Raw genomic sequence first — 40,554 nt, forward strand, 5'->3', positions numbered from 1 at the left:
CCGGCCACGGCGCCGTCGGGCCAGAGCACCACGGTGGTGCCGGATGCGGCGGCCGCGTCCGTGTAATGCCCCACCAGCAGGCCGGGGACATCGGTCAGTCCATTATTTTTGCCAGGTCGCTGCATCACATTTTACATCCAGAAGGAAGGTAAGGCCGGGAATCGGATCGCGGGTGTCGTCAAGGCCGTTTTGCTGACCTTACGACTGCGGATCGAGAAATCCGGATTCGAAGAGATCATCGGCTTTATTGTCGATGATACGGGAGAGTTCCAGGTAACGTTCCATCAGGGTGTAGGCATAGGGTGTCAGGGTCGACCCCCCGCCCGCGCTGCCACCCTGGTTTTTTACCAGAAGGGGTTTCCCAAGGGCTTCCTCGGTAACCTTGATCTTGCCCCACACGGCCCGGTAGCTCATTTTGAGTTCCTTGGCGGCCGAATTGAGCGAACCGCATTTTTCGATGGCTCTCAGGATGCGCATGCGTCCCAAGCCGAAAATGATCCGCCCCTCCCGATCCACCAGCCAGACTTTTGATTTGACGAAGACTTTTCCGTTTTTCGCAGCCATCGCACCTCCTGTTGAATGGGCTCGCCATTCGGGCGAACGAATGAACGATAGCAGGCACGGAAAGCGGCAGCAAGGAAAAAGGTGGGGCGCTTGACCGCCTCCTGGTGATTTTGCAGAAGGCGGTCCATTCTAATCTGGATGGGCCCTAAATATCGAAAACGATGCCCTGGGCCAGCGGCAGCTGAGTGCCATAATTGATGGTCGTGGTCTGGCGCCGCATATACCCCTTCCAGGCATCGGAACCGGATTCCCGACCGCCACCGGTCTCCTTTTCACCGCCAAAGGCACCACCGATTTCCGCACCGGAGGTGCCGATATTGACGTTGGCGAGCCCGCAGTCCGAACCGGCGGCCGACAGGAACGCTTCGGACTCAAGCAGGTCCGTGGTGAAGATGGCCGAGGATAATCCCTGGGGCACGTCGTTTTGGATCGCGATCGCCTGGTGGACATCCCCGCTGTAGCGGATCAGATAGAGAATCGGTGCAAAGGTTTCGCTTTGAACGATGCCGAAGTCGTTTTTGACTTCGCAAATCGTCGGCTCCACGTAGCACCCGGAGGCATACGTGTCGCCTTCGAGCACCTTGCCGCCGCAGAGGCGTTTGCCGCCTTGCTTGACGACCTGTTCGAGGGCCTGCCGGTAGGCTTCGACGGCTGCGCGGTCGATGAGCGGTCCCATGTGGTTCTTGGCATCCAGTGGAGAACCGATGCGCAGGTTGCCGTAAGCCTTGACCAGGCTGCCGCCAATTTGTCGTAGATGCTTTCGTGAACGATAATCCGGCGCGTGGTGGTGCACCGCTGGCCGGCCGTTCCCACAGCGCCGAAAACGATGGCCGGGATCGCCATGGCCAGATCGGCGGTGGGGGTGACGATGATGGCATTGTTGCCGCCAAGCTCCAAAATGGTGCGTCCGAGTCGACTGGCCACCACTTGGGCGGCGTGACGCCCCACGCGGGTGGAGCCGGTTACCGAGACCAAGGGGATGCGCGAATCCTCGATCAGCCGTTGCCCGACGGTACTGCCGCTTCCCACCACCAGAGAAAAGAGGCCCTCGGGGACGACATCGGCATTGTCGCGCAGAACGTCGGCCAGGATGTGTTGGACGGCGATGGCGGAAAGCGGCGCCTTGGAAGAGGGCTTCCAGAGGATGGTGTCGCCGCATACGGTGGCCAGCATGGCGTTCCAGGACCATGGGGCCACCGGGAAGTTGAACGCACTAACGATGCCGACCACCCCCAGGGGATGATATTGGTCGTACATGCGGTGATCGCGCCTTTCCGATGCCATGGTGAATCCGTAAAGCTGCCGGGACTGCCCCAGGGCAAAGTCACAGACATCGATCATTTCCTGAACTTCCCCCCATCCTTCCTGGAGGGATTTGCCCATTTCGTAGGAAACCAGCGTGCCCAAGGGCTCCTTGAAGCGGCGCAGTTGGATACCGATCTGGCGGACGATGTCACCGCGTTTGGGCGCCGGGACCTGGCGCCACTTCAAAAAGGCGGCGTGCGCCGTCGCCGCCACCTGGTCGTATTCCCTTTCGGTGGCGGCGAAAACACTGGCGATGGTTTTCCCGTCCACCGGCGAAACCACCTCGATTGTATTGCCCTCCTCCGTTCCGAGCCAATTCAACCCGGTGGCAACGCCCCTGTTTTTCCTTTCAATTCCAAGTGGTTTTAGAAAATCCATGTGACCTCCAAGCGATCTTTTGATGTCAGCGCGGGCAAACAGAAGTGGCCGAGCCATCGCGGGTGTGCCGGCGCCATATTAAGATTAACACAAACGGGGACGGGTGCAACGGTATCATCGCCTTTCTGTCCCAAAAAGGAGACGACCAACCCGGGCCTTATGCTTTGTGGATCCACAGCCGATACCGGCAACATGAAGATGCCTGACCCCAGTTATTTGCCTGCGCGTGGTCTTACCCGCCGAGAAGTGTTGATGATCGGTGCCATGAACCTGGCCGGATGGCTGCTTACGCCGACCCGCGGTTTGGCGGAGCGGCATGAAAACGATTTGGCGCTGGTAGCCAAAATCCCAGGGATGGCCGAGCGGGAAACCCCGCTCTTGATATTCAGAGAATTCATGGCCGATTCCGACGGCGAGGTGGAAGCGCATATCCGCAAAACGCTGCCCCAACGGCAGGCGCTCTTAACTCAAATCCGGGAAAGGTTCGAACTCAGGGAACCGCTCCGCTTTTCCGTCGAGGAAATCGAAGTCCGATTGATGTTTGTACCGCAGCCGGAGCTGCGCCAAGCGGTTGCCTATCATCGCTATTGCCTGGATATCACCGATTACCTGTTCGCCATGAACCGGATGGACAATTTCTATGCGGGAATCACGGCTCCGAAAAAAGCCTATCCGCCGATTGCCGAAAAGGGGATTTCCGCCTTCATTGTCCACCGTTTAGCCAAGGTCTATCGGGCCATCTGCCGTTTTAGCGACGAATCCGGCCGAATCGCCAGCTATCGCGTTTCAGGCGCCATTTTTTCCAATCATCTGGGGGCGGTCGACCTTGATATCGAATTTCTCGATACGGAAAATTTTCGCATGCAACGGCGGCCGTTTACCATCTGGCAGAGCAACTGCAGCGGACTTTTTCAGCTGATGGCGATTCCCGTGGAGGAGACGTTGCACTATTGTCTCGGCCACGCCACCGACCGGCAAATCAAAGGGGCTTTCAAGCAGATGCCAGGGTTGACGCTGGCGGCGGCCAAACAGGTGGCGGATGCGTGGATGTCGGTGGAAGAGGCGCTGGTGGGGGGCTTGGTGGATCGCGTTTTACAGCGTTACTGCACCCGGTATCAGGTGCTGCTCCCCGGGCTGGCTTTCACCCAAAAACCGACCAAGATGCCCGATCTTGCACAGTACCGGTATCGCCGCCAGGGGATCGAACTGGTCAGACGTCTCGGTTTCCGTCGCAGCATCGACATGTACGTGGATCATCCGGCCGTGTTCAAGGCACACCTCGACGACGTCGGCAAGGCTTGATCGGCGTCCATCCGTTTTAAAAACATCGCCAAAAAAGATCGCCCCGGTTGGCGGTGCCGGGGCGATCTGAAGGACCCGTCTTTGTTGGGCGGAACCAGGGTTCGGCTTGGGGCGAAGCGAACCGAGGGTGATGCCTCTGGGGTGATATTCACCGGGAAAGACATCGACGGGTTGGGCTCTGGCCGTAGCGACCTTTTCCAGGACCTGAAACCATCCACCCGGTTTACGGCTGTATTCAACCGGGGATTTGGAGGTCAGGGCAAACAGGACGCTGCCTGTTCGTCATATGCCGCACAGGAGGAATGCCGCATATCGGGCGCCGGCCTGGGCCGTGAACAGTTATCCCGCCCAGGAAATGCGGCGGACCCGCATTTCCGAACGGGGACGATCAATTCAATCAGCGACCACGCCGGTCAAGATGGATCGATACGTTCCGACGGTCGCGTTAATTGTGCGAAGAGCCTGGTGAGCCGGTCGATTTCGTGCCGGATCAGGTCCAGAAAACGCTTGCGCTCATCATCCGGCAAGCCCGGATACTCGACCAAGAGCTCGGTCAGGGATCGTACCGATGCAAGGGCGTTAATCAGGTTGTGGCTGATCAACTGCCTGCCGGTTAGCGGTGCCGCTGGCCGCGAGTCCATGCCGGATCCTCTTGGATGACGAAATGCATGTAACTGTTGAATTTCAAATAATCAATGAATCGAATTCTAAAATGTACCAAAAGATGTGCCATTTATTGATAATTTTGATAACCATCGGGAATATTTTAATTTAGATGTGTTTTGGGTGGACGGAAGGATTTCTTTAATACAAAAATAATTGTAGTCTGGTGCCTTTTCATGCAGAAAGTTCATTATAATAGGCGGCTATATTTCGAATACAACCTATTTTGTGATTACAATATTTATTGTCGGTGGCGGGCTTCGAATATTGCCGGATAGCTGAAATAATGTCCTGCTGGGACCGATGGCGGTCAATTCGTGCGATTTTTTAACCGTTTGCTGAGTGCCTGTTGGGAAATGCCCAGTAATCGGGCGGCCCTGGATTGATTGCCGTCGCTACGGCGCATGGCTTCCTCGATGAGGAGCTGATTGGCTTCTTTGAGGGTCGGTAAGCGATGGGTAAAGCGGAGCATCGGTTCGCTGTCCGAGGGGGGGCTTTGCGGCGCTTCGCCGGGGGCGGGCAGGTTGCCCATGTGGGCCATGAAGGAATCGCTGGAGAGCGTTTCCCCCCGGTGACGGCTGACGGCATCGAAAATCATGGCTTCCAGTTCACGAATATTTCCGGGGTAGCTATAGCCGCCAAGCAGGCGCAAAAGATCGCGGGGCACCGTGGGCGAAGCCTTTTTCAACTGCTTGGCCGAACGGGCCAGAAAATGGTCGAACAACAGGGGAATGTCATCCAGACGCTCCCGCAAGGGGGGGATGACGATGCGGTGGGTCTGGAGACGGTAGTTGAGATCCTTGCGAAAGCGCCCTTCACGCAAAAGTTCGGACAATTGCTGATTGGTCGCCGTAATGATCCGGGTATTCGCCAGGCGGGGTTCGTCGGAGCCCAGGGCAAAATACTCGTTTTCCTGCAAAAGACGCAGGAGCTTGACCTGGGAGGCCTGGGGCAGATCGCCGATTTCGTCGAGAAAGAGGGTCCCCCCATCGGCCTGTTCGATCAAGCCGCCACGCGGCAGGTCGGCACCGGTAAACGCGCCCTTGACATGGCCGAACAGCGTGTCGGAGAAGACCGTGTCGTCAAGGCCGGCGGCATTCACGGCAATGAATTTCCCTTTCAGCCCACTTAATCGGTGGATCGTCCGCGCGATCAGCTCCTTGCCCACACCGGTCTCGCCTTCGATGAGGACGGGTTGTGCCGTGGTGGCGATGGACTCCACGTAGCGGAACAGGTTCAGCATTTTCTCATTTTGGGTGATGATGCTGGCAAATGCTTCCGGTTGCTCCAGTTCTTTTTTCAGAATGTGCCGGCGCAGGGAGAGATTCTCGCGTCGCAGTTCCTGAAAGGCCGCCGCCCGGTTGACGGCGGTGATCAATCGATCCGCCTCGACGGGTTTGACGATGTAATCGAAGGCGCCGGCTTTGATGCAGCGCACGGCGGTTTCCACATCCAAGGCACCGGTGACGATAATCACCGGAATATTCGGGTATTCTCGGCAAATCGCATCGAGCAGCCGATGACCGTCCACATGGGGCATGTTGAGGTCCAGCAGCATGAGTTCGATGGGCGCATCCGCCAGAATGCGCATCACCTCGCGGCTGTCTTGGCAGGTAATCGTATGGTTCAAGCCGGCGATCTGCAGGGTGGTGTCAATGGCCAGCAGGATGGAGGCTTCATCATCGACGATAAGGATCGGACGGGGCGGATTGAGGGGCAGGTTCATTTACGATCTCCATTTGTCGCTTCAACGGACCGGCGGCCGGCCAGGGGGAAAAACACACTTACGGTGGTACCGGTTTCGGGTACCGATTCGAAAATCATCTCGCCGCCATGATCCCGGACAATGCGGTCGGAAATGGCCAGGCCCAGACCGGTGCCACCCGCTTCCCGCCGGGTGGTGAAAAATGGATCGGTAATTTGCTTCAATACCGTCCCATCGATGCCAACCCCCTCATCACGGATGCAAAAAACGACCCTGTCGTTCCCGGCGGTTGAACGGGTGGTGATGGCGATGGCCCGATCCCGGTCCGGCAATGCCTGGCAGGCATTCACCACGAGGTTGATGACCACCTGCTCGACCCGTTGGGCGTTGCCCCTGAAAACGGGCAAGCCGGATTGGTAGTCCACGGAAAAATTCCGGGTCGACTTCTTGATCAGGTTGGTGGTCAGGACCACGGCTTTTTTGATGACATCGTTCAGGTCCACCTGATCCTTCATGGCGGAGGGGTTGTCCCTGGAGAAGTCCTTCAGATCGGCAACGATGTTGCGCACCCGCCGGGCATCGTCCGTGATGCCGGTAAGCATCTGGGGGATGCGATCACGGATCCGACTGAATCGGGCGGCCCCGACCTGAAAATCCCCATGCTGCTGCTGATGCGCATCCAAAATCGGGATGATGGCCTCCCATGTGCGTCCCAAATTGGGGGCGTTCAAAAGGATCGATGTAATCGGGTTGTTGATTTCATGGGCCACGCCCGAGACCAGGGTGCCCAGGGAGACCATTTTCGCGGCCTGGAAGAGCTGCTCCTGTTTAACCCGCGCCATCTCCTCGGCCTGTCTTTTTTCGCCGGTGACCTTGATGCCATGCCAGACGATATGCACCGACAGCAAAATGATCAGCAGCAGGATCCAGAGGCAGATAAAGGTCGTCTTGCGCGTAATGGCCGATATCTGGGCGTGCACATCGCCCACATAAATGCCGGTACCGATGATCCAGCCCCAGGGGGCGAATCCTTTGACATATGAAATTTTGGGGACAATGCGGGTGGGATCGTCCATCCACTGCCATTGATAATCAACATAGCCGGCCCCGTTATTACGCACCGTATTGACGAAATCGACAAACAGCCGCTTTCCCGAAGGATCGGTGAAATTCGAAATATCCTTGCCCTCAAGATCGGGGCGGTAGGGGTGCATGATCATCCGCGGCTGCATGTCGTTGATCCAGAAATAGTCTTTCTGATCATACCCATAACGCAATCCGCGGATATGGTGGATGGCCTGCTGCTGGGCTTCCCGGCGGGTCAAGTGCCCTTCCTGTTCCTGCCGGGCAAAATCGTCCAGGCTGCTCCAGGCCGATGCCACCAATTCGCGGATGACCTCGCGTTTGCCCTCCAGCAGCCGTTCTTTCATTTCAGGCAGGATCAACAGAAAGATCGTCAGGATGAACAGCAGCACGGTCAGGACCACCGGCAGAAAGATACGAATGGGAATTTGACCGAGCATGTGGCTGACTTGCTTCATGGTTGGTGTGCCCTTCACGATTGCGGCGTGGGTAACGCCTTGCGGTTGCCATGCCTTGCCGGGTTCGGTAGAGGTGAAGCTTACCCGATTAGCGCTGAAAATCAATTGCAAATTGAGGCTTGCGCGTGACCGGCGCGATGGTTGGGGCCCCAGTGGGGCTTGTTCCGCGCCAACGGGAATGCTATGGACGAATCAGATGAATTGAGGCGCCGGCCGCCTGTGGCCGTCCTCGATCAGCGGCGTTCACCTTTCAACCGCCATGGAGTCAAGCCATGCCCAAAAAGAAATCCAATGGTTCGGATCAACTCTCCCGGGTGGTCGCCGATGCGCGTCGCCACATGCAGGAGCGGGAGAAGACGTACCGCGAGAAAGCCTTGAAACTGTTCCCGCATGTCTGCGGCCGCTGCGGCCGCGAGTTCAGCGGCAAACAACTGCGGGAACTGACCGTCCATCATCGCGACCACAACCACGACAACAATCCACCCGACGGCAGCAACTGGGAGCTGTTGTGTATCTATTGCCACGACAACGAACACGGTCGTCTCGAAGTGGCCGAATCCTACGACAACAGCCGGTCAACGCGCGAGACGTCTGAATCCGATTTTTCCCAGCGTCCCTTTGCCGCCTTGGAAGCGTTGCTGAAAAGCAAAACCGACGGCGGTCCGGAGGGCAAATAGGACTGCCCCTACGCCATGGGATGATGCGCGCAAACAGCTGTTAAAGCCATTTTTTGTGCTTGAAGAAAAGCACCAGGCTCACGGCCATGGCGATGACCGCCAGCCAGAACGCGAGGTATCCCCAGCGCCATGTCAGTTCGGGCATGTGAGCAAAGTTCATCCCGTAGACGCCGGCGATGAAAGTGATGGGGATGAAGATCGTGGCGATGATGGTCAGCACCTTCATCACTTCATTCATGCGGTTGCTGATAATGGACAGGTAAAGGTCCTGGAGGCTCGAGAGGGTATCCCGGAAGGACTCGATGGTATCGATGACCTGGATGGTGTGGTCATAGACGTCGCGCAGAAACATTCCGGTGGCTTCGCCGATGAACGGGGTATCTCCTTTGAGCAGGTGGGCGACAACCTCTCTCAGCGGCCAGACCTGTTTTCTCAAATAGATCAACTCCCGGCGGATGGCGTGGATCTCTTCCAGCATGCCGGCGTGGGCGGTCTCGTCGATATTCTCTTCCAGGCTTTCCAGCCGTTCACCCAGCTTTTCCAGAATGAAGAAGTAATGATCCACGATGCGTCGATGAGCGCGTAGGCCAGGTACGCGCCACCGGCCTCGCGGATACGCCCCTTGCCCTTGCGGATGCGCTCGCGCACCGGATCGAAAACATCACCCACCGCTTCCTGGAACGAGAGCAGGACGGTTTGCCCCAGAATCAGGCTGATCTGTTCCGACTGGATGCGCTGCTCTGTGGTATCATAGCGAACCATCTTGAGCAGAACGAACAGATAGTCGTCGAAAAGCTCATCCTTGGGGCGGGCCGTGGTGTTGAGAATATCTTCCAGGGTCAAGGGGTGGACCCGGAACGTCTCTCCGATGTGGGCGATTAAATCGACATCGTGAATGCCGTCGATGTTGATCCAGGTCGTGGTTTCAGGCTTGATCAGGGGCAGGACGGCTTCGATCCGGTCCACGGTCTGTTCGATGAGCCGTTCCCCTTCATAATGCATCATGGAGAGACGGACATGGTCGGTTCGCCGCTCCCCCACGTGAATCAAGGTGCCGGGTGCGCTGCCGGCCTTTTTGGTCGATCTTCGCGTAAATCGGGGCATGACGGGTCCTTTGACTGGATAGCGGCAAGCCGTTGGCGGTCCGGCAGGTCAGGTCAGGAAAGGGTTTCGAACAGAATGTGAATCGCGTCGGAAGAATCAAGATCGACCTTGTAGCCGGGCCCTATCACGCCTTTAGCGGTCAACTTGACCGTTTCGTTTTTCAACGTGGTTCCCTGCCCACCCACCAAGAAAAAATAGGTCCCGTTGGAACTCTGGTCGGTGAGATAATATTCACCGTCTTTCAGTTCGATAAATGCGTGAATTCGGGATACCCGGTTTTTGACCACCTGGATGTCATTGCCTTTCTGGCGGCCAATCTCCACCCGGGGGCGGGATTCGTTGACCAGGACGACCACATTGCCATATTTGAGGATCAGTGCCGGCGGCCGCGGCTTGGCTTTCTTTTTCTTGGGGGCTGGCCTGGGCTTTTCCACTATGGCTTTCAGGGCCTTGGCCTTAAGCCCATAAAAGCGCAACAGGTCACCGCATTGTTCACAGGGGATCTGGGGGTCTTTCCCATGAATGCGTTTTTCATCCACAATGTTTTTAAAACCGCACTCCTCGCAATATATGATCATCGTCACCAGTCCGTTGTTGCTTTTAAAGACCCGAGCCGTGTTTCCCGGTGGTTTCACGGCCCCTGTTGGTGCCGGTCATGTGATGAACACAGACGCCCTATTTCAGCTTAAAAGTTTTAACTAATCAAGTTTTTTTGCCGGGCCGGCAAACGGTGTTCGGCCGCGTGTTCATCGGGTCGGCCGATACTTGTGCCTACCGGGGTTGCGCGTATCGACCGTTTAACCGCATTCATGGCCCTGACACCGGCAATTGGCCGTCCGCCAAAACCCTTTTTCGGCACATCGGACCGCTTTCTTAACCTCCGATGCGGTCAGCCCCCTCGACAGCCGATCCGGCATTGCCGGAACGATCTCAAAACCCGTCAAGTCTTTCCTCGAATGGCCGAAACAATTGCTAATGTTCAACGTAAAAGGATTGGCGCCGACATGAGATCGTTTATTACCAAAAGTAAAATCATCGCGCTGGTGGTATCCATGGTTTTGTTTGCCGCCGCGTTTCTGGCCGGTGCGCGGCATGGGTATCAGTTGGGATACCACGACGGTGAAAACCGGGCTAACGGTTGGTGGATCGATAAAAAGAGCCGCTACTACGAATCCGCGGAAATCAAAAAGAAACGCATCAATATGCATCACAATCACGTGTGATCCCGCCTGACGGTTTATCGGGCGCAATGCCATGCACATGCAAGTGTGCAATTAATGGTTTATGGCGCGCAATTTTCGTAACTGCATTTAAGGCATCGCCAAACCCAAAGGCCCCGGTTGCGCTGCTTGGTGGTTTGCAATAAACGCGTTATGGGTGCCTGTCAATGACGCCTGTCGTACTGCGGCATTGGATAACAATCGCATCATTTCAATGCGTTATTTCGATGTCGGGCGTGAGCTGACTTTAATTCGGCGCGCGCTGACATTTTTTACGTGCATCTTGTGGATCGGAAAAACCGGTCTGGCGTGCTCATTGCAGAATACTTCAAACCACCGCTCATCAGACTACTGCCTGACGTCGATGACCATCCCGCGCTTTTGCCGTTGCTTTCACGATCGCTGCTTGTGCCTTGCTTTTCTCAATTTTGATGAACGCGTCAAAAAGGAGACCGAAGGGGGTGATGCCCGCGCTTTCCGTTCCAAGATCTTCTGGCAACCTGTATGTTTCAATTCAACGGATAACCAAGAAGGAGGAGCGTCCATGAAAAAATCAGTGTTCACGATGACCATGATCCTCATGCTGATCGCCTGCTTTACAACGCTGGCCTGGGCTGAAAACGCCACCCAAGATGAAGTTATCGCCAAATGCGAGGCGGCGGCCAAGTTGATCCAGGAAAAGGGGATTGACAGCGCCATAACAGCGATTGGCGACAAGCAAGGTCCGTTTGTTTGGAAAGATACCTACGTCTTTTTAATGGATCTGGATGGAAAAATGCTCGCTCATCCCATTAAACCGGAATTGACTCAGAAGGACAATTTGTTGCAGGTCAAAGATACCGACGGCAAGCCCCTCTTCATGGAATTTGTTGAGTTGGCCGGCAACAAGAGCAATGGCTGGGTGGACTATATGTGGCCCAAACCGGGCCAGAATGCGCCGGCAGCAAAAAGCAGCTACATCCTGCGGGTGACGGGAACGCCCTATTTTGTCGGTGCGGGGATTTACAAATAGCTTGCCGATCATATGTCCGCAGCCGGGTCATGCCGGCTGCGGTTTTTTGATTTTTCTCACCATAGATACGTACTTGCCTTTTTCCCGATGATTTCCAAATTGAAAAACGCGCTGCAAGCGCGATTGGCAACACCGTAACAGACATGCAGCGGCAATAAATGCTCTTCCCGGGGATGGCAAAACCTAGCCGCAGGCGCTTTTTCCCAGTCTACCAAAAGCCGGGTTCTTTCGGTTTCTTCGAGGTTTGGATTTGCACAGGTGTCATCCAACCAATGCCTGAAATCCGCGTTCATCCGATCCATCTCGGCAGTTCTCGGTGCAAAAAAGCGTTCATGTTGTGGAAGGAAAATCCGGAGCCGATGACCAGCAGATTGTCATCTTCCAAGGACGCCAACGCCGCTCCCATTTGAATGTGCGTTTTGGGATCCAAACCCTTCACCAACGATACTTGAATGCAAGGCACATTCGCCTCGGGGTACATGATTTTAAGGGGCACAAACAAGCCATGATCGAAACCGCGGTTGTCGTCGAGGATGGACTTTATGCCCTTGTCACTTAAAACCGAAGATACCTTGTGGGCAAGGTCGGGCTTCCCGGGTGCCGGATACTGGATTTCATACGCTTGTTTGGGGAATCCATAGTAATCATAGAGCAGGGGCGGATTAGGCGCCTGCGTTATGGTCGGAACCGCCGCCTCCCAGTGGGCGCTGATGAGGATAATCGCAGACGGTTTTGAAATTTTGGCGGCAATCGTTTTCAGATTGTCGACCATCTCTCGATGCCCATCATCGCCCAACAAGGGCATCGGCCCGGCCCCATGTGAAAGATACAATACGCGGTGATGCGGTTTATGGCTGAGTCCACCCATGATATGGCCCCTTTGCTTTGTCCCCGTTACGGTTGCCTCTGTTTTATTTCACTTTTTTATGCATCCGTTGTCCGGCAAATGATGATATGAAGCCGGCTGTTTCGCATCAAACATATTGCTGTTTTATTGCAAATCAACAGCCGATATTTGCAAATTGAGAATGCGATTATGCACAGCATCGTCGGCGGGAACGGTTTTCGCTGATTTTTTGCCGTGGCCTTGCACGGCGGCCTGAGCCCAGCGCTAAGAAAACGGGCGTTCGTCCTTACTGTTTTCTGATAATGGTTCGATCCGCTTCGGCAATGGGGGGAGGGGCAGCGCCGTCAGAAATTTTTTCTGACGGCACTGAATAGGGGTGGGCAGGCTTCCAGGCAGGTTCCGCATTTAATGCATTTTTCCTGATCGATAACATGGATCCAATTTTTTCGGCCATCAATGGCGTCAACGGGGCATCTTCGAAGGCACGTCATGCAGGCTTTACAGGCCGATGGTTCGATGTAGTAGGAAACGACATTCTCGAACAGGCTGTCGATCTCCTCGCTGGTAAAATGCGCCTCATAAGCAGCTTCGTTTGTCAAACGCGCGGTCAGTTTTTCCCTTTTTGCAATCTTGATGTAGGGCACCAACTTCATTACCGATGAGAGACGGGAGGCCAGTGCTTGGCTGCCGATATTTTCTTCCGCGCCTTTTCCCAACGGCCCCAGGGCTTGCACCTGTTTGACGAACGCATCGACCACCTCGGCAAACAGGAGCCCGTCGCCACCGGACATGAATTCGATTTGCAGCCGTCCGGGGTTTAGTCCGATGTGCTGCAGGATCCTTTTGCCCAGGAGCGTCACGTTGAGGGCATAAAAATTCCCCTGGGTGATGTAGTTGCACTCATTGAGCGACATCCGCCAATAAAGACACCGTCCACGCCCGCGGCAAACGCCTGCAGAAGAAAAGCCAGGTCCACCCGTCCCGAACACATGACACGAACGAGCCTGATCTCCGACATATATTGTAGTCTGGAAACTCCAGCTAAATCGGCAGCGCCGTAAGCTCACCAATGACAAACAAAGCCCAGGATCCGGGGTTTGAAGTCTTTTTTCGCAGTCATTGATCAGATTCCTTATGGTTCAGGTACGGATGGATGGTTGTCGGTCAGTCACAAGCCGTTACTTCGTCGATTTGCAGCACACTATCCGATATGGCGCTCACCGCATCAATCTGGCTGAGCATCACCCGATCGGTAAAATGCTGGAGAACGATGGCACCGGTCGGGCAGACGGCGTTACACAACCCGTCGCCCTTGCAAAGGACTGGGTTGACCACCGCCTTGTCGCCTTTCCGGCTCTTTTGCATCTCGATGGCCCCATAGGTGCAAACATCAAGGCACGCGCCGCAGCCCATGCACTTTTTCGCCGTCACCGCGCACACCGCGCCGGAAGCCACCACGGTATCCCTGGAGAGCAGGGTGAGCACTCGGCCGGCAGCGCCATAGGCCTGGTTGATGGTTTCCTGAATATGCTTGGGGTAATGCGCCGTGCCGCACAAAAACACGCCATCGGTGGCAAACTCCACGGGTTTGAGTTTCACGTGGGCCTCCTTGAAGAACCCGTCCGGGCTGAGGGTTACCTTGAACAGGCTGGCGATCGCGTCGGTCGAGGGCGACGGGATCACGGCCGCGGCCAGGGAAAGGATATCCGCATCCAGTTCCAGACGCTGACCCAGAATCGGATCGGCGACCGTCACTTTTACCACCGGCCGTCCATCTTCGCCGGTACCGGCTTCGACCTTGGGTGGATCCTCCGGTTCCCAGCGGATGAAACGCACCCCCTTGTCCGCGGCCGCGCGATAATAATCTTCCCGCAGACCGTAGGACCGCATGTCGCGAAATAGGATATCGACGTTCATGTCCGGGTTGATCGCCTTGAGCGTCAAGGCATTTTTGATCGCATGGCTGCAGCAGACCCGGCTGCAGTAGTTGCGTTCGGTGGTGCGGCAGCCTACGCATTGGATCATCACCACGCTTTGGGCGCTTTCGATCGTTTCGTCTTTTTCGGCGATCCGTTCGCCCAGTTCCAGATGGGTGACCACCTGAGGGTTTTCGCCGTACAGGTACTCGGTCGGTTGATACACATCCGCGCCGACGGCGATCACGGCCGCGCCGTGCTGAATGCGGCTGACCCCGCGTTCGGATTCGACCGTGGTTTCGAAGTTGCCCACATAGCCTGCGACATCTATGATTTGGGCGTCATGCAACACGTGGATGGACGGATGTTGGTAGACCTTGCGAATCAGATCGCTCAGGTGGGCCTGGACATCCATTCCCTCGAGGGTGGTGGGGATGCGCCGTGCCATGCCACCCAGTTCCTTGTCGCGCTCCACCAAGTGCACCGGATGACCCTGGCTGGCAATGGAAAGGGCACAGGTCATGCCGGCGATCCCGCCTCCCACCACCAACGCCGCCTTGTTCACGGGCAGGTCGAATTCCTGCAGGGGTTCGAGCCGGCGGGCGCGGGCCACGGACATGCGGATGATGTCCTTGGCTTTCTCGGTGGCCGCTTCCTTTTGCTTGGAATGCACCCATGAGCAATGCTCGCGGATGTTGGCCATGTCCATGTAGTATTGATTGAGTCCTGCCTCGCGCAGGGTGTCGCGGAAAAGGGGCTCCAGTGTCCGGGGCGAGCAGGCGGCGATCACGACCCGGTTGAGGCCCTTCTCCCGGGCCAAATCGGTAATCTCCTGGGCGGAGTTGGTGGCGCACGAGAATAGCTGTTCCTTTGCATAGACCACATTGGGTAATGTCAAGGCATATTCTACTGCCGATGAGACATTGACCACGCTGGAAATATTGGCGCCGCAATGACACACGAACACGCCGATGCGGGGCTCCTCACCGGCGACATCGCGTTCCGATGGATAAATCCGTTCCTTGGTCAGCTTGCCCCGGCGCTTGTCCAACAGGGTTCCGCACAGGGACCCCGCGCCACTGGCCGAGAACACCGATTCAGGGATATCCGTGGGGCCTTGGAAGGCGCCACTGACGAAGATTCCCGGACGGCTGGTGGCGATGGGGTTGACAGGGTCGGCGCGATTGAACCCGTGATCACTCAGCGCGATCCCAAAGGTTTGGGCCAAACCGAGATGGTCCGCCGGTGGGGTGAGTCCCACGGACAGGACCACCATGTCGAAGGTTTCCTCCTTGACGCCCGCATCGGCGGTGGCATAGCGCACCACCACATTCCTGTTTTCAGGCTCCTCCCGGTCAACCGAAACGTAACTGCGGATAAAGCGTACACCGGGCAATGCCGCCGTGCGCTGGAAGTAGCGCTCGAAGTCCTTTCCGAATGCCCGGATGTCGTTGTGGAAGATCGTGCAGCGGGCATCCGGTGCGTGGTCCTTGGTGAGGATGACCTGTTTCTGGGTATAGGTGCAGCATACACCTGAGCAGTAGCTGTTTCCGCCCATGGTCGTCCGCCGTGACCCGACGCACTGAATCCAGGCGATGTTTTTGGGATGCTTTTTATCCGACGCGCGCAGAATCTCACCCCGGTAGGGACCGGTGGAGGAAAGCAAGCGTTCATAGTCCATGCTGGTTACCACGTTTTGCATCTTTCCATAGCCGTACTCCGCGTGGTTTCTTGGATCAAAGGGCTTGATGCCGGAAGCGAGAATAATTGCGCCGACCGCAACGTTAATCTTCTCTTCACGTTGCCTTAAATCGATTGCATCCGCCTGGCATACGCTATCGCATACCAGGCATTTCTTTTCCTTGAGGTAGAGACAGCTCTGGTCAATGTAGGCCACCAGGGGAATGGCCTGCGAAAAGTAGACGTGCACGGCCTTGTTCTTCGATATTGCCTGATTGAATGGGTCCGGGTATTCAACCGGGCAGTATTTGACGCAGATCCCGCACCCCGTGCATTTGTCTTCACGAATATACCTCGGATGCTGGGTTAGGGTGACCTTGAAGTTTCCCGCTTTGCCTTCCACACGGTTGACTTCGGTAAGTGTCAGAACGTCGATGTTTGGATGCCGGCCGACCTCGACCAGTTTCGGTGAGAGAATTCACATCGAGCAGTCATTGGTCGGAAAGGTCTTGTCCAGCTGGGCCATGTGGCCGCCAATGCTCGGCGCTTTCTCCACCAGATAAACCTTGAAGCCGGCTGTGGCCAGATCCAGGGAGGCCTGAATACCGCTGACACCGCCACCAACCACCATGACATCACCAAAATGGCGGGATGCGGATGACCTTGAAAATTGTTCGATGACTTCCTTGGGAATAATGTCGTTTTTCATATTATTATTATTATTCGTATGATTTTATAAAGTTACTTTATGTTATTTTTAGCATATTTTGGCCAAAAAATCGCCTTTGCCTGACGTTACCTATTTTAGAAAAGATTTTTCTATTGGGGATATCTCAAAATACGGGAGGACCCATTCGAATTACATCGCAGCTATAACATAGCCATTTTATTTATGTCAATAAAAACATAACGTGTTGCCGACCCAAATAAATCGGCACCCAATCTTGATGAACTCGTAAAAAGTCGCTGTTCCGACGGATTCGTAACAAGCCCGAGATCAAGGCTTGCGAATCCTGAGGAATGAGGCGTGTTTTTGCGTACGCCGCAGTGACGAAGGATACGCGTAACGCCGATATCGGGCTTGTTACGAATCCGTCAATACCGTGCCAGACGGATAATGTCGGTATGCGCATCCGGGCTGACGGTGAATAACCGGACGGCGTCGGTTGGTGATCCCTGCGGCTGAAGCGTTCCCCCCGCAATCTGCCAGTCGATCGGCTGGGGGTGCTGAAAGGTGATGTAAAAAAAGGGTTGAATGGTCTGCGCCGGCAGCTGGCGCAGGGGGCGGATGTCGATTTCGAATCCATCTTCTGTTGGTTCAACACGGGCCAGTGTGCGATAGGCGAATTGGGACCAGCAGGTGGCGCTGTCCGGTGCGAGCATCTGTTCCACGGGATCGATTCCGGCTTTTATGAAAGCAGCCCAGGCGTGAACGATGTCCAGGTTGCGGCCGAGATCGTCATCGAGCAGATTGGCCCAGTGAAGACTCAAGATGGGACGGTCAAAGGCGAATTGGGGCTGGGCGGCGAGATCATGCCAGGGTACCGGGGCGATGCCGCGTTCGATCAACAGGACACCCGCTTCCCAGGCCATCTGGGGATGTTGGCGGGGGCGGTGCATGCGGGCCTTGTTCAGGTTGGTGGTCACGTAGCGGATGTCGAACTGGTTCAAGATGTGCTGAATTCCCGCTTCGCCATTGCCGAAGCTGTGGTTCAGGCCAGGCGGTACAAAGGCCTGGGGCGAAGGCCCCAACCCGTTTTGCTCAAGTATTTCGGCAAATGCCTCCAGATGGCGGATGATATGCTCCCGAGGGCGCATGATGCCTTCGGGGGTGTGGAACTCGGTGCGTGATCGCTGGCCGTCTCCCCAGTATTCATGCCCCACACCGTGCAGACCGATTTCAAGACGATCACGGTTGCTGTTGAGAAAACCGGCCGCCTGATCCAGCCACGGGCCAACATTGGCGCTGTTGTCCCAGGCCTCGCCCATCCAGGTAGCCGATGGAACGCGTTTCAGCAGGTTGGTACGATCCCATTCACAGGCCACGAAGGCGAGCAGCGGACGCATGTTCAATGCCTTGGCCAGGTGCACCAAGGCCGCGTAATCCAGCGGGTGATGCCGCCGATGAAGACCCGAACGAAACGGATCGTTGGGACCGACGGGATGTGAGCACGCCCACCAGCCGACGTCTTCGATAACCAGTTGGATCGCCATGGGAATGGTCAGGTGAATCGGCATGGATTATTCTCCGGGGTCGCGGGGATACGCCCTACAGCCCGATGTGCCGCCGAATATACGGGCCTAAAAGGCGCGTGAGGCCCACCGGCAGTCGTTTCCAGGTTGAAAAACAAAGATGTTCGGATAGCGGATCGACCGGTTTGCCGAACAGGGTCAGGTAGTACCAGTAAAGGGATGTGGGCTCGGCCCCCCATTGCCGCTTGAAGCGGAAGGTATTCGCACCCGGCGAGGAACGCCCGAAATCGAAAATGCGCAAACCCGTGTCGCAGGCATGGGCCAGCATGGCCCAATAGAGCAGCATGTTGGCCCCCAGCCGGCGGTAGGCGCGCAGGGAAGAGGCCCATGGGTTGTGCAGGCGATTCCCAAAGCGCAGCACCAAGGCCGCGGCCACGGCTTTTTGGCCGTGACGCACCAGAACGATCCGGGCATCTTCGCCAAAGGTGTCAAGCACCGCCGCGAACAGTTTACGGGCATGCACCGGTGATCCCAAGTCGCGCATGTTGTGGCTGAAGACCGCGTAAAAGTCGGTCAATAGCTCGGGGCCGCCCACCGTGTGGGTCAGCCCGTTTTTCATGGCTTTGCGAACCTGGCTGCGCAGCTTGGATTTGAAACTGTGCATCAATTCTTCGGCATCATCGGGCAGGCGGCGTTGCAGGCTGGCCTTATGGCTTGACACCTGCAGGTGGCGAATCCGGGCCAGGCCCTGAACGATAGGTTCGCCCGTGCCCAAAGAAAGGGCGGCAATTCCCTGCAACGGCGCCTTTTGGCGCAGTTCGATCCAGGCGGCGTGCCGGTTTGCGGCGATGTCCACGGCGTGCTGCAACAACCGGTCCTCGGTTTCGACATTGTCGGCCAGGATGCCGCCCACATCCAGGTAGGGCAGGGAAACGAGCCGTCTGCCCTTAAAAGGTGATTGCAGCAGGGCAAGCCCGCAAATGCCAATGGCCGGCAAGCCTTGCGGCTCCGCTTCTGCGGGATGCCGGTCATCATCGACTGCCATGCGATAAAATGTCTTCAACCCATAGACCCGCTCAAGAATCGTCTTCCAGCCAAACAGATGAAACGGGCCGCCGTGGGCATGGCCGGTCACGTAGCGGTCCCATTCATTCGGTGCCTGGCAGTCGATAATCTTCATTTTGGCGAATCCTCAAACGGCCGAAGGTGCCTGTTCATCCTGCGCTAAATGATCGTTTCGCGCAAGAGGATTACTCGGTTTTCTTAAGGGCAACCGTACCCGGCGGTCGGTCTTTTGCCTGGCCTGACGGGACGCCGGTGGTCTTGGTTAGCTCAATGTCAAATGCCAAAATTCGAATGTCAATTGAAGGATGGTATCGATTTTAATCGGCGTATCTTGTGTTGGTGGGGTCAGGCGCCCATGGAGATGGCCACGGCGGCGACGTCGTCGTGGGTTTGAAACGGGGAAAGCGATGGCAGAGCGGGTCGGCGCACTGGAGCTGGTGCACATGGTCGTACACCGCCTGGAGCCCGCCGGAGAGGTAGCGCTCCACCAGAATATCGAATCGGTGCGCGCCGCAAGGGTCTTCCTGGGGGATGAAGAGACCGTCCGTGAAAAGAAGGATATGTCGGATATCGCGAAGATTTTGCCGGCCCCGGCTAATGAAGTCGAGGGCCTGGGGTTCGCCGTTCAGGACGCCGTAGGTGACGTTCATCTGGCGCCGCACGGCGACGATCTGTTCTTTCAGGTTTTCGAAGATGCGCGGTGTTCCGCTGGCGGCCATATCCCGCCACATGCACAGGGTTTCGGTGTCATGGGCATGGTCCGGCACCAGCACCCGATAGCGGTCGTTTCGATCAATGGCCAGAATGAGGCTGTCGCCGCTCTGGACCCATTCAAAGGTGTCGGCGCCGACGCGAACCACGGCGAAACTGGTGCACCAAAGGTTTTCTTTGTATGCCAGGTCGACACCCCGGGACTGCATGGCTGGAGGATTTCGCGGTTGGCCCGGTCGGTGAGCTTGAGCAGGGGGGCATTGTTGGCCCGAAAGGCGTTGCAGGCCAGTTGTGCGGCCAGGTAGCCACCGGTCTTGCCGTTTTCGTACAACTCGCCGTTCAAGGCCGTGGCGCCGTCAAACACACCGCATATCTTGGAGCCCAGAAAATAGGCGTCTTCGTTTAGCTTGCCACTGCCCTGTTTGTGAATCCAGTCAAATGTATAGCCTGCCATGGTCCTGCTTGTCGGTTTCGGTGGCGCAACGAATGCGTACCAGTTAATGCGTTAGGCAACTTTAAACATAGTGGGTGAAGAGGTCCAATCGTTAGTTCTGATTTTGTATGCTGGCCTTCATAGAAGATTTCGATGGGGTTCGGGAGAACGTTTTTCTATTGACTTAAAATGAAAACTATATTTAATAAATAAGAAAAAAGACGCTTTTAATAGAAAGCGATTTTGTAAAAATGAAGATCAGCCAGGAACAGAAATCGCAGAACCGGCAGGCCATCATCCGCGCCGGGGTGGCGGTCATCACGGAAAAGGGCTACCGGTCGGCAACCATGCGCCAGATCGCCAAAGCCGCCGGTATCGGCGATGCCACCATCTACAATTACTTCACGACGAAAGCGGCGATTCTCTACGGCTATTATACCGATCACATGCAGGCCGTCATTGAAGCACTCAAGGCCATGGACAGCTTTCACACCTTCAGCCTTCAGGAGCAGCTGCAAACCCTTTATGAAACCAGCCTGGAAATGTACCTGGGCGATCGTGAATTCGTGGCCCAGACCTATCAGCGCGTACTGCTCGGCGGCAGCCGCGACTGGAAGCAGATCAAGCCGATCCGTGACGTATTTCTGGCGGCGATGGACAGCATGCTGAGCGCCGCGCCGAGGTTGGCGAAATTCCCGATCCGGTTTTCCAGGAGTTGACCGGTCAGTTATTCATGGATGCCTATGTTGGTGTGATCGGCTACTGGCTCGCCGATGATTCGGAGACCTTTTCCAATACCAGCGTCCTTATCGACCGCGGGTTGGACCTGGCCTGTGCGCTGCTCAAGGCCGGCGTGGCCAACAAGGTTTTCGACCTGGCCGTATTCATGTTCAAGACCCACATTTTGGGCCGTCTGGATTGCCTGGTCCAGCCGACAGCCACCTTGAACGCCATCAAACGACGATTCATGGAGGATACCGATGACCGGTGATCTGCCCACATCCACGCTCGGCCGGGCCTTGTCCGGTGGCCGCACGGCGGCACGGGCCGGCGCCCAGATGCTCGGCTATTATGCCAAACGGCCATTCCTTTCGGTTGAACAACGCGACGCGGCGCGGGAAAAGGTCGCCCAGGACAGTGCCCGAACCCTTTTCCAGGGGCTCAGCCTGCTGCGGGGCACGGCCTTGAAAATGGCCCAGCAGCTCAGTTTGGAAATGGATCTTTTCCCGGAATCGGTTTGCCGGGAGCTGGCCCGGGCCTGCCACCAGGTGCCACCGATCAACCGGGCACTGGTGAGAAAAGCGGTATTCAATGCCCTGGGACAGCCGCCGGAGAGATGTTTTCGTCATTTTGACCTCCAGGCTTTTGCCGCAGCCAGCCTGGGGCAGGTGCACCGTGCCGTGAGCCTGGAAAACACCCTCCTGGCGGTCAAGGTCCAGTATCCGGGCATCAGCACCACCATCGACAGCGACGTTCGCCTGCTCCACCAATTGCTGCGCCCGGTGATGGGCGATGATCAGCTGATCCCTGCCCTGGACGAGCTTTCCGCAAGGTTGCACGAAGAGATCGATTACTGCCGGGAGGCGGCTTATCTCACCGCCTTTGCCGAGCGGCTGCATATCGAGGGCATTCGCGTGCCGGTGCTGCAACCGGAGCTGTCGGCCGAAACCCTGTTGACCACCTCCCTGATGCCGGGTGTTCCCTTGGACGTCTGGTTGCAGACCCATCCCGATCAGGCGGCTCGCGATGGGGTGGCCGAGCGGTTGCACGCCCTGTTTCTCACCGGGCTTTACGAGCACCACATGATCCACGCGGATCCCAACCCGGGCAACTTCATCATTGCCGACGATCTGACCATTGGGCTGGTGGATTTTGGCTGCGTCAAGCGCCTGAGTCCCGAATTCGTGGAGCAGTACCGGAAACTGGTATGGGCATCGGCCCATCGGAACAACGATGCCCACTTCCGGCAGATGGCGGCCCTTGGCATAATGTCTGCCGACCTGGGCACGGATACCGAGCAGCGCCTTCACCAGGTTTCCAATGAAATCTGCCAGTGGTTCGGCCGGCTTTTTGCCGATGAGACATTCGATTTCAGCGGCCGGTGCACCTTCATCCGGGAGGGCAAGGTCGTGCTGCGTCGCTTCCATGGCTTGCGCCGGCACCTCACCGTCAATCCCGAGTTCATTTTTCTGGATCGGACCCGCTACGGCTTGTTGCGGTTGTTTGAAATGCTGGGCGCCCGGGTCTGTTTCCGCAACCCGTTCGAATGGGGAGAGTGACATGCCGACCTTGCCGATCATCCCATGTTCAAGGACTATTTCGCGGATGCCGATTACTGGGATCTGAAACATATCACGGCCGATGTATCCCTGCGGGACTTCATCGCCGGCATGCTTGGCTTTGAGCCGTGGTGGATCGCCATGCTCTACCGCATCCGAGAGCTCTTGGTGATCGGTCTGGGGTTGGTGCGCCATGAAAAGCCCGAGGACTTGGAGTCGCTGACGCCGGACCGGATCCCGTTCACATCCGGTGAAAAGGCCTCGTTTTTCATCGTCCATCGGGCCGAAGAAGATCGTTTTTGGGTCGCCGAGACCCCGCCGGACAACCATCTGAGCGCCTATTTCGGCATCGTGCACATCCTCTGGGAGACGGGCGCAATCAATTTTCCGTGTTCACCACCGTGCGCTACCGCAACTGGACCGGTCCGGTCTACTTCAACCTGATCCGGCCCTTCCACCATCTGGTGGTGCGGGAGATGATGAAGGCCGGTGCGCGTCGGCAAACGGAACAAACGCGCGGATGCCCCGCAACGCCGTGCAAGACCGGCCTGATCGATCAATTCAAACAGCCATTTCAGAGAATCGGTGAAAACAGCCGTGCCGCCCGGATGGCCAGGCGGAACACCAGGGGGCGGCGGTAGATGTCGTCGGTGGTCAGGGGGATGGCGGCGGCGAAATCGGTCCGGCACATGGCCTCTACCTTGCCGAGGAATTCAGGCTCGGTAAAAACCATGGTGATTTCGAAGTTGATCCGGAGGGAGCGGTTGTCCAGATTGGCCGTTCCGATACCGGCCAGGCAGTCGTCGATCAGAAACACTTTCTGGTGCATGAAGCCTTCCTGATAGGTATACATGCGCACGCCGGCCACGGCGACCTCGGCCAGGTAACTGTGGGCCGCCACCAGACAACCCGCTTGTCCGGATGGGCGGGAATGAGGATGCGCACGTCCACGCCGCGCATGGCGGCCAGCTGTAATGCCTTGATCACGGCCACATCGGGAACGAAATAGGGACTGAGCATCCAACAGCGCCGGGTGGCGGCATTGATGGCCTGGACCATCATCAGGGAGCAGCTCTCCACCAGGTCGCCGGGCCCGGTGGGGATGCACAGGACCGGTTCGTTGCCGAAAGCCGGCGGTGGCGCCCAGGAGACCTCCGGCAGTTGGCCGCAGGCCCAGTGCCAGTCTTCCACGAACGAAAGCTGGGCGGCCAGGGTCACCGAACCCTCGACCTTCACATGGGTGTCCCGCCAACGCTTGAAACGCCGGCCTTTTCCCAGGTAGGCGTCGCCCACATTATGGCCGCCGACCCAGCTTTTTTCGCCATCCACGACGACAATCTTGCGGTGGTTGCGAAAATTGATGTGAAACCGGTTCAGCCATCCGCGGCCGACGCGAAAAATGGCCACATGAACGCCGGCGGCTTTGAGGTCCCGAATATAGGATCGCGCGAGGCCGAAGGACCCCATGCGATCATACAGGAAATAGACCCTGACGCCGGCCCGGGCGCGTTCGATCAGGGCCGCCTTGAAACGATTGCCGAGGTCGTCGGCATGCACGATGAAAAACTGGACGAGAACATAGTCGCGGGCCATGGCGATACCTTCCAGAATCGAATCGAAGGTCGCCTGTCCGTCGATGAGGAGCGTGGCGCGATTGCCCTTCATCACGGGGAAATGGTAGATGTGGCTGAGAACGTCGATTTGCGGCGTTCCGCTTTCCATGAGATCGAAGAGCTTGCGGTCCTGGCGCAGGCGTTTGCCCAAATGATGAATGTCGGTCGTCCCCGACAGGTGATCCGCCGCATAGTCCTGAATTCTCCGGGCGCCGAAAAAAGGTAGAGAAACACCGCCAGATAGGGGAAAAAGAAGAGCGCCATGACCCAGGCGACGGTACCTTGGCTGGTGCGGCCGTTCATGATCGCGTCGAAAATGAAGACGATGCCCACGATGTGCAGGATCAGCGGGATCAGTAGCATCCAGTATTCGATAACCAGCTTGATGTCAGGCATTAAGTGCATTCCTTGATACCGGTGTTCAGACGTCCTTGGCCGTTGTCGCCTTGCCGGCGGCGACGATCTGCATGAATTCCTCCTCCATGAGAACTTCCTTTTGGAGCAGCGCTTTCGCCACCGCGATCAGGGTTTGCTTTTGGTGGCTGAGCAGCTCGGTGACGTGCTGCTCGCGCTGGGCCAACATCTGGCGAACCTCTTCATCCAGGCGGGCGGCGGTCTGTTCACTGTACTCGCGGGCCGCACCGCCTTGGGCTTGCCCGAGAAAGCCCGGACCCGGATTGCGCGGATAGGTGGATAGACCCAAGGTCTCACCCATGCCGTATTCGCTGACGATGGCCCGGGCGATGTCCGTGGCTCGCTGCAGATCGTTTTGGGCACCCGTGGTCACATCGCCGAAGATGATCTTCTCGGCCACGCGGCCGCCCAAAAGCACATCGATTTTGGCGAGCAGTTCCTGTCGGCTCATCAGGTAGCGATCCTCGGTGGGGCGCTGCTGGGTATAGCCCAGGGCGGCCAGCCCACGGGGAATGATCGAGATTTTGTGGACGGTGTCGCATCCCGGCGTCAGCGTCGCCACCAGGGCGTGACCCACTTCGTGATGGGCCACGATCTCCTTTTCCTTGGGATTGATGACCCGGTTTTTTTCTCCAGCCCGCCGATCAAGCGATCCACGGCCTCGTCCAACTCGGCCAGACCGACGGCGGACTTTTGGCTGCGGGCAGCCAAAAGGGCCGCTTCGTTGACCACGTTGGCCAGGTCGGCACCGGAAAAGCCCGGCGTTTTCTGGGCAATAACCTCCAGATCCACATCGTCGGCCAGCTTGATATGCTTGGCGTGAATATCAAGGATGGCCTTGCGGCCGTTGACGTCGGGGCGATCGACCAATACCTGGCGGTCAAAGCGCCCGGAGCGCAAAAGGGCCGGATCCAGCACTTCCGGGCGGTTCGTGGCCCCCATGATCACTACCCCGGTGCGGGCGTCGAAGCCATCCATCTCCACCAACAGCTGGTTGAGGGTCTGCTCACGTTCGTCATGGCCGCCGATCATGCCGGCTCCCCGGGCTTTGCCCAGGGCGTCCAATTCGTCGATGAAAATGATGCAGGGGGCTTTTTCCCGCGCCTGGGTAAACAGATCCCGTACCCGGGCGGCGCCCATGCCCACGAACATCTCGACAAAATCGGAGCCGCTGATGGCGAAAAAGGGAGCCCCCGACTCACCGGCGACGGCCCGGGCCAAAAGGGTTTTGCCGGTTCCCGGGGGGCCAACTAGCAGAATGCCCTTGGGCATGCGTCCGCCCAATTCCTGATAGCGCTGGGGCTCGGTGAGAAAACTGACGATCTCGCTGAGCTCCTCCTTGGATTCATCCGCGCCCGCCACGTCAATGAAACGGGTCTCGATGTCATGCTCGCCCACCAGTTTGGCTTTGTTCTTGCCAAGGGTCATCATGCCGGCCGCGCCGGCTTGCATGCGCCGCATGAGGAAAAACCAGATGACGTAAAAGATGGAAATCGGCACCAGCCACGAGAAGAGGGTCTTTAAAAAGGTGTTCTCGATCTCGCCCGAGTACTTGATTCGGTGGCCGGAGAGCTTGGTGGCCAGATCATTGTCCACCCGCACGGTTTTGAAGAATATTTCTTTGCCCTGTGCATCCGTCATTCGCCCGTGGATGGCGACGTCGCCAATGGAGACCTCCTTGACCCGGTCGCTGGCCACGGCCTGAATGAACTCGCTGTAAGGAATCACAACGGGTTTGAACTGCGCCATGAGGAGATTTTGCAGAACCAAAACCCCCAAAATCGCAGCCAGGACATAAGAGAGGTTAAATCGGTGTTTTTTTTCCATTGGTATCCCTTCTGCCAGATCGGTGGGCCAACAGCCAATCGGGCGGCAATTCCTTCGGATTCGGTTGAAAACTGGCGGATAGGCTTTCGTTTAACATAGGATTCCCCATGTTTGCAATCAAACTCGGACCGGTGGCGTTCATGGCCGGTACTTGTGTATTGACTTGGCGCCATGGCCATCTATAATCATTCTCAGATTACGCTTAAGGAGGTATTTATGTGTCGAAATATCGTTTTGTTGGCTGTTGTGGCCTGGATGGCACTATGGTGTGGCGCGGTCATGGCCGGTAGTGTTTATACATGGACGGATGCCGACGGGGTCAAGCGATTCTCCGATTCGCCACCTCCCGAAGATGCGAAAGACGTCCAGACGATCGACGAGATCCCGAACAACCCGCAAGCAGAAAAACAGCAGCGCCAAGACTACAACCGGATGGTGGACAAGGCCAGCCAGGCCGCCGATCGGCAGCTTAAGGAAGAGGCCGAGAAAAAGGCCATGGAAGCTGAAAAAGAAGCCGATCGCCGGAAGGCGGAGCTGGACAGCCGGGTTGTCGCGGAACGTGAGAAGTTACAGAAGGAGATTGACGCCATCAAGGGGCGGGCCTTGGGGCCCACCTTCAGCCCCGGCCAGAAGGCGGCAATGATTGAAAAGGTTCAGAAAAAAATTGATTCTCTGGAGCGTGACCCAAAGGGGTATTTCCTTCAATAGAGGGGTCCTGCCATCCGGAGAATCACCCGTGCGACCCGATTCAAGGCATCCTGGGCCTCTGGTGACAGGGTGGCCTCCCTCTATCCGGCAACCACCATTGCCCTGGCCTGACTGGTCTTTCACGAGCGTCTGGGATGGCAGCAATGGTGCGGCGCGGCGACGGCCGATATTGCCCTGGCGTTGATCGCCATGTGATCGGCATGCAACGCCGTGCCCCCGGGCTTGTTACGAATCCGTCGGAAATGCGGCTTTTTACGGATGCATCAACCTTCGCCGCCACACAAAACCCGCCCTCCCCGAAATACCCCCATTTGACTTGAAGATATTGATGATAACGACAGTATCTTGGTTAATGTTTGATGAAAAAATTAATCCATAGATATTTATTTGACTAAATCATCATATTCGATTAAATTTTGTAATCATCGGTCATGTTGATGAAAGGAGCAGGATGAAGATCGACGAATTGAACATTTCCATCATCCGCCATTTGCAGGAGGGCCGAAAGTCCTATAAAGTAATTGCTGAAGACCTCGGGGTTTCCGAGAACACGATCCGTTCCCGGGTGAGCAAGCTCGAGGAAGAAGGCGTCCTGGATATCGTCGGTCTGGTGGATCCGGAGGCGATTCCCCTCCATCGGGTCGTCATGGTGGGGGTCAAATTGAGCACCATGGATCTGGTGAAAAAAGGCGAAGCGTTTAGCCGGATCCGGGGGGTGGTGTCGGTCAGCGTGGTCACCGGTCGTTTCGACCTGATTCTCGTGGTGCTGCTCAAGGAAGGCTTCGGCCTGCTCGAATTCTACACCGAAGAGGTCTCCCGCCTGGATGGTGTCCAGTCCGTGGAGACGTTTGTGGTCTACAAAAGCTATAATCTCAAGATTCCATACATTTTCTAAACGATTGCCGGGATCTTCCCACCTCACGATCACGCTGCCCGGCCAGGAGACCAAACCATGCAAACGATCGTCAAACAGACCCCGCTTAACGCCTGGCATCGCCGTCAGGGGGCCAACATGGCCGACTTCGGCGGCTATGACATGCCCCTGTGGTATTCATCGGTAAAAGATGAGCATTTGGCGGTCCTCACCGGGGCGGGGATTTTCGACACCAGCCATATGGCGGCCGTGAGCGTGTACGGCGCCGGGGCCGCCGATCTTTTGCAAGCCTGCTTCACCAACAACCTGGAGGCCTGCGTGGGGCCGGCGCGCAAGCCCCTTTCACCGGGGCGTTGCGTCTACGGGGCGTTTTTGGATGAGAACGGCTGCTCCGTCGATGATGCCATCGTTTTCCTGTTGGCCGCGGGCCACTACATGGTGGTGGTCAATGCCGGCATGGGGGCCACGGTGGCCGATCATCTCCGTCGCCATCAGGGCGGACGGGATGTCGTGATCGACGATCTCACGGACCGGCTGGGCAAGATGGATGTGCAGGGGCCGGCCGCCGCCAAGGTGCTGGCGCCGCTGTTGGCTGACCCTGCTGCGGTCCTGCGCAACATGCCCTATTTCTCGTTCAAGGGCGACTGGGATGCGGCCTCGCCACGGGCCGATGCCGTCCGCCTGGCCGACGGAACGCCCATCCTCTTGTCGCGGACCGGCTACACCGGCGAGTTCGGCTTCGAGATTTTCCTTGCCCCGGACCGCCTCCAACCCCTGTGGGACCACCTGTTGACCACCGGCCAGGCATTCGGCGTGCGGGCATGCGGCCTGGCTGCCCGCGACAGCCTGCGGGCCGGCGCGATGCTGCCCCTTTCCCATCAGGATATCGGGCACTGGCCCTTCATCAACCACCCCTGGCCCTTCGCCCTGCCGTTCAACGCCGATCAGACCGGATTCACCAAGGATTTCATCGGCCGGCAAGCCCTGGAAAACCTGACCGACGTCTCCTTCACTCACGCCTTTGTCGGCAGCGATCTGCGCAAGGTCACCGCCGGTGCGGATTCGCGGGTGATCGATGCCGACGGCCGCACCATCGGACACGTCCTGACCTGCGTGACCGACATGGGCATCGGCATGCATGACGGCGCGATTGTCAGCGTGGCCAGTCCCGACCGGCCGGCGGGGTTCAAGGCCAAGGGGCTGTGCTGCGGTTTCGTGCGCGTGGACCGCAAGCTCAATCCCGGTCAGCATGTGGATATCGCCGATGCCCGGCGCAAGCTGGCCGTGACCATCGTGACGGATATCCGTCCCCACCGCACGGCGCGCAAGCCCATGAAGGCGATGATCTAACATACCCTATCTGGCGCACCCGACCGGTGCGGTTTGGGTAACATACCATTACAATATACAATCAGGGAGGAAATGGATGAAAGCGATCAGTGAACTCAATCTGCCGGAAGACGTGGGATATACCGATGACCACGAATGGGCCAAATCCGTTGGCGAGGTGGTGCGCATCGGTATTTCCGACTACGCCCAGGACCAGTTGGGTGACGTGGTCTTCGTGGAACTGCCCGAGGTGGGCAGCAGCTTCGCCAAGGGCGATGAGTTCGGTACCGTCGAATCGGTCAAGGCCGTATCCGAGCTGTACATGCCTGTGGGTGGCGAAGTCACGGCCGTCAATGCGACCCTGACCGACCAGCCCGAACTGGTCAATACCGATCCTTACGAGGGCGGCTGGATGCTGGAAGTCAAGCCCGGCGATCCCTCCGAACTGGACGCCCTCAAATCCAAGGCCGACTATCTTGACATGTTGAAAGGATAATCCCATGCGATACCTGCCCCATACTCCGGAAGACATTCGCCAGATGCTTCAGGTGGTGGGCGCGGCGGATCTGGAGGCACTTTTCGCCAGCATTCCCGCGGACTGCCGCCGGAAATCGGCGATGCATCTGCCCGAGCCCCTCACCGAGTGGGAACTCAACGGGCACATGGACAACCTGGCCGCCGGCATGGGCGCTTCTCCGGCCTACAAGGTCTTCCTGGGGGCCGGCAGCTATCATCACTTCATCCCTGAAATGAATCGCCAACTGCTGCTGCGCGGCGAGCTTTTCACCGCCTACACCCCCTACCAGCCGGAAATCAGCCAGGGAACCCTGCAGACGATCTACGAATACCAGAGCCTGGTGTGCCGTCTGCTCGGCATGGATGTGGCCAACGCCTCCATGTACGACGGCGCGTCGGGCCTGGCCGAGGCGTTGCTGATGACCATCCGGGTAACCAAGCGCAAGAAGGTGGCTGTTTCGCGTGCCGTTCATCCCCTGTACCGGCGGGTGGTGGAAACCTATTTCAAGCCACGGGTTTCGAGGTGGTGGAACTGCCCGTGGGCCCGGACGGCCGCACCGACCTGTCCGGTCTCGCGGCCCTGGGCGAGTTGGCCGGCGTGGCCCTGCAGAGTCCCAACTTCTTCGGCTGCATTGAGGATCTGACCGCCGCCGGCAAGATGATCCACGCCGATCCCAAGACCCTCTTCGTGGTGGCTTTCAGCGAACCCCTGGCCTACGGCCTGCTGAAGAATCCGGGTGCCTGCGGGGCGGACATCGCCTGCGGTGAAGGACAGAGCTTCGGCATCCCCCAGAGCTTCGGCGGACCCGGCTGGGCATGTTCGCCGCCAGGCAGCAATATGTGCGCACCATGCCCGGCCGGCTGATCGGCAAGACCGTGGATCGCGACGGCCGCACCGGCTTCGTCCTGACCCTGGCTACCCGCGAGCAGCATATCCGCCGCGAGAAGGCCACTTCCAATATCTGCACCAATCAAGGGCTCTGCGCCACCGCGGCGACCCTGTATATGGCGGCCCTGGGCGGCACGGGAATCCGCCAACTGGCGCGGCTCAACCGCGACCGCGCCGAATATCTCAAAACGGCGTTGGCCAAGGCCGGATTTGCCTCTGTCTTCAGCGCGCCGACCTTCAACGAGTTCGTGGTGCGTTTTCCCAAGGGGTTCGAGAGCACCTGGAACGCACTGCTGGAGAAGAAGATCGTTGCCGGCCTCAACCTGGCGCCGTACTATCCCGAGCTGGCCGACGGCTGGCTGATGTGCGTGACCGAGGCCATCGATCGTGCTGACATGGATGCCCTGGTCAAGGAGGTGACCCGATGAAAGAGAAGATGGGAACCACCGGCCTGATTTTCAATGAACCGCTTTTATGGGAGAAAGGCTCGCCGGGGCGCATGGGCGTTTCGCTACCCCGCCGGGACGTGGACGAGGCTCCCCTGGATCCGGCCCTGGTCGGCGACGGACCGGACTTTCCGGATCTCTCCGAGTTGGACGTGGTGCGCCACTTCACCAAGCTTTCCCAATGGAATTTTGGCGTGGACAGCGGCATGTATCCCTTGGGGTCATGCACCATGAAGTACAACCCCAAGACCAACGAACGCCAGGCGTCCCTGCCGGGATTCGCCGGCGCCCACCCGCTTTTGCCCGAGGGCCTTTCCCAGGGGCTGTTGGCCTTGATGCATGATTTGGCGGCCGACCTGGGAGAGATCACCGGTTTGCCGGCGGTGACCTTGCAGCCGGCGGCCGGCTCCCAAGGCGAGTTGACCGGCATGCTGATTTTCTCCGCCTACCACAAGCACAAGGGACGGCCACGCAGTAAAGTTCTCATTCCGGATACGGCCCACGGCACCAATCCGGCCAGCGCGGCCCTGTGCGGATTCAAGGCCGTTGCGGTTCAGTCCGGGCCGAAGGGAATCCTTCAGCCCGAGACGGTGGCGAGCCTCATGGACGCGGATACCGCCGGCATCATGATCACCAACCCCAACACGTTGGGACTCTTCGAGGACAACATCCGCCAGGTGGCCGCCATCGTCCACGCCAAGGGCGGTTTGGTTTATGGTGACGGGGCCAACATGAACGCCATCATGGGCGTGGTCAACGTGGGCGACCTCGGCGTGGACGTATTGCACCTCAACCTGCACAAGACTTTCTCAACGCCCCACGGCGGCGGTGGCCCGGGTGCCGGTGCGGTCTGCGTGAACCGCGAACTGGAACCCTTCCTGCCCGTACCAAGGGTGGTCAAGGACGGCGAGGGCTTCCACCTGGATGAAAACCATCCCCTTTCCGTGGGCAAGGTGCACGCCTTCTACGGCAACGTCGCATCCTGATCCGTGCCCACAGCTATATTCTCAGCATGGGGCCACTTCTCAAAGAAGTAAGTCAGTATGCCGTGCTCAACGCCAATTATATCAAGGAGCAACTCAAGACGGATTACCATCTGCCCTTTGATCGGCCCTGCATGCACGAGTGCGTCTTCACCGACAAATTCCAGCAGGAACACCACGTCTCCACCCTGGACATCGCCAAACGGCTCATGGATCACGCTTCCATCCGCCGACGATCTACTTCCCTCTGGTGGTCAGCGGGGCCATCATGATCGAGCCCACCGAGTCGGAATCCAAGGAGACCTTGGACCTGTTCATCGACGCCATGCGGCAGATCGCCCAGGAGGCAAGGGAATGCCCCGATTGCCTGCACGAAGCACCCCAGTTTCCCAAGGTGCGGCGGTTGGATGAGACCCTCGCGGCAAGGAGCCCGTGTTTGAAAGGATAGAACGTTCCATGGCAACCGAGGTGGATCATATTCAGGTTTCAGATTCCCCGACTGGCTGGTGGGTCGATCTGCCGCTGACCGATTACCAGGCGGCCCTGGATCTGCAGTTGGCCGTCGTGGCGGCCAAGATCGACGGCCGTCTGGATGCCGATGTGGTCCTGATCCTCGAACACCCCCGTGTCTTCACCCTCGGCCGGCGTGGGGGACGTGAGAATTTGTGCGTCAAGGATGAATTTCTCGCCGCCAAAAGCGTTCGGGTGATCCCCACCGGGCGCGGTGGCAACATCACCTACCACGGGCCGGGACAGTTGGTGGTCTATCCGATCGTGCATCTTTCCCGCCATCGCCTGAAGGTCGTCGAATTCGTTTCCGCGCTGGAGGAGGCCATGATCCGCACCGCCGGTCACTGGAGCGTCCCGGCCGGCACCGACCCGGCCAATCGGGGCGTCTGGATCGGCGCGGACAAACTGGGCAGCGTCGGTATTACCGTGCGGCGCGGGGTGAGTTTCCACGGCCTGGCGTTGAACGTCAATACCGACATGGAGCCGTTTGGCTGGATCCATCCCTGCGGCCTGGCGCAGGTGCGTATGACTTCTTGCGAGCAGTATTTGGGTCGGCCCGTACCCATGGCGGAGGCGCGCCGGGTCATGGCCGGGCACCTGGCGGAATGCCTGGGGCTGACCTTGACGACAATGGATGTCGTTGCGCTTTGCGAGAAGCTCGGGCACCGAGTAGAGACAATGTCAACGGCCCCATGTCAAATGTCAAGTGGTGGATGAGAATCGATTCAATCGAAGTGATCCTTCAATTGACATTTGGATTTTGTCATTTGACATTCACATGTCACCGAGAACAACCGATCCTTTGGTGAGAGATAATATGAGTGCGTCGCATCCCATCCGCACCGGAAAACCCCCCTGGTTGAGACGCAAGCTGCCCACCGGGGCGGACTACGAGAAAATCCGTGCCATGATCGACCAGGGCCGGCTCCACACGGTCTGCCAGGAGGCCAACTGCCCCAACCAGTTCGAATGCTTCTCGGCCCATACGGCCACGTTTTTGATCATGGGCGCCACCTGCACGCGGAATTGCCGCTTTTGTAATATCGATGGGGGCGTGCCGGAACCGTTGGATCCCGACGAACCCCGGCGCGTGGCCGAGGCAGCGGCGCGCATGCACCTGCGTTATGTGGTGGTTACCTCGGTCACCCGCGATGACCTGGCCGATGGCGGCGCATCCCATTTTGCCGCCACGATCGATTCCCTGCGGGAAGCGATCCCCGCTGTCCGCGTGGAAGTTCTTATCCCCGATTTTCAGGGCCGCCGCCAGGCCCTGGAGGCGGTGCTCGCCGCCCGGCCCGACGTGCTCAACCACAACATGGAAACGGTGCGCCGGCTGTACGCCACCGTTCGTCCCCAGGCTGACTACGAGCGTTCCCTGGAACTGCTCGCCCGCGTAAAGGCGATCGCTCCAACTATTCCGGCCAAATCCGGCATCATGCTGGGGCTCGGCGAAACCGAGGCCGAGGTGCGCCAGGTAATCCGGGACATCCGTCACACCGGTTGCCGCATGCTCACCATCGGGCAGTACCTCCAGCCCACGGCACAGCACCTGCCGGTGGTGGAATTCGTCCCGCCGCCGACCTTCGATGGCTGGCGTCAATTCGCCCTGGACGAAGGCTTTACGAAGGTTGCCTCAGGTCCTTTCGTCAGAAGCTCTTACCATGCCGGAAATCTCTTCCATGAGGGATGAAGCGTGATCACACCCCCAGGATGTAGCGGCTTTTCGATCCGCAGAGCTGTTTGCCGATCAGCGCCACCGTGTAGGACAACAGAAAGCAGGACAACAGGTTGAGGGTCCACACAAGGTAAGCGTTGTAGCGGAAATAGGTCTCCACGACGAGGATTTTTCCCACCCCCCACAGGATCATCGGATGCAGGAAATAGATGCCGAAACTAAGGTCGGCCACCCGGGAGACAAATGCGCTTTTCCGGTTTTCGATCCTCGCCAGGTAACCCAGCGCGGCAAAGGTCAGGAACAGTTTCTGCCACAGGTTGACATAACGGCCGATGGCGCCCAGGTAGTCGTAATGGTAGGAAAAATAGGCCAGTACCCCGGTGATGGCCAGAAGTGCATGCCGGTAACGGGTAAACAGGCGGCTGAGGTGGTCATAGTGTTTGGATACGACCATGCCCAAAAGATAAACGGGGATGAAATAAATGAAATTGTTGACCGACAGGTACGCATGGCGGGGAAAAAAGGCCGGGAAGACAAACAGCAGCAATAGTACCGGCGGTGATAGATCGTCGAGGATGCGCAGCCAAACCGGTGCGAGCAGGAACACGACGGCGATGAAGGGGATATACCAGAAGGGAATATACGCCTTTCCGGTAAGCAGCAGATAAGCGGCTTTGTGGAGATACCCGAATGCGTTGAAGTGGGGCGGCAGGTAGCCGGCGTAGACGCCGCTATGGATCCTTATCAGAATGATCGGCAGGGATATGATGAGATACGGCAGAATGACGTATTGCGTTTTCTTGAGCAAGTAGGTGCTATATTTAAATGTAGAAGAGAGATAGTGAAACAGAAACCCGGAAATGAAGACAAACAGTACGGTACCATTGCTGAAAAGCGGGCCTCGGATCATCCTGAACAGGGTGTTGGTCAGTCGCGGTTCAAAAATAGAAGGGGCCACCCAGATGTGCGAGGCGACGACAAAAAAAATCGCCAGGGCTCGAAAATAGTGAATGTGAATTAAAAACGGCCTTTTCTGTTGTGGCTGGGCCGGCCGGTGGGCATCTTCCGGGCGTTTGGGGGCCTTTTGCTGTCCGCCTTTTGCCCGCAGCGTCGCAGGCAGCCAGGAAAAGCGCGAGTCGTTGAAAAAAAAATCAAACCGTTTTGTTTGAAGTGTTGCTGGTGAGGGCAGGGTTGTTGTCAAGTTGATGGTATCCAATTAAGATCATGATGGAATCCGCGGCAACAACCAACGTGCCGGCGGTGACCGTGCCGTATGTGGCTGTGGATGCCCGGTATAACCGGGACCGTTGCGTTCCGCAGTATCCTGCTTTCCCATTGTTAGGGGATGATGAAATTAGAGCAAGACGGGCAAGGAATCAAGCAAAAGCAGCAGTGTGAGATAAAGAAGGGGTTGTTATCGGACAACTATCCGGTTTGAATGGAAAACCCGGCGGGATGAGCTCCCGCCGGGTTCGCTGTTTTTCTGGAACTTAGGATTCGGCAGCCCTTTCTTTCGCCTGACGGATCAAATCCACCAGGCTGGCCACCTTGTTGGGTGGTGGGCGGCGGGCCGCAAGCCCTGCAAAAACCTCCGGTGCAAGACAGCTTTCGAGATGGGCCACCACGTCAAAGCGCTCCCACCAGCAGTCGAAGATTTTAAAGCAAGGCGCTTTTTCCTCGCCAGATTGCCGACAATAGGCGAAGGTCACTTCTCCCCCCAGGCGCGGGCAGCGCCGCGCCAGCGCATCCGGTGCCATCAGCGACTCTTGAAGTTCTGGGGTTTGGGGTAGTTTTTAAGAATTTCCGTGGATTTTGCGATATCGGCATCCTCCAGCGTGAAATCGGACAGCTCGCCGGCAAAGTACTTCTCGTAGGCACCCAAGTCCAAAAGGCCGTGGCCGCTGAAACTGACCACGATGGTTTTTTCTTTACCTTCTTCCTTGGCCTTTTGGGCTTCCTCCACCACCAGGGCCAGGGCATTGGTGGTTTCCGGGGCCGGGATGAACCCTTCGGTCCGCGCCCACAAGACGCCGGCTTTGTAAGAGGCCAGCTGGCCCACCGATCGCGGGGTGATCAGCCTTCATTGGCCAATTGGCTGACCGTGGGCGCCATGCCGTGGTAACGCAGGCCGCCGGCATGAATGGGCGCGGGCACGAAATTGTGCCCCAGGCTGTGCATGGGTAAAAGCGGGGTGTATCCGGCCGTATCCCCGTGATCGTAGGCAAAGGCGCCCGGGTCAGGGATGGGCAGGCCTTGGGTTCCACCGGATAGATTTCGATCTGGCGGCCGTTGATCTTGTCCAGCACAAAGGGGAATGCCAGCCCGGCGAAGTTGCTGCCGCCACCGGCGCAGCCGATGACGATGTCCGGATAGTCACCGGCGATGTCGAACTGCTTTTTGGTTTCCAGGCCGATGATGGTTTGATGCAGCATGACGTGGTTGAGCACGCTGCCCAGCGAGTAGCGGGTCTTGCCGGTCGTGTCGCCGACGGCCTGCTCGACGGCTTCGGAGATGGCAATCCCCAGGCTGCCCGGCGTATTGGGATCCCTTTCCAGGGCATCGCGACCGGCCTTGGTTTCGGTACTGGGGGAGGCGATGCAGGTGCCGCCCCAAGCCTGCATCATGGCCTTGCGGTAGGGCTTCTGGTCGAAACTGATGCGCACCATGAAGACCTTGCAAGTCAAGCCGTATTGGCTGCAGGCAAAGGAAAGCGCGCTGCCCCACTGGCCGGCGCCGGTTTCGGTGGTGATGTTTTCGATACCGAAAACCTTGTTGTAATAGGCCTGGGGGACGGCCGTATTGGGCTTGTGGCTGCCCGGCGGGCTCATGCCCTCGTTTTTGTAGTAAATCTTGGCCGGCGTGCCCAGGGCTTTTTCAAAGGCCGTGGCCCGGGTCAACGGTGCGGGCCGCCAGATGGCGAGCACGTCCAGTACCGGTTCGGGGATGTCGATCCAGCGTTCGCTACTGACCTCCTGTTCGATCAGGTTCATGGGAAAGACCGGTGCCAGCATGTCGGGGCTTATCGGATTACCGTCCGGTCCCAAGGGCGGGTTCATTTTGATGTCAGCAAGAATGTTGTACCACTTTCGCGGAATTTCATCTTTGGCCAGGATGATGCTCTTCGGTTGCATTCAGGTTCCTCCTTGGTATCGGGCAGATTTGTTTATTTCTGGATGGATACAAGATAGCTTGTAATGGGCGCGGATGTTTCTGTCAACAGCAATACCGGGCAGGCTCCGGGCAAGCGCATCCGCGGTTAAACCCAATAGCCGGTCGTCAGCCAGCCGGTTCCAAGGCTGAGACTTTGCTGTTGACCGGCATTTTGCGGCACTGGTAAAGTCGACGAATGTATCAGTGCTCCTATTCATCAACACCACCTTGGAGGAATTCTCAATGACGCGCAGAGGTTTCATCAAACAGCTGCTTTCCGGCCTTTTGGGGGTGGGTGCAATGGTTCTCTTCAACGGCTGTGCACCGCTCATCAGCTTCGGCATATGTCAAGAGCGACGGTGAGCCCTGGCAATGCATGAACTGCGGACATCTGGAGCGGTCCAAGGAAGATCTGACCGGCACCCGCTGTCCGCGCTGTGGCAAGCGGATGCTGGTGCGGATCACCGAGGCGGAGATGGCCGTGGAACTGAAGAAGCTGGGGGGATGATGCCGACTGGGAACCCCCGCCGAAAGCGCCCCATGGATTCGGCCATACCGGAAGCAGTCCCCTTCGTTCCTCCCCTCTTCCTCAAGCCGGCAATGTTGCAGACCTTTTTAGCCAGCGCCAGCCTGCGGGCCTGGGGAAACAATCCCATGCTGGACGCCGCCCGGAAAGTGGTCCTGACCACGGACCAAGGCGTCCGGTTGTTGGGATTCATCAGCCGTCAGCCCCGGCCCCATAACCGGGGGATGGTGATTCTGCTGCACGGCTGGGAGGGCAGCGCGAACTCCACCTATGTCCTGACCACGGGCCGTTTTCTGTTCAACCGCGGGTATGATGTCTTCCGGCTCAATTTCCGCGATCATGGCCCCAGCCACCACCTGAATCCGGGAATTTTCTACGCCGTGCTTCTGGACGAGGTGTTCGATGCCGTGCGGCAGGTTGCCGCAAAGGAACACGGCCGACCGGTTTTTCTCGCCGGATTCTCCCTGGGCGGTAATTTCGCCTTGCGCATTGCCCGAAAGTGCGCCCAAAGGCCCATTTTCGGCTTGAAGCACGTTTTTGCCGTCAGTCCGGTGATCGACCCGGACAAGGCCACCGACCGCATCGACGGCAACCGCTTCATCCTGGGGTATTTCCTGAAAAAATGGCGGCGTTCGTTGGGCATCAAACAGCGCTGTTTTCCGGCGCGCTATGATTTCTCCCATCTGATGAAGGTCGATACGATTCGGGAAATGACCGAACGGCTATTGGTCCGTTACAGTGCCTACGACAGCGCCAAGGCCTATTTTCGGGACTACAGCCTGCGCGGAGACGGATTGCACGAGATAAGGTTGCCGACCACGATCGTGACCGCGGCGGATGATCCCATTATTCCCATTGAGGATTTTTGTCGCCTGGCGGTCAGCGATACCACCCGTTTGCTGGTCCAGCCCCATGGCGGGCACAACGGCTTTCTGGGATGGCAACTGACGGGGTGGTATGAACCGGTGATGGACGCAACGTTCAAAAATGGCAGCGGGACGACCATGACGTAGCCGCCCCGCTGTTCTTACGGAAATGGGACATTCTTTTCCGTCAATCGCCTAAAAACTGTTGTCACCGTCGAGCAGGCCGCCCAGGGAACCCAGAATGGAGCCTTCACCGCGGCTGCCGCCCTTTTGGGGGGCGGCCTGGAGCATGCGGCCGGCCAGGCGCGAGAAGGGCAGGGACTGCAGCCACACCCTGCCCGGTCCCTGGAGGGTGGCGAAAAAGAGCCCTTCACCACCAAACAGGGCCGTCTTGATGTTGCCTGCCTGGCGGATATCGAAATGGACGCTCTGCTCCAGGGCCACGATACAGCCCGTATCCACATCCAGGACCTCGCCGGCGTTCAACTGGCGTTCGACCACGGTGCCGCCGGCATGCACGAAGACCATGCCGTCGCCTTCCAGCTTCTGCATGATGAAGCCTTCACCGCCGAAAAGGCCGGTGAGGATTTTTTTCTGCAGGTAAATGCCGATGGAAACGCCCTTGGCGGCGCACAGGAAACTGTCCTTCTGGCAGATCAGACAGCCGTCAACGCTGGGCAGGGGCACGGGAATGATGTTGCCCGGATAGGGTGCCCCGAAGGCCACATGGGCCTTTCCCTGGCCGGTGTGGGTGAAGACCGTCATGAAGAGGCTCTCACCGGTGATCAGCCGCTTGCCGGCACCCAGCAGTTTGTCCATGAAGCCGCCCCCGCCGCTGGAGGCCGACCCGTCTCCGAAAACCGTCTGCATGTCGATGCTGCCGTTCTTGTACATCATGGCACCGGCTTCGGCCACGGCACTTTCACCGGGATCCAGCTCAATTTCGACGAACTGCATTTCGGCACCGACGATTTTGAAATCAATTTCATCCGCCCGGCTACGGGAAGGGCTTGCCGCCGGTGGCACGGGAACGGGGGCACCGGCAGCCGGATTGAGTTCGCCGATGCTGGCAATGGGCTGCCATTCGGCAAATCCGTCCCGCCAGGCAAATCCATTGGGGCTCTGCCGGGCCTGGGCGATGGCGTCGGACAAGTCCATGGGACCTTGCTGATTGCCGTCATAACTCAAATACCATTGGGCCATGGTGGATCTCCTATTTCTCTTCCAGGTTGTCGTGGATCGCTTCAACGGTGGCCGCATCCAGGCCAAGGCGATCGGCCAGGGCAGCCAGGTAGTCTCGTTCGGCAGGGGTGTCCACCTCGATGGCCATCAGGGATACGGTGTAGACCTGGCGGGCCAGGGTGGGTGAGGAAACGCCGGCCACAAGGGTGTCCAGGTCGGCCGGTGAAAGCAGTTCCCGGGTGATGAACCCATGCTCCTCGGCGGACAGATCGACCGATTGCAAATGGTTTAGGATCTGATCGCGTTCGGTCTGGTCGATCATGCCGTCGGCATTGGCCGCCGCAATCATGGCGCGGATCAAGAGAACCGCATCGGCATTGCCGGTGGCATCTGCCGCACCCGGTGGGGTTGGCACGGTTGACGGCGGTGCGGGCATGGGGGCGGCGTCTCT

The 40,554-nt window shown here is 57.9% G+C and carries 46 protein-coding genes and 4 pseudogenes; 21 read left to right on the forward strand and 29 right to left on the reverse strand.

All coding sequences use genetic code 11. The annotated features are described in order from the left end of the window. Positions 1–198 precede the first annotated feature (198 nt). Both JCM12296_RS11415 and amaB read right to left on the reverse strand, forming a co-directional pair. On the reverse strand, positions 199–564 hold the full coding sequence (locus JCM12296_RS11415) for a winged helix-turn-helix domain-containing protein (RefSeq protein WP_054692859.1): 366 nt from the start codon (positions 562–564) through the stop codon (positions 199–201). A gap of 145 nt (positions 565–709) precedes the next feature. Beyond that, positions 710–2,304, reverse strand: a pseudogene (gene amaB / locus JCM12296_RS50415) (L-piperidine-6-carboxylate dehydrogenase). Positions 2,305–2,445: 141 nt separating this feature from the next. On the opposite strand from amaB, the gene JCM12296_RS11425 reads away from it, so the two are divergent. After that, positions 2,446–3,549 (forward strand): hypothetical protein, encoded by a 1,104-nt coding sequence (locus JCM12296_RS11425; RefSeq protein WP_218188052.1) that lies wholly within the window; start codon positions 2,446–2,448, stop codon positions 3,547–3,549. A gap of 413 nt (positions 3,550–3,962) precedes the next feature. Here JCM12296_RS11425 and JCM12296_RS11430 read toward each other — a convergent pair whose 3' ends face one another. The 3 genes from JCM12296_RS11430 to JCM12296_RS11440 all read right to left on the reverse strand — a co-directional run bounded on the left by JCM12296_RS11430 (position 3,963) and on the right by JCM12296_RS11440 (position 7,458). After that, complete coding sequence (locus JCM12296_RS11430) at positions 3,963–4,190, reverse strand: histidine kinase dimerization/phospho-acceptor domain-containing protein (protein ID WP_054692864.1); 228 nt, start codon at positions 4,188–4,190, stop codon at positions 3,963–3,965. A 332-nt stretch (positions 4,191–4,522) separates the two neighbouring features. Further along, positions 4,523–5,938, reverse strand: a complete 1,416-nt coding sequence (locus JCM12296_RS11435) for a sigma-54-dependent transcriptional regulator (RefSeq protein WP_054692867.1) — start codon at positions 5,936–5,938, stop codon at positions 4,523–4,525. Continuing rightward, positions 5,935–7,458, reverse strand: a complete 1,524-nt coding sequence (locus tag JCM12296_RS11440; RefSeq protein ID WP_054692870.1) for a cache domain-containing protein — start codon at positions 7,456–7,458, stop codon at positions 5,935–5,937. Before JCM12296_RS11440 ends, JCM12296_RS11435 begins: the two co-directional genes overlap by 4 nt. A gap of 272 nt (positions 7,459–7,730) precedes the next feature. On the opposite strand from JCM12296_RS11440, the gene JCM12296_RS11445 reads away from it, so the two are divergent. Continuing rightward, positions 7,731–8,135 carry a YajD family HNH nuclease gene (locus JCM12296_RS11445; protein WP_054692872.1) on the forward strand — a complete coding sequence of 135 codons (405 nt, stop codon included), beginning with the start codon at positions 7,731–7,733 and terminating at the stop codon, positions 8,133–8,135. Positions 8,136–8,175: 40 nt separating this feature from the next. On the opposite strand, the gene corA is transcribed toward JCM12296_RS11445, so the two are convergent. From corA to JCM12296_RS11455, 3 genes are read right to left on the reverse strand one after another with little or no spacing between them, the layout of a single operon-like run. Beyond that, positions 8,176–8,682, reverse strand: a complete 507-nt coding sequence (gene corA / locus JCM12296_RS47360; RefSeq protein WP_281491983.1) for a magnesium/cobalt transporter CorA — start codon at positions 8,680–8,682, stop codon at positions 8,176–8,178. Beyond that, positions 8,577–9,239 carry a CorA family divalent cation transporter gene (locus JCM12296_RS47365; RefSeq protein WP_281491976.1) on the reverse strand — a complete coding sequence of 221 codons (663 nt, stop codon included), beginning with the start codon at positions 9,237–9,239 and terminating at the stop codon, positions 8,577–8,579. The genes corA and JCM12296_RS47365 overlap by 106 nt, the downstream gene beginning before the upstream one ends. A 53-nt stretch (positions 9,240–9,292) precedes the next feature. Continuing rightward, positions 9,293–9,817 (reverse strand): FHA domain-containing protein, encoded by a 525-nt coding sequence (locus tag JCM12296_RS11455; RefSeq protein WP_157067547.1) that lies wholly within the window; start codon positions 9,815–9,817, stop codon positions 9,293–9,295. A gap of 426 nt (positions 9,818–10,243) precedes the next feature. Between JCM12296_RS11455 and JCM12296_RS11460 the strand changes: the two genes are divergently transcribed. Continuing rightward, positions 10,244–10,462 (forward strand): hypothetical protein, encoded by a 219-nt coding sequence (locus JCM12296_RS11460; RefSeq protein WP_054692878.1) that lies wholly within the window; start codon positions 10,244–10,246, stop codon positions 10,460–10,462. A 154-nt stretch (positions 10,463–10,616) separates the two neighbouring features. Next, entirely contained in the window at positions 10,617–11,471 is an 855-nt protein-coding gene (locus tag JCM12296_RS44225) for a cache domain-containing protein (protein WP_246804168.1), read from the forward strand. 56 nt (positions 11,472–11,527) lie between these two features. On the opposite strand, the gene JCM12296_RS44230 is transcribed toward JCM12296_RS44225, so the two are convergent. From JCM12296_RS44230 to JCM12296_RS11500, 9 genes and pseudogenes are all read right to left on the reverse strand, one after another. Then, the gene (locus tag JCM12296_RS44230; protein ID WP_246804169.1) at positions 11,528–11,764 is read right to left on the reverse strand and encodes a class III extradiol ring-cleavage dioxygenase family protein; all 237 of its coding nucleotides are present in this window, start codon (positions 11,762–11,764) and stop codon (positions 11,528–11,530) included. Then, on the reverse strand, positions 11,761–12,339 hold the full coding sequence (locus JCM12296_RS11470) for a DODA-type extradiol aromatic ring-opening family dioxygenase (RefSeq protein WP_246804170.1): 579 nt from the start codon (positions 12,337–12,339) through the stop codon (positions 11,761–11,763). The genes JCM12296_RS44230 and JCM12296_RS11470 overlap by 4 nt, the downstream gene beginning before the upstream one ends. A gap of 323 nt (positions 12,340–12,662) precedes the next feature. After that, the gene (locus JCM12296_RS51360) at positions 12,663–13,109 is read right to left on the reverse strand and encodes a 4Fe-4S binding protein (protein WP_479690859.1); all 447 of its coding nucleotides are present in this window, start codon (positions 13,107–13,109) and stop codon (positions 12,663–12,665) included. Next, positions 13,098–13,336: pseudogene (locus tag JCM12296_RS51365) on the reverse strand (hydrogenase iron-sulfur subunit); the annotation flags it as partial. The pseudogene JCM12296_RS51365 and the gene JCM12296_RS51360, both read right to left, overlap by 12 nt. 146 nt (positions 13,337–13,482) lie before the next feature. Continuing rightward, positions 13,483–16,317 (reverse strand): FAD-dependent oxidoreductase, encoded by a 2,835-nt coding sequence (locus JCM12296_RS11480; protein WP_246804171.1) that lies wholly within the window; start codon positions 16,315–16,317, stop codon positions 13,483–13,485. Positions 16,318–16,392: 75 nt separating this feature from the next. Next, a complete protein-coding gene (locus tag JCM12296_RS51370; protein WP_246804172.1) occupies positions 16,393–16,623 on the reverse strand; it encodes an FAD-dependent oxidoreductase in 231 nt (76 codons plus the stop codon). A 386-nt stretch (positions 16,624–17,009) separates the two neighbouring features. Further along, entirely contained in the window at positions 17,010–18,152 is a 1,143-nt protein-coding gene (locus tag JCM12296_RS11490) for a polysaccharide deacetylase family protein (protein WP_054692882.1), read from the reverse strand. Positions 18,153–18,183: 31 nt separating this feature from the next. Next, positions 18,184–19,287: a FemAB family XrtA/PEP-CTERM system-associated protein gene (locus tag JCM12296_RS11495; RefSeq protein ID WP_054692884.1), complete on the reverse strand. Its 1,104-nt coding sequence runs from the start codon at positions 19,285–19,287 to the stop codon at positions 18,184–18,186. Between the two features lie 202 nt (positions 19,288–19,489). Then, positions 19,490–20,092, reverse strand: a complete 603-nt coding sequence (locus JCM12296_RS11500; protein ID WP_054692886.1) for a hypothetical protein — start codon at positions 20,090–20,092, stop codon at positions 19,490–19,492. Between the two features lie 475 nt (positions 20,093–20,567). Here JCM12296_RS11500 and JCM12296_RS11505 point away from each other — a divergent pair, with 475 nt between their 5' ends. Genes JCM12296_RS11505 through JCM12296_RS50420 form a run of 5 tightly spaced genes read left to right on the forward strand, consistent with a single transcriptional unit; the run spans position 20,568 to position 23,236 of the window. After that, positions 20,568–21,035, forward strand: coding sequence for a TetR/AcrR family transcriptional regulator (locus tag JCM12296_RS11505; RefSeq protein WP_054692888.1), 468 nt, complete (start codon positions 20,568–20,570; stop codon positions 21,033–21,035). A gap of 14 nt (positions 21,036–21,049) precedes the next feature. Then, positions 21,050–21,307, forward strand: a complete 258-nt coding sequence (locus tag JCM12296_RS11510) for a hypothetical protein (protein ID WP_157067549.1) — start codon at positions 21,050–21,052, stop codon at positions 21,305–21,307. Then, a complete protein-coding gene (locus JCM12296_RS11515) occupies positions 21,297–22,595 on the forward strand; it encodes an ABC1 kinase family protein (RefSeq protein ID WP_054692892.1) in 1,299 nt (432 codons plus the stop codon). The genes JCM12296_RS11510 and JCM12296_RS11515 overlap by 11 nt, the downstream gene beginning before the upstream one ends. A gap of 24 nt (positions 22,596–22,619) precedes the next feature. Then, positions 22,620–23,039 carry a DUF2867 domain-containing protein gene (locus tag JCM12296_RS41720; protein WP_054692897.1) on the forward strand — a complete coding sequence of 140 codons (420 nt, stop codon included), beginning with the start codon at positions 22,620–22,622 and terminating at the stop codon, positions 23,037–23,039. Further along, on the forward strand, positions 22,997–23,236 hold the full coding sequence (locus JCM12296_RS50420; protein ID WP_422698682.1) for a DUF2867 domain-containing protein: 240 nt from the start codon (positions 22,997–22,999) through the stop codon (positions 23,234–23,236). Before JCM12296_RS41720 ends, JCM12296_RS50420 begins: the two co-directional genes overlap by 43 nt. Here the strand turns inward: JCM12296_RS50420 and JCM12296_RS47370 are convergent. From JCM12296_RS47370 to JCM12296_RS11540, 5 genes are read right to left on the reverse strand one after another with little or no spacing between them, the layout of a single operon-like run. Continuing rightward, a complete protein-coding gene (locus JCM12296_RS47370) occupies positions 23,170–23,448 on the reverse strand; it encodes a phospholipase D-like domain-containing protein (protein WP_083456073.1) in 279 nt (92 codons plus the stop codon). The two genes, JCM12296_RS50420 and JCM12296_RS47370, sit on opposite strands and share 67 nt — an antisense overlap. Then, positions 23,403–24,359 carry a phospholipase D-like domain-containing protein gene (locus JCM12296_RS11530; protein ID WP_172683865.1) on the reverse strand — a complete coding sequence of 319 codons (957 nt, stop codon included), beginning with the start codon at positions 24,357–24,359 and terminating at the stop codon, positions 23,403–23,405. Before JCM12296_RS11530 ends, JCM12296_RS47370 begins: the two co-directional genes overlap by 46 nt. After that, positions 24,260–24,604, reverse strand: coding sequence for a PLDc N-terminal domain-containing protein (locus JCM12296_RS11535; protein WP_054692903.1), 345 nt, complete (start codon positions 24,602–24,604; stop codon positions 24,260–24,262). Before JCM12296_RS11535 ends, JCM12296_RS11530 begins: the two co-directional genes overlap by 100 nt. A gap of 25 nt (positions 24,605–24,629) precedes the next feature. Next, positions 24,630–25,214 (reverse strand): ATP-dependent metallopeptidase FtsH/Yme1/Tma family protein, encoded by a 585-nt coding sequence (locus JCM12296_RS44240; protein WP_246804173.1) that lies wholly within the window; start codon positions 25,212–25,214, stop codon positions 24,630–24,632. Further along, entirely contained in the window at positions 25,172–26,449 is a 1,278-nt protein-coding gene (locus tag JCM12296_RS11540) for an ATP-dependent metallopeptidase FtsH/Yme1/Tma family protein (RefSeq protein ID WP_246804174.1), read from the reverse strand. The genes JCM12296_RS44240 and JCM12296_RS11540 overlap by 43 nt, the downstream gene beginning before the upstream one ends. 216 nt (positions 26,450–26,665) lie before the next feature. On the opposite strand from JCM12296_RS11540, the gene JCM12296_RS11545 reads away from it, so the two are divergent. The 10 genes and pseudogenes from JCM12296_RS11545 to lipA all read left to right on the forward strand — a co-directional run bounded on the left by JCM12296_RS11545 (position 26,666) and on the right by lipA (position 34,394). Beyond that, the gene (locus tag JCM12296_RS11545; RefSeq protein WP_054692905.1) at positions 26,666–27,157 is read left to right on the forward strand and encodes a DUF4124 domain-containing protein; all 492 of its coding nucleotides are present in this window, start codon (positions 26,666–26,668) and stop codon (positions 27,155–27,157) included. A 451-nt stretch (positions 27,158–27,608) separates the two neighbouring features. After that, entirely contained in the window at positions 27,609–28,052 is a 444-nt protein-coding gene (locus JCM12296_RS11550) for an Lrp/AsnC family transcriptional regulator (protein ID WP_054692908.1), read from the forward strand. Positions 28,053–28,109: 57 nt separating this feature from the next. Continuing rightward, a complete protein-coding gene (locus JCM12296_RS11555; RefSeq protein ID WP_054692911.1) occupies positions 28,110–29,381 on the forward strand; it encodes an aminomethyl transferase family protein in 1,272 nt (423 codons plus the stop codon). A 76-nt stretch (positions 29,382–29,457) separates the two neighbouring features. After that, positions 29,458–29,856, forward strand: coding sequence for a glycine cleavage system protein GcvH (gene gcvH / locus JCM12296_RS11560; protein WP_054692914.1), 399 nt, complete (start codon positions 29,458–29,460; stop codon positions 29,854–29,856). Positions 29,857–29,899: 43 nt separating this feature from the next. Continuing rightward, a pseudogene (locus JCM12296_RS47375) lies at positions 29,900–30,741 on the forward strand (PLP-dependent aminotransferase family protein). Continuing rightward, positions 30,726–31,193 (forward strand): PLP-dependent aminotransferase family protein, encoded by a 468-nt coding sequence (locus tag JCM12296_RS47380; protein ID WP_281491984.1) that lies wholly within the window; start codon positions 30,726–30,728, stop codon positions 31,191–31,193. Before JCM12296_RS47375 ends, JCM12296_RS47380 begins: the two are co-directional and overlap by 16 nt. Beyond that, positions 31,190–32,197, forward strand: coding sequence for an aminomethyl-transferring glycine dehydrogenase subunit GcvPB (gcvPB, locus tag JCM12296_RS11570; RefSeq protein WP_281491977.1), 1,008 nt, complete (start codon positions 31,190–31,192; stop codon positions 32,195–32,197). Before JCM12296_RS47380 ends, gcvPB begins: the two co-directional genes overlap by 4 nt. Before the next feature lie 26 nt (positions 32,198–32,223). Beyond that, positions 32,224–32,642: pseudogene (locus JCM12296_RS49780) on the forward strand (hypothetical protein). A gap of 8 nt (positions 32,643–32,650) precedes the next feature. Beyond that, positions 32,651–33,421: a lipoyl(octanoyl) transferase LipB gene (lipB, locus tag JCM12296_RS11575; RefSeq protein WP_054692917.1), complete on the forward strand. Its 771-nt coding sequence runs from the start codon at positions 32,651–32,653 to the stop codon at positions 33,419–33,421. Between the two features lie 100 nt (positions 33,422–33,521). Beyond that, positions 33,522–34,394 carry a lipoyl synthase gene (lipA, locus tag JCM12296_RS11580; RefSeq protein ID WP_054692920.1) on the forward strand — a complete coding sequence of 291 codons (873 nt, stop codon included), beginning with the start codon at positions 33,522–33,524 and terminating at the stop codon, positions 34,392–34,394. Between the two features lie 7 nt (positions 34,395–34,401). Here lipA and JCM12296_RS11585 read toward each other — a convergent pair whose 3' ends face one another. The 5 genes from JCM12296_RS11585 to JCM12296_RS41725 form a co-directional block, all read right to left on the reverse strand. Beyond that, complete coding sequence (locus JCM12296_RS11585) at positions 34,402–35,580, reverse strand: acyltransferase (protein WP_172683867.1); 1,179 nt, start codon at positions 35,578–35,580, stop codon at positions 34,402–34,404. Positions 35,581–35,869: 289 nt separating this feature from the next. Next, positions 35,870–36,136 carry a hypothetical protein gene (locus tag JCM12296_RS11590; RefSeq protein ID WP_054692924.1) on the reverse strand — a complete coding sequence of 89 codons (267 nt, stop codon included), beginning with the start codon at positions 36,134–36,136 and terminating at the stop codon, positions 35,870–35,872. Then, positions 36,136–36,342, reverse strand: coding sequence for a hypothetical protein (locus JCM12296_RS51375; RefSeq protein WP_281491980.1), 207 nt, complete (start codon positions 36,340–36,342; stop codon positions 36,136–36,138). The genes JCM12296_RS11590 and JCM12296_RS51375 overlap by 1 nt, the downstream gene beginning before the upstream one ends. Continuing rightward, positions 36,308–37,510 (reverse strand): TrpB-like pyridoxal phosphate-dependent enzyme, encoded by a 1,203-nt coding sequence (locus tag JCM12296_RS11595; protein ID WP_281491981.1) that lies wholly within the window; start codon positions 37,508–37,510, stop codon positions 36,308–36,310. The genes JCM12296_RS51375 and JCM12296_RS11595 overlap by 35 nt, the downstream gene beginning before the upstream one ends. Next, positions 37,511–37,792 carry a hypothetical protein gene (locus tag JCM12296_RS41725; RefSeq protein WP_157067552.1) on the reverse strand — a complete coding sequence of 94 codons (282 nt, stop codon included), beginning with the start codon at positions 37,790–37,792 and terminating at the stop codon, positions 37,511–37,513. A gap of 113 nt (positions 37,793–37,905) precedes the next feature. Between JCM12296_RS41725 and JCM12296_RS47400 the strand changes: the two genes are divergently transcribed. Together JCM12296_RS47400 and JCM12296_RS11600 are read left to right on the forward strand one after the other, a co-directional pair. Continuing rightward, on the forward strand, positions 37,906–38,037 hold the full coding sequence (locus tag JCM12296_RS47400) for a hypothetical protein (protein ID WP_281491982.1): 132 nt from the start codon (positions 37,906–37,908) through the stop codon (positions 38,035–38,037). Positions 38,038–38,069: 32 nt separating this feature from the next. Further along, complete coding sequence (locus JCM12296_RS11600) at positions 38,070–39,068, forward strand: YheT family hydrolase (RefSeq protein ID WP_054692927.1); 999 nt, start codon at positions 38,070–38,072, stop codon at positions 39,066–39,068. A gap of 48 nt (positions 39,069–39,116) precedes the next feature. On the opposite strand, the gene JCM12296_RS11605 is transcribed toward JCM12296_RS11600, so the two are convergent. Both JCM12296_RS11605 and JCM12296_RS11610 read right to left on the reverse strand, forming a co-directional pair. After that, positions 39,117–40,124, reverse strand: a complete 1,008-nt coding sequence (locus tag JCM12296_RS11605; protein WP_054692930.1) for a TIGR00266 family protein — start codon at positions 40,122–40,124, stop codon at positions 39,117–39,119. Positions 40,125–40,134: 10 nt separating this feature from the next. Further along, positions 40,135–40,554: tellurite resistance TerB family protein (locus JCM12296_RS11610; RefSeq protein ID WP_218188054.1), on the reverse strand; the 420-nt coding region annotated here is incomplete at its 5' end.

This window comes from Desulfosarcina cetonica JCM 12296 (assembly GCF_001311845.1).
Classification (GTDB): Bacteria; Desulfobacterota; Desulfobacteria; order Desulfobacterales; family Desulfosarcinaceae; genus Desulfosarcina; species Desulfosarcina cetonica.

Excerpts from the sequence above, each read along its gene's own strand:
- JCM12296_RS11490 (WP_054692882.1), bottom strand. The coding sequence starts at position 18,152 with ATGCCGATTCACCTGACCATTCCCATGGCGATCCAACTGGTTATCGAA.
- JCM12296_RS11500 (WP_054692886.1), bottom strand. The coding sequence starts at position 20,092 with ATGCAGTCCCGGGGTGTCGACCTGGCATACAAAGAAAACCTTTGGTGC.
- JCM12296_RS11440 (WP_054692870.1), bottom strand. The coding sequence starts at position 7,458 with ATGAAGCAAGTCAGCCACATGCTCGGTCAAATTCCCATTCGTATCTTT.
- lipA (WP_054692920.1), top strand. The coding sequence starts at position 33,522 with ATGAGTGCGTCGCATCCCATCCGCACCGGAAAACCCCCCTGGTTGAGA.
- JCM12296_RS47380 (WP_281491984.1), top strand. The coding sequence starts at position 30,726 with ATGCCCGGCCGGCTGATCGGCAAGACCGTGGATCGCGACGGCCGCACC.
- JCM12296_RS11425 (WP_218188052.1), top strand. The coding sequence starts at position 2,446 with ATGCCTGACCCCAGTTATTTGCCTGCGCGTGGTCTTACCCGCCGAGAA.
- JCM12296_RS11540 (WP_246804174.1), bottom strand. The coding sequence starts at position 26,449 with ATGGAAAAAAAACACCGATTTAACCTCTCTTATGTCCTGGCTGCGATT.
- JCM12296_RS47400 (WP_281491982.1), top strand. The coding sequence starts at position 37,906 with ATGAACTGCGGACATCTGGAGCGGTCCAAGGAAGATCTGACCGGCACC.
- JCM12296_RS51370 (WP_246804172.1), bottom strand. The coding sequence starts at position 16,623 with ATGAAAAACGACATTATTCCCAAGGAAGTCATCGAACAATTTTCAAGG.
- JCM12296_RS11460 (WP_054692878.1), top strand. The coding sequence starts at position 10,244 with ATGAGATCGTTTATTACCAAAAGTAAAATCATCGCGCTGGTGGTATCC.
- JCM12296_RS11590 (WP_054692924.1), bottom strand. The coding sequence starts at position 36,136 with ATGGCACCGGATGCGCTGGCGCGGCGCTGCCCGCGCCTGGGGGGAGAA.
- JCM12296_RS47365 (WP_281491976.1), bottom strand. The coding sequence starts at position 9,239 with ATGCCCCGATTTACGCGAAGATCGACCAAAAAGGCCGGCAGCGCACCC.
- JCM12296_RS11605 (WP_054692930.1), bottom strand. The coding sequence starts at position 40,124 with ATGGCCCAATGGTATTTGAGTTATGACGGCAATCAGCAAGGTCCCATG.
- JCM12296_RS11550 (WP_054692908.1), top strand. The coding sequence starts at position 27,609 with ATGAAGATCGACGAATTGAACATTTCCATCATCCGCCATTTGCAGGAG.
- JCM12296_RS11545 (WP_054692905.1), top strand. The coding sequence starts at position 26,666 with ATGTGTCGAAATATCGTTTTGTTGGCTGTTGTGGCCTGGATGGCACTA.
- JCM12296_RS11535 (WP_054692903.1), bottom strand. The coding sequence starts at position 24,604 with ATGCCTGACATCAAGCTGGTTATCGAATACTGGATGCTACTGATCCCG.
- JCM12296_RS11495 (WP_054692884.1), bottom strand. The coding sequence starts at position 19,287 with ATGAAGATTATCGACTGCCAGGCACCGAATGAATGGGACCGCTACGTG.
- JCM12296_RS11555 (WP_054692911.1), top strand. The coding sequence starts at position 28,110 with ATGCAAACGATCGTCAAACAGACCCCGCTTAACGCCTGGCATCGCCGT.
- JCM12296_RS11430 (WP_054692864.1), bottom strand. The coding sequence starts at position 4,190 with ATGGACTCGCGGCCAGCGGCACCGCTAACCGGCAGGCAGTTGATCAGC.
- JCM12296_RS11435 (WP_054692867.1), bottom strand. The coding sequence starts at position 5,938 with ATGAACCTGCCCCTCAATCCGCCCCGTCCGATCCTTATCGTCGATGAT.
- JCM12296_RS44230 (WP_246804169.1), bottom strand. The coding sequence starts at position 11,764 with ATGAACGCGGATTTCAGGCATTGGTTGGATGACACCTGTGCAAATCCA.
- gcvH (WP_054692914.1), top strand. The coding sequence starts at position 29,458 with ATGAAAGCGATCAGTGAACTCAATCTGCCGGAAGACGTGGGATATACC.
- JCM12296_RS11505 (WP_054692888.1), top strand. The coding sequence starts at position 20,568 with ATGAAGATCAGCCAGGAACAGAAATCGCAGAACCGGCAGGCCATCATC.
- JCM12296_RS11600 (WP_054692927.1), top strand. The coding sequence starts at position 38,070 with ATGGATTCGGCCATACCGGAAGCAGTCCCCTTCGTTCCTCCCCTCTTC.
- lipB (WP_054692917.1), top strand. The coding sequence starts at position 32,651 with ATGGCAACCGAGGTGGATCATATTCAGGTTTCAGATTCCCCGACTGGC.
- JCM12296_RS11510 (WP_157067549.1), top strand. The coding sequence starts at position 21,050 with ATGGATGCCTATGTTGGTGTGATCGGCTACTGGCTCGCCGATGATTCG.
- JCM12296_RS11470 (WP_246804170.1), bottom strand. The coding sequence starts at position 12,339 with ATGGGTGGACTCAGCCATAAACCGCATCACCGCGTATTGTATCTTTCA.
- JCM12296_RS11445 (WP_054692872.1), top strand. The coding sequence starts at position 7,731 with ATGCCCAAAAAGAAATCCAATGGTTCGGATCAACTCTCCCGGGTGGTC.
- gcvPB (WP_281491977.1), top strand. The coding sequence starts at position 31,190 with ATGAAAGAGAAGATGGGAACCACCGGCCTGATTTTCAATGAACCGCTT.
- JCM12296_RS11515 (WP_054692892.1), top strand. The coding sequence starts at position 21,297 with ATGACCGGTGATCTGCCCACATCCACGCTCGGCCGGGCCTTGTCCGGT.
- JCM12296_RS11455 (WP_157067547.1), bottom strand. The coding sequence starts at position 9,817 with ATGATCATATATTGCGAGGAGTGCGGTTTTAAAAACATTGTGGATGAA.
- JCM12296_RS41720 (WP_054692897.1), top strand. The coding sequence starts at position 22,620 with ATGTTCAAGGACTATTTCGCGGATGCCGATTACTGGGATCTGAAACAT.
- JCM12296_RS51360 (WP_479690859.1), bottom strand. The coding sequence starts at position 13,109 with ATGTCCGGTGGCGACGGGCTCCTGTTTGCCGAGGTGGTCGATGCGTTC.
- JCM12296_RS11415 (WP_054692859.1), bottom strand. The coding sequence starts at position 564 with ATGGCTGCGAAAAACGGAAAAGTCTTCGTCAAATCAAAAGTCTGGCTG.
- JCM12296_RS11595 (WP_281491981.1), bottom strand. The coding sequence starts at position 37,510 with ATGCAACCGAAGAGCATCATCCTGGCCAAAGATGAAATTCCGCGAAAG.
- JCM12296_RS47370 (WP_083456073.1), bottom strand. The coding sequence starts at position 23,448 with ATGTATACCTATCAGGAAGGCTTCATGCACCAGAAAGTGTTTCTGATC.
- JCM12296_RS41725 (WP_157067552.1), bottom strand. The coding sequence starts at position 37,792 with ATGAAACCTCTGCGCGTCATTGAGAATTCCTCCAAGGTGGTGTTGATG.